Origin of the sequence: Hymenobacter edaphi (genome assembly GCF_003258365.1) — a bacterium.
Lineage (GTDB): Bacteria > Bacteroidota > Bacteroidia > Cytophagales > Hymenobacteraceae > Solirubrum > Solirubrum edaphi.
This window is the reverse complement of the sequence record NZ_QHKM01000006.1, coordinates 1-55,127: the sequence shown is the minus strand read 5'-3', so window position 1 is coordinate 55,127 and position 55,127 is coordinate 1. Positions and strand designations below refer to the sequence as shown.

The window sequence follows — 55,127 nt, the reverse complement described above, 5'->3', positions numbered from 1 at the left end:
AAGCCGTAGACTCGCCCATTATCGTCGGCGGCGGCCTGAATACCGCCGAAAAAGCCCACACGGCCCTCGCGGCCGGCGCCGACGTCATCGTGGTCGGCAACCAGATCGAGCGCGACCCGGACTTCCTGCCCGAAGTGTCGCGCGTCGTGCGCGCCTTCAACGCCGTCCGTAGCGACGCCGCGCTGAACTAGCTGCTACGCGCTGGGCTCAGCCTTCAGTGCGCCGCGCCGAGCAGCCTCCAGAACAACAAACGCGGCCCCCGCCGCCTGCACAGCCTCGGAACGACGGTGGCGCCACGACTTACGAAGTCGTGGCGCCACCGTCGTTCCGAGGCTGTAGGGTCAATACCCCAAGCGTTGCTGAAAGCCTAAAAAAAAGTGGTGCCACGGCCTTGAGCCGTGGCACCACGCAGTTCCGAATCGCCCACAACCGAAGGAAGGCGTAGCCAGATCCGAAAAATCCGTCTGAATTCGTGGTTAGATGTTCATGGCCGACTCACGGCGGCGCATCTTACCGGCCGGAATACCGAACATCATCTTGAAACGGCGGCAGAAGTACGCGGTGTCTTTGTAGCCCACTTCCTTGCCGATGTCGCGGATGCTCTTCTTGGTGGTGCGCAGCAGGAACACGGCGCGCTCCATGCGCTGGTACTCGATGTAGTCCTGCGGGTTGATGCCCGTCAGCATCTTGAAGTACTGGCCCACGTAGTCCTCCGACACGTTGGCCACGCCCGACAGCACTTTGTTCGACAGGTCACCGCCCAGATTCTCCTTGATGTAGTTGAACAGGTCGATGAGGCGCGGGTCCTTGAAGTAAGTGCTGTTCGTGGCCAGCTGCTCCACGAACATCTTGTTCTTCAGGATGTAGCGAATGATTTCCACGACGATATTCTCCGTGTAAATCGAAATCAGACGCTCCCGGCCCGGCAGGTCCTGCAGGCTCTCTTCCACTACCTTGATGACCAGATTGGCCAGCTTGGAGTTGCCGCTGATCAGGAAGGCAGGCACGTCCAGCGAAGCGAAGAAGTTCACCGAGTCGAAGACCTTGGCCTCGAAGGACACGAACGAGTGGCTCTCGTCGGCGTCCGAAATCAGGTCGAGGTCGGCGTTGGAATGGAAGAACTTATCCTTGTTGCTGATCAGGTCGTCGTTGGTGATGGTCTTGCCGCCCGTCTCGCCGTAGCTCACGCGGGTGGCGCGGCCGCCCGGGATGAACAGCATGTCCCCTTCCTCAATCACCAGATCCTCTTCACCAAAGGAAATACGGCCCTTGTGCAGCAGAATCAGGTTATTACCAACATCATAGTAGTTGCGCACCGTAAACGGCTGTTGCAACACCAGATTTTTGGCCTTGATGTAACGAACCCCCAGGGATTCTATCACTTTATTGTAATCCTCCATATTCCGGTACTGTGTTGGGTGGCTGACTATCAGCGGACTATCCCACATCCGCCGTCTAGACAATGCAAATTAAGATATAAAAATTCACAAAAACGAAAACCCAGCCATTTTTTTGGCTGGGTTTTGTGCAAGCTTTCTGACTTTAAGGCAATTCCGTTTACTTCAGAATTTCCCGCGAGATTACAATTTTCTGAATCTCAGAGGTTCCCTCGTAAATCTGGGTGATTTTGGCGTCGCGCATCATGCGCTCCACGTGGAACTCCTTCACGAAGCCGTAGCCGCCGTGCACCTGCACCGCTTCCACCGCGGTATCCATGGCCGTCTTCGAAGCGAAGAGCTTGGCCATAGCCCCGGATTTGGCGTAATCCAGGCCCGCGTCCTTGTCGTGGGCGGCCTGCAGGCATAGCAGACGGGCCGCGTCGATGTTGGTGGCCATATCGGCCAGCTTGAACTGAATGGCTTGGTGCTGCGCAATCGGTACGCCAAAAGCCTTGCGGTCCTTGGAGTACTTCACCGACAGCTCGTAGGCGCCGGAGGCAATGCCCAGGGCCTGCGCTGCAATGCCGATGCGGCCGCCGGCCAGCACCTGCATGGCGAACTTGAAGCCGAAGCCGTCGGCGCCGATGCGGTTTTCCTTGGGCACCTTCACGTCGGTGAACATCAGCGAGTGGGTGTCGGAGCCGCGGATACCGAGCTTGTTCTCTTTCGGGCCGATAACGAAGCCGGGCATGTCCTTCTCCACGATCAGCACGTTGATGCCGCGGTGCTTCAGCTCGGGGTTGGTCTGGGCAATAACCAGATATACCGAAGCCGTGGAGCCGTTGGTAATCCAGTTCTTGGTGCCGTTCAGCAGGTAATAGTCGCCCTTGTCCTCGGCCGTGGTGCTCTGCGAGGTGGCGTCCGAGCCGGCTTCGGGCTCCGACAGGGCAAAGGCGCCGATGATTTCGCCGGTGGCCAGCTTGGTCAGGTATTTTTGCTTCTGCTCCTCGGAGCCGTATTTCTCCAGGCCCCAGCACACCAGCGAGTTATTCACCGACATGATAACCGAGCAGGAGGCATCCACCTTGCTGATTTCTTCCATGGCCAGCACGTAGGAGACGGTGTCCATGCCGCCGCCGCCGTACTCGGGGCTCACCATCATGCCCAGGAAGCCCAGCTCGCCCATTTTCTTCACCTGCTCGGCGGGGAATTTCTGGTGCTCGTCGCGCTCGATGACGCCGGCCCACAGTTCGTTCTGGGCAAAATCGCGGGCCGCGGCTTGCACGGCGAGTTGTTCTTCGGTGAGCTGAAAGTTCATGCGGGAATGGGGATTGGGAGGTGGCTAACAGTCGTTAGGCCTGGCAAACGTGTCGCGAAATTAATTAGTTGCCGGCTGGTTATCAACCGGCCGCGCCGATTAATGCCCCGCCGTCGTCGCCGGCTATTCGCCGCACCCCGCGCCGGCCATCGGTTTTCAGGTGTGTCGGCCCGTTGGCACCGCGGGGCAAAAAGCAAAACGCCCGGCTGCGCCGGGCGTTTCAGGGAATGACCAGCGCCTTAGCTGCTGCGCCGCCCGCCGAAAAGGAAGCTGGCGTAGTAGATCAGCGTGGCCAGGGAACTGATGGCCGCCACCACGTAGGTCAGCGCGGCCCAGCGCAGGCCGTCCTTGGCAATGGCGTGTTCCTGCGAAGACACGATGCCGCGGCGCTCCATCCAGGCCAGGGCCCGCTTGGAGGCGTCGAACTCCACCGGCAGCGTCACGAAGCTGAAGAACGTGGCAAAGGCAAACAGCGCCACGCCCAGACCCAGCGGCAGAATGGAATAGCGCAACAAGAACACGCCGGCCAACAGCAGCAGGGGCATGAAGCGCGACACCGCGCTCAGGGCCGGCACCATGGCCGAGCGAAACTGCAGCATGCTGTAGGCCGTGGCGTGCTGCACGGCGTGGCCCACTTCATGGGCTGCTACGGCCGCCGACATGGCCGAGCGGCCGTGATAGACCTCGTCGCTGAGGTTGACGGTCTTATCCGCCGGGTTGTAATGGTCCGAGAGCTGGCCTTCGGTGGAAATGATGCGCACGTCGCGGATGTTGTTGTCGGCCAGCATCATTTCGGCCACCTGCTTGCCCGAGAGGCCCGAGTGCAGGGCAATGTGCGAGTACTGGGCAAACTTGCTGCGCAGGCGCCACTGAATCAGCCAGCTGACCAGCGTCAGCCCGATCAGCAACGCATAAAAGGGATTGATCATCATGAGGTTGAGAGATTGAAAAGCCGGTGGAGCCTTCGCGCCCGAAGCGGGGAGCCAAGAAACCGGTCGTTCCTCCCTCCTGCTTCTCTATCCGCCCGCCGAGTTGCCGAGCGTTTGGCGCACGCGCTCCACAATGCGCGTAGTGCTGTAACCAGCTACCAGGGGTACGGTGAGTACCTGCCCCCCGTTGGCTAACACCAGTTCGTGGCCCACGATTCCGCTGATGGCGTAATCGTCGCCCTTCACCAGCACATCGGGCCGCACCAGCTGAATCAGCTCCAGCGGGGTCGGCTCGTCGAACAGCACTACTGCATCCACAAACAAAAGCGAGGCCATTACCCGCGCACGTGACACTTCGTCCTGCAAGGGCCGGCCGGGCTTTAAGCGACTGACAGATTGGTCGGTATTGAGCCCTACCACGAGGGCGTCGCCCAGGGCGCGGGCCTGTTCGAGGTAGTCGACGTGGCCCAGGTGCAGCAGGTCGAAACAGCCGTTGGTGAAAACGATGCGGCGGCCGTGCTCCCGCCAGGCGTCGAGCACGGCGGGCAGCTGCGCGCGGGTCAGGATTTTGTCTTTAGTCCACATCGGCTACCACGGTGGTTTCGTCGAGAATGGGTTCTTCGGTGAGGCCGCGCAGGCCCTTGCCGGTCTTGAGCATGCTGATGGCGAAGCTAATGCCGCCCATGAGCACCACCAACAGCGTTTGGGCACCGTGCACCACCAGGGCGTAGGCAATACCCGCTTCGGGCGAAATGCCGAAGGCCAGCAGGATGCTCTGCACCAGCAGGTGGAAGGTGCCGATGCCGCCCGACACCGGGGCGGCCATGCCCACGGCGCCGAAGGTGAGGGCTGCCAGGCCCGCGCGCCAGCCCAGGTTGTAGGTTTCGGGGAAGGCGAAGAAGGCCAGGTAGTCCATCAGGAAGTATACCAGCCAGGTGAAAAACGTGTGGAACAGGAACAGCCACTTGTTTTCGATGCGGCGGATGCTGAACACGCCGGCCAGCATGCCGCGCAGAAAGTTGAAGAGGCGGTTGAACAGCGCGTTCTGCCGCAGGCGCTCCAGATTGCGCACCAGCGCCCACAGCACGCTCAGGCCCAGTACCACCGCAATACCGGCCGCAATCAGCAGCGGGGTGCGGTTGCGGGCCATGGCATCGACGGCGGCCCCGCCGCCGAGGATTTTGTCGACGGTGAAGGCCCAGAACTTGTTGAAATCCAGCATCAGCGTGGCCCCCAGCAGACTGAAGAGCACCAGCACATCGATGACGCGCTCGGTGATGACCGAGCCCAGTGCCACCTGCACCGGCACGCCGCCGTTGCGCCGCAGCACCGAGCAGCGGATGACCTCGCCCATGCGCGGCAGCACCAGGTTGGCCAGGTAGCCCACCATCATGGCGTGGTACACGTCCCAGTAACCGGCCTTTTGCCCGGCCGCGTCGAGCTGCATCTTCCAGCGGTAGCCCCGGCTGAAGTAGCCCAGCGCCGACAGAATCATGGTCAGGCCCATCCAGAAGTAGTTGGCCTCGCGCATGTACTGCCCGATGCGGCTCAGGTCCTGCCCGCGCACGGCGTACACCATCAACGCGCCGGAAAAGGCCAGCAGCAGGGCGTATTTGAGGATATTCAGTATTTTCTTACCCATGAGGCGGCGCGGCTATCGATGATGTTGCATAAGAAAGCCAACGACGCGGGTCGTTGGCTTGTTGGGGAATCTACGCGTTAGACCAGCCGGTTGTGCTGGTCGGGAAATATCACGGTGGGCTGGTGCGCCCGGGCCTCGGCAAAGTCGACGAAGCCGTAGGAAATGATGATGATAATGTCGCCGACGGCCACGCGCCGGGCGGCCGGACCGTTCAGGCAGATCATGCCGGTGCCCCGCTCGCCCTTGATGGTGTAGGTTTCGAGCCGCTCGCCGTTGTTGACGTTCACCACCGTCACCTTCTCGTTTTCCACCATGTTGGCCGCGTCGAGCAGGTCCTCGTCGATGGTGATGCTGCCCACGTAGTGCAGCTCCGCCTGCGTGACTTTGACGCGGTGAATTTTCGATTTGAGAACCTCGATGTGCATGGCAAAAGCGGGCGGGTGATTTTGGGCCGCAAAGATACACAGTTAGGGTAAGAGGGTATGGTTTTAGGAGTTATTGAGGGCGCACGGCCTTTCGAAGTTGGATGATAAACTCACCCTTTGCCTCCTAAACTCCCCCCTCTTACCCGCTTACCCTTATTCAACCAGCACGTTGTCGATGAGGCGCACCCCGCCCAGCCACGCGGCCAGGCAGATGACCAGCGGCTGCTCGGCCGAGGGGCCCGCCCAGGCCGGCTGCAGGGTTTGCGCGTCGGCCACTTCCAGGTACTCCAGCTCGATGTCGGGAAACTGCTGCAGCCATTCGGCGCCCTGTTGCTGGGCCTCGCCCGGCGAGAGGCCTTCGCGCAGGGCGGCGGCCGTCAGTTGCAGGGCCTCGTACAGGCGCGGAGCCACGGCGCGGGCTTCCGGGCGCAGGCGCCGGTTGCGCGACGACATGGCCAGCCCGTCCTCTTCGCGAATCGTGGGGCAGCTGACCAGCTTCAGGTCGAAGCTCAGATCGGCCAGCAGCTGCTGCACCACGGCCACCTGCTGCCAGTCCTTCTGCCCGAAGTAGGCCTGGTGCGGGCGGCTGAGGTGAAACAGCTTGCTCACCACCGTGGCCACCCCGTTGAAGTGGCCCGGGCGCTTGGCGCCTTCCATCACCCGCTCCAGCGGCCCGAAATCGAAGCGTACCACGCTGGGGCGGGGGTACATCTGCTCCACCGAGGGCGCAAAAATCACCGTGGCGCCGGTGCCCTGCAGCAGCGCTGCGTCCGATTCGAGGGTGCGGGGATAGAATTTGAAGTCGTCTGCGTTGTTGAACTGCGTCGGGTTGACGAAGATGCTGACCACGACCACGTCGTTTTCGGCCGCAGCGGTGCGCACGAGCTGTAAATGCCCCTCGTGCAGGGCGCCCATGGTGGGCACAAAGCCGATGCGGCGGCCCTCCCGGCGCCAGGTTTCGGTGAGGGTTTGCAACGCGGCGGCGGTTTCAAGTATCTCCATGTCAGCGAGACGCCCCCGGAACTTCCGGGGCGAGTATAATGGATTTATCGGGCAAAATTGTTTAATTTTGTGCAGCCAATGGTGTACCTCCTTTCTAACCTCTCGATTCCCCCCGTATGTCGAAGCTGAGAATCCTCTACGCTGCCACGGAAATCAATCCGTTTCTGCAAACGACCCGGGTAGCGGAGTTCCTGCGGCGCCTGCCCCAAGGTATGCAGGAAATGGGGATGGAAATCCGCATTTTCGTGCCCCGCTTCGGCATCATCAACGAACGGAAGAACCGCCTGCACGAAGTCGTGCGCCTCTCCGGCATCAACATCGCCGTGGGCGAAGACGAGAAGCCGCTGATTATCAAGGTCGCGTCGATTCCGAACGCCAAGCTGCAGGTGTACTTCATCGACAACGAGGACTACTTCCACCGCAAATCGGTGCTGCGCGACAAGAACGACCAGTTCCACGCCGACAACGACGAGCGCGCCATCTTCTTCTGCAAGGGCGTGCTCGAAACGGTGAAGAAGCTCGGCTGGTCGCCCGACATCGTGCACTGCAACGACTGGATGACGGGCCTGATGCCCCTGTACCTGAAAACGACCTACAAGAAGGACCCGATTTTCAAGGACGCCAAGTCGATTTTCACGGTCTACAACAACGAGTTTGACCACAAATTCGAGGGCAACATCATCGAAAAGGCGAAGATGCTCGACATCGACGACTCGATGCTGGCCGCCCTGGAATCGGCTGACTTTGCCGGCTTCGTGAAGATTGGCATGGAGTACGCCGATGCCGTGGTGCGTTCCGACGAGGACTTCAGCGACAACCTGAATGCCCTGTTTCAGGAGTACGCCACCCGCCACAATCTCGGCCAAGTGGCTGACGATGAGAACCTGCTGAGCTCTTACTACGCGCTGTATAATGAATTGGCCAACTAGGCTGTTTCCCGTTCGGACGTCGATGGCCCTGCTGTTGACGTCCGCATTGTTTTCGCTCGCTTCGTGCGAGGACACCAACGAGTTGGGCGTCGATTTGCCGGGCACCACGCCCATCGACACCGCCTTCGAGGAATTTCCGGTTACGGCGTCCACCATCCGGCAGGATTCGCTGGCCACCACGCAGAAGGACCACTTCCTGGTGGGCCAGCTGCCCGACGGCAACACCGGCGGCCTGTTGCAGGCCCGGGCCTTTCTGGAGGTAGCCGCCTCCAGCGACTCGCTGCCCTCGCAGTACGCCACGCAGAACCCGAAGCTGGATTCGGTGGTGGTGCTGGCCAATTTCGACCGTGTGTACGGCAGCGCCACCGCGCCGCTGCGCCTGAGCGTGTACGACCTGCAGCAGCCGCTGGACGACTTCACGACCTACAACTCCACCAGCGTGGTTGGGTTGAGCACGCCGATTGTTCTCGATAAGCCGGTGAAGCTGAACAGCCCCATCCGGGACCGGATCAACTCGCTGGACAGCGTGACGGTGCGCCCGCTGCGGATTCCGCTGTCGACCGACACGCTGAACCAGACGGCGTTTGCCCGCCAGCTGTTCGCCAAAATGCTCTCGACCACGACGGTGCGGCTCTCGGATGCGGACCTGCGGACGGTGTGGAAGGGCATGGGCCTCGTGGCCACCACGCAGGGCACGGCCGTGGCCTTCAACCGCTCGCTGCTGTCGGCGGTGTACGTGTACTACCACCTGCCCTACGGCACGAACCAGAGCGTGCGCAACCGCAAGCGCAAGGTGTACCGCATTCTGTACGGCGACCCGAACCAGGTGGCCTCGGCCCCGCGCTATTTCACCAACATCAGCTACACGCTGAACACGCCCGGCTCGCCCTTCAACGTACTGCAGAACAACGGGCAGGCCTCGGTCCCGTCGTCGGCCTCCGACGAGACGGTCTATTCGCAGGACGGCACCGGCCTGGTTACCAAGCTGGTCATTCCGGGCCTGGACGTGCTGCGGCAGCGGCAGGCGCAGAGCAACCTGATTATCAACCGGGCGGAGCTGATCATTCCGGTGAAGCCGTACAGCACGGCGCAGTTTGTGGCGCCTTCGCAGCTGTTCATTTACGAAGCCAACAACGTCAACAACCGCATCCTGCTCTTCCAGAACGGGGTAAACCAACTGGAGCGGCTGGTGCAGCAGGAAGGCTTCCTGGCACCCACGGCCGGCCGGCCGCTGGCGCTGCAGCTGACCGAAGCCAACGCAACGACCAGGTATTACAGCACCCTGCTGACGGGCTACGTGCAAGCCTACGCCAAAAACCAGCTGCCCGAGCCCTCGCCCTCAGCGTTTTTGCTCTCGCCCACGCGGCGGCGGGCCGGGGGCGAGCTGTCGCTGGACCGGGCGGTGATTGATGCCCCGAATATTAAGCTGCGCGTATACTACTCCAAGACAAAGGCGCGCTAGTCTTACTTTTGCAGTCTGGCCCGAGGTTTGCCTCGGGCCGGCCTTTCCATTTTCCCTGACTTTTTACTTTCCCAGACCCCGTATGTGCGGAATAGTAGCTTACATCGGACACCGTGAGGCTTGTCCCATCATTCTGAAAGGCCTGCACCGTCTGGAGTACCGCGGGTACGATTCGGCGGGCATTGCCCTGCTCAACGGTGAGCTGAACGTCTTCAAGAAGAAAGGCAAGGTAGCCGAGCTGGAAGCGTTTATTGCCGACAAGAACGTGCACGCACACGTGGGCATGGGCCACACCCGCTGGGCCACCCACGGCGAGCCGAACGACGTCAACGCCCACCCGCACTACTCCACGTCGGAGCGCATTGCCATCATTCACAACGGCATCATCGAAAACTACGCGGCGCTGAAGAAGCACCTGCAGCAGCAGGGCCACGAGTTTCATTCCGATACCGACACGGAGGTCTTCGTCAACCTGATCGAGGAAATTCAGAAGCAGAATGCCTGCTCGCTGGAAGAAGCCGTACGCCTGGCCCTGCACGAAGTGGTGGGCGCCTACGCCATCGTGGTTATCAGCAAAGATTCGCCGAACCAGCTGATTGCGGCCCGCAAAGGCTCGCCGCTGGTTATTGGCGTGGGGCAGGACGAGTTTTTCCTGGCTTCCGACGCGACGCCCATCATCGAGTACACCAACGAGGTGGTGTACGTGAATGACTACGAAATTGCCGTTATCCGCGACGGGAAGCTCGACATCCGCACCAAGGAAGACGTGCAGCAGACGCCCTACATTCAGAAGCTGGAGCTGGAGCTCGACAGCATCGAAAAGGGCGGCTACGAGCACTTCATGCTGAAGGAAATCTTCGAGCAGCCGAAGTCGATTCTGGATTCGATGCGCGGCCGCCTGGAGCTGGAAGCTTCGCACCTGAACATGGGCGGCGTGCGGGCCTTCGAGCAGAAGTTCCTGAACGCGCAGCGCATCATCGTGGTGGCCTGCGGTACCAGCTGGCACGCCGGCCTGGTGGCCGAGTACCTGCTGGAAGACCTGGCGCGCATTCCGGTAGAAGTGGAGTACGCCTCGGAGTTCCGCTACCGCAACCCGGTGCTGTCGGAGCGCGACATCGTTATTGCCATTTCGCAGTCGGGGGAAACGGCCGACACGCTGGCCGCCATCGAGCTGGCCAAGAGCAAGGGTGCCACCATCTTCGGCATCTGCAACGTGGTGGGTTCGAGCATTGCCCGCGCTACTGATGCGGGTGCCTACACCCACGCCGGCCCGGAAATCGGGGTGGCTTCGACCAAGGCCTTCACGGCCCAGGTGACGGTGCTCACGCTGCTGGCCATGATTGTGGGCCACCGCCGCGGCACGCTGTCCGACCAGAAGCTGCGCGAGCTGATGATGGAGCTGCACACCATTCCGCAGAAAGTGGAAAAGGCGCTGGAGCTGGACACCGAGATTCAGCAGATTGCCGAAATCTTCAAGGACGCCACCAACTTCCTATACCTGGGCCGCGGCTACAACTTCCCGGTGGCGCTGGAAGGCGCCCTGAAGCTCAAGGAAATCAGCTACATCCACGCCGAGGGCTACCCCGCGGCCGAAATGAAGCACGGCCCCATCGCCCTGATCGACGAGAACATGCCGGTGGTTGTTATTGCCACGCGCGACAGCTCGTACGAGAAAATCGTGTCGAACATCCAGGAGGTGAAGGCCCGCAAAGGCCGCATTATCGCCGTGGTGAGCGAAGGCGACACGACCATCCCGTCGATGGCCGAGTTCGTGGTGGAAGTGCCCTACACCTCGGAGGCGCTGACGCCGCTGGTGTCGGTGATTCCGCTGCAGCTGCTCTCGTACCACATTGCGGTGCTGCGCGGCTGCAACGTGGACCAGCCCCGCAACCTGGCCAAATCGGTAACGGTGGAATAAGCTTCGGCTGGCCTCTGACCATAAAGAAAGCCGCTTCGATAACTCGGAGCGGCTTTTTTGTGCTTGCTGCAGTCGGAGCCGCAGTGCTATACCTCGAACGATTCACCGCGCAGGGCCATGCGCTTGAGCAGCGGGCACACCTGGTAGCGCGGGTCGTGGGTATCGTCCCAGAGCGTGCTGAGCACCTCGTGAATGCGCCCAATGCCGACGGCATTGGCCTGAACGAATAGGTTGGCGAAAACCGCCTGCAGGGCCTGCCCGGCCGCCGGTGGGCTGGCCACGCCCTCCTGCAGGGCAAAGCAGGCCTCGTTGACGCTCAGGGCCAGCAGCCGGGGCGTGAACAGGCCCACGCGGTCGGCCACCAGGCAATGGGCCGTGTCGAGGCGGGCGCAGATATCGGCCAGCTGGTCGGAGTCGGAGTCGTGGTAGAGACTGACTTCGAGCAGAGGCCGGTCGAGCAGGGTGGGCAGCCCGCAGAAGCCGAACACCAGGTAGGATGGCGCAGCGCTGCCGAAGCGGCCGGCGAGGGACTCGGTGGCGGCTTCCACGAAGGCGACGATGCCCTCTTTTTCCTCGTAGAGCGGGCCGTAGTTGCCAAAATCAAAGACCACGTCGGCGGTGGGCAGCGCGTCGTCGAGCAGGGGCATGGCCTCCTCGATTTCGTCGACGAGGCGGCCGGCGGTGGCGGGCACGAAGGAGTACTGGTGCGCGAGGCCGAACTTGCGGCGGAATTCGGCTTCGAGGTGGGCGCCGTCGAGGATGAGCAGGTGCATGGTTTTGGCTAAGTTCGGCCCGCAAATTAGGGCTTCGCGGCCCGCTCTTTCCTTTCCCCATGGCAAACGTCATCATCAACTCGCCCGAGGCCCCCGCGCCCATCGGGCCCTACAGCCAGGCCGTGCAGGCCGGCAACACCATCTACGTCTCGGGCCAGATTGCGCTGGACGCCTCGGGCGGGCAGCTCATCGGCGAGGGCGACGTGCAGGCCCAGACGCACCAGGTGATGCGCAACGTGCAGGCCGTGCTGGCCGCCGGCGGCTACACCCTGCAGGACGTGGTGAAGTGCAGCATCTTCGTGAAAGACCTCGGGCACTTCGGCGTCATCAACGAAATCTACGGCTCCTACTTCGGCCCGGGCCCCTACCCCGCCCGCGAAACGGTGGAAGTCAGCCGCCTGCCCAAGGACGTGCTGGTCGAAATTTCCTGCATTGCGGTGAAATAGTGAAATGGTGAGGTGGTGAGTGAAGTTCTAGTAGCCTGAACATCAAAACTCACCATTTCACCACCTCACCATCTCACCTTTCCGTACCTTTGCGGCGCGTTTGGGCCCGGGCAGTTAGCCGGGGGCCGAAATTGTCGTTTCGTATGGAAAGAGAAGTTCGGGTGCGTTTTGCGCCCAGTCCGACCGGGCCGCTGCACATCGGCGGCGTGCGCACTGCGCTCTACAACTACCTGCTGGCCCGCAAGCTGGGCGGCAAGATGCTGCTGCGCATCGAGGACACCGACCAGAACCGCTTCGTGCCCGGCGCCGAGCAGTACATCATGGACTCCCTGCGCTGGTGCGGCATCGAGATTGACGAGGGCATCGAGCAGGGCGGCCCCCACGCGCCCTACCGCCAGAGCGAGCGGAAACCCATGTACCGCCAGTATGCCGACCAGCTGATCAAGGACGGCTACGCCTACTACGCCTTCGATACGCCCGAGGAGCTGGACGCCATGCGCGCCCGCCTGACGGCCGCCAAGGTGCCCAACCCGCAGTACAACAGCATCACCCGCGCCCAGATGCGCAACTCGCTGACGCTGCCCGAGGAAGAGGTAAAGCAGCTGCTCGACGCCGGCGCGCCCTACGTCATCCGCCTCAAGGTGCCGCGCAAGGAAGAGGTGCGCTTCAACGACCTGATCCGCGGCTGGGTGGTGGTGCACTCGTCCTCCATCGATGACAAGGTGCTGATGAAGTCGGACGGTATGCCGACCTATCACCTGGCCAACATCGTGGACGACCACCTGATGGAAATTACCCACGTGATTCGCGGCGAGGAGTGGCTGCCTTCGGCCCCGCTGCACGTGCTGCTGTACCGCTACCTGGGCTGGGAAAGCACCATGCCGCAGTTTGCCCACCTGCCCCTGCTCCTGAAGCCCGACGGCACCGGCAAGCTCTCGAAGCGCGACGGCGACAAGCTGGGCTTCCCGGTATTCCCGCTGGAATTCCACGGCAAGGACGCCGAAACCGGCGAGCCGACCGTGAGCAGCGGCTACCGCGAGTCGGGCTACCTGCCCGAGGCCTTTATCAACTTCCTCGCCTTCCTGGGCTGGAACCCCGGCACCACGCAGGAAATCTTCTCGATGGAGGAGTTGATCGAGGCCTTCTCGATTGAGCGCGTGAGCAAGTCGCCGGCCCGCTTCGACCAGAACAAGGTGCGCTGGTACAACGAGCAGTACCTGCGCGCCAAGCCCGACGCGGAGCTGGCCCAGTACCTGCTGACGGAACTGAACGAGCAGGGCATCGGCGTGGACCTGAGCACCGAGCGGCTGGAGCAGATTGCCGGCCTGGTGAAGGAGCGCGCCACCTTCCCGGCCGATCTGGCCCGCGAAGCCCAGCTGTTCTTCCACCGCCCCGCCAGCTACGACGAGCAGATCATCAGCAAGAAGTGGAACGCCCAGGTGGCCACGGCCCTCACGGCCTTTGCCGAAGCCCTGCCCACTGCTCAGGACACCACGCCCGACGGCATTAAGGCCCTGCTCACGCAGGTGGTCGAAGGCCAGGGCATGAAGCTGGGCCAGGTGCTGCAGGCCCTGCGCGTGGCCGTCACGGGCGCCGGCGCCGGCCCCGACCTGATGCACATTATGAGCATTCTGGGCCCGCAGGAAACGGCGGAGCGCCTGCAGGCGGCCGTGGCTGCGCTGGCCGCCCACGCCGGCTAAAGCAGGCGCGCCACGCTTCGGATTTCAACCGCCCGGCCGTTTTCGGCCGGGCGGTTTTGTGTGCTCCCGAACCGACGGGCCGGGCCGGTGCTGAGCGGCCAGCCCACCCCGGCCGCGCCCCGATGCATCCGTAGCCCGAGTGCTTGCGTAGTTGGGTAGCTGTGCGGCGCGTCAGCGGGCCTTGTGGGCCCGGCTGGCCGGCTCCGCGGCCCCACCCTTTAGCCACGACGCATCATGGCCAAGAAACCCGTCAAAAAGAAGCAGCAGGACCCCGAGAAAAAGCCCCGGGTTCATAAAGAGCTGGAAGGCTTTGAAATCAAGGTGAACCCGCTGGGCGAAATCACCTCCACCTACAGCATCGAGCAGATCAACGAGTTTCTGAACCGCCACGTGCGCGACAAGAAGCTGGTGAACCGCGACGGGCAGTTTGGCGAGAAAACCGCCGAGGACGACGTCATCGAAAACGACGAAGACTTCCCGCTGGAAGACGGCCGCGTCGAAGAGCCCGAGGAGTCCGACGAGGACTTCATGCGGCGTAGCTCGCGCGAGGCCAAGAAGCCCAAGAAAGCCGACGAGGAGCCGCTGGCGCCCGACACCGACGAATAACGCGCCCGCGGCTATACCAGCACCGCCGGCCGGGTTTTCCACTGCGGGAAGCCCGGCCGGCGGCGTTTTTACTACCGACTTCACTATACTTGCCGGCGTCTTTCATCTCCCACTTCGCATGAACTCCCACGACGTCGACTACCGCATTTTAGGCCACGATATCCAGGTCCTGGAAATTGAGCTGGACCCCGGCGAATCCGTTATTGCCGAGGCCGGCACCATGGTCTACATGGAAGAAGCCATTGCCTGGGACACCCGCATGGGCGACGGCTCGGAGCCCGATCAGGGCTTTTTCGGCAAGCTGCTGCAGGCCGGCACCCGCATGATTACCGGCGAGTCCCTGTTTATGACGCACTTCAGCCACGCCGGCAGCCACGGCAAGGCCCACGTGGGCTTCTCGGCGCCCTACCCCGGCACCATCATGCCCTTGGACCTGCGCACCCTGCCCCAGGGCGTAATCGTGCAGAAGGACGGCTTTCTGGCCGCCGCGCGCGGCACCAAGCTCTCCATCCACTTCAACCAGCGCATCGGTTCGGGCTTCTTCGGGGGCGAAGGCTTCATTCTGCAGAAGCTCACCGGCGACGGCAAGGCGTTTATTCACGCCGGCGGCACCGTCATCGAGCGGCGCCTCAACAACGAGGTGCTGCGCGTCGACACGGGCTGCGTGGTGGCTTTCGAGCCCGGTATTGACTTCAGCATTGCCCGCGCCGGCAACCTCAAGTCGATGATTTTCGGCGGCGAGGGGCTGATGCTGGCCACCCTGCGCGGCACCGGCCGCGTGTGGCTGCAGTCGATGCCGGTGAAAAAGCTGATTCAGGCCCTGATGCCCAACGGGGCCAACGCCCAGAAGGAAAGCGGCACCGTGCTGGGCGGCCTCGGCCGCATCTTCGACGAATAACCCGCAAAAAGCGCCGGCGACTCCTGCTAAGGAGCCGCCGGCATGCAGTGGTGGAAAGAAGGTTAGAGTGCGTCGGCCGCTATAGCGGCTCCCTCCTCGGGCTGGGAGGAATCCATTTGCGTGGCGATGATACCAAGACTGATCAGCAGCGCCAGCACCAACAGCCCAAGCAGGCCGAGTACCGAACGAGTGCTGAGCAAATCTTTCACGCCCTGACGACGGCGTTGCCGCTTCCGACGCGAAACGTACGGTTTGGTGGCAGCTTCAGAGACAGTAAGAGTGGGCAAAGCGAACGGGCGGGTTGAATGAAGGGATGCACTAATATATAAATTTTACCATGATTTATCCAATGACGTGTAACGATTTTTACTCCCAATTCTGGATTTTTTGACTAAAAAATTAGTTTAATATATATTTTTCATCCAATAAGTACCATTTCGCATTAAATCATCCTAATCCGGTGCCGGCAGCCGGCGGGGGCTGCGGCGGGCCTTGGTAGGCGTCCGGCCAGCCCTATTTCGGGCCGCGGGCAGCCCGCCAGCCTTTGTCGTAAAGCTCCCAGCCCGTCTCGCGGCCCGTGCTGTCGTAGAGCTGCCAGAGGCCGTACCAGTAGAAGCGTACCGTGTCGGGCTCGACCACCACCCGGGCCTGGCCGCGGCGGCTGAGCTGGCCGCTGGGGTGGTAATAGCGGATGTCGATGCGGCGGCGGCGGTACTGCTCGGCGTGCTCAAGGGTGCCGTCGGGGCGGTAGTACTGCCAGTGGCCGCGGGGCTTGTCGCGGCGGTAGTGGCCGCGGGTGGCCAGGCGGGTATCGGCCGCGTCGTAGTAAGTGCGCCAAGGGCCCTGGCGGGAGCCATCGGCCCGGGCCTGGTTGCGCGACCAAAACCCCACGGGCAGGTGCCCGCGGGAGCAGGCGGTCGTCAGCAGCAGGGCACTCAGGACCAGGAAATGCGGGCGCATGGCGGGCGGAAATAAGATTTCAGCCCTTAAACTAAAGATTTAGTTGATTATTCGGCGGCTTCGCGCAGCAGCTCGTCCAGCAGTTCGCGGGAATTGCTCAGGCGGGGCACCTTATGCTGCCCGCCCAGCTTGCCACGCCGGGCCAGCCACCGCTCAAAGGTGCCGGCCGGGGCCACCGTCAGCACCGGGGGCTGCAGGGCCAGGTCGCGGTAGCGCTTGGCGTCGTAGTCGGAGTTGAGCTGGCGCAGCGTGGCGTCGAGCACCTGCCCGAAGTGGGCTTCGTCGCGGGGCGGCTGCGCAAACTCGATCAGCCATTGGTGCCCGCCGCGGGAGTGGGCGCCGGTGCCGAAGTACACCGGCGCGGCAGTGTAGTCGCGCACCAGGGCGCCGGTGGCGGCGCAGGCGGCGGCCACGGCGGCTTCGGCGTTTTCCACCACCACTTCTTCGCCGAAGGCATTCAGGAAGTGCTTGGTGCGGCCCGCAATGCGGATGCGGTAGGGCGCCAGCGAAGTGAAGCGCACCGTATCGCCAATCTGGTAGCGCCAGAGGCCGGCGTTGGTGCTGATGACCAGGGCGTAGATGGGCCCCACTTCTACCTCTTCCAGGGTGAGCGTGCGCGGGTGCTCCCGCCCGATTTCCTCCACGGGCATGAACTCGTAGTACACGCCGTGGTCGAGCAGCAGCAGCAGGTCCTGGGAGTCGGGCTCGTCCTGAAAGGCGAGGTAGCCCTCGGAGGCGTTGTAGATTTCGAGGTAGCGCATCCGCTCGTCGGGGATGAGCTGGCGAAACAGTTCGCGGTAGGGCCCGAAGGCCACCGCGCCGTGCATAAACAGGCGCAGATTGGGCCACACCTCCGTAACGGGCGCCCCGCCGGCCAGCTCCGACACGCGCCGCAGCAGCACGATCATCCAGGTGGGCACGCCGGCCAGGCAGGCCACGTTTTCGGTGAGCACGTGCCGGGCCATGCGCTCCAGCTTTTCTTCCCACTCGCCCAGCAGGGCCAGCTCCAGCGGCGGCGTGCGCCGCGACTCGGCCCAGACCGGCAGGTTGTGCATGATGATGGCCGACACGTCGCCGATGTGGGAGGCGGGGTCGTCGGGGCGGAAGGTATTGGGGCCGAGCGAGCCGCCGAGGGCCAGGGTCTTGCCGCGCAGCACGCCCGCGTCGGGGTAGAGCGTCTGGGCCACGGCCACCATGTCGCGGCCGGCGCGGTAGTGGCAGTCTTCCAGCGCGGCGGCCGTGACGGGGATAAACTTGCTGCGGGCGTTGGTGGTACCGCTGCTCTTGGCAAACCACTGCACGCGGCCGGGCCAGAGTACGTCGTCCTCGCCGCGCAGGGTGCGCTCAATCCACGGATACAGTTGCTCGTAGCTGCTCACGGGCACGCGCTGGGCCAGCTCGCGGGGGGCGAGGCCGTCGGCGTAGCCATACTGCCGGCCCCAGTCGGTGTGGCGGGCAGTGCGCAGCAGCTCCTGCAGCAGCTCGGCCTGCACGGCGTGGGGCTCGGTGCGAATGCGCTCCAGCCGGGCGAGGCGGGGCTTGACCATCCAGGTGAGCAGGGTATCAATGACCACGGATTCGACGGATTTTGCGGATTACACGGATTTTGCGGACGATTCCCGTCAGCTCAGGCAGCAGCCTCCATACGGGACTGATCAACTGCCGGCTATTGTCTGGCCTCTTGGGGCAAATTACCACTTTCCCCCGCCCTGCCTTCGGGCGGGGCCTGGGCCTGGCGGCGGCGAAGTCACTGCCCCGGATTAATCGGCCACAACCGAAGGTCAGCGAAGCTAAAATCCGGGACATCCGAAAAATCCGCCTGAATCCGTGGTCAGATTTTACGCTTGAGCTCGAAGTGTTTGCCCAGGTACACGCGGCGCACCATCTCGTCGGCGGCCAGCTCCTCGGCGGTGCCGGCCTTGAGCAGCTTGCCCTCGAAGAGCAGGTAGGCGCGGTCGACGATGCTGAGCGTCTCGTTCACGTTGTGGTCGGTGATGAGGATGCCGATGTTCTTGTGCTTGAGCTTGGCCACAATGCCCTGGATTTCCTCCACGGCAATGGGGTCGACGCCGGCGAAGGGCTCGTCGAGGAGCACGAACTTGGGGTCGACGGCCAGGGCGCGGGCAATTTCGGTGCGGCGCCGCTCTCCGCCGGAGAGGACGCGGCCGAGGTTTTTGCGCACGTGGGTAAGGCTGAACTCGTTGAGCAACTCTTCCACTTTGTCGCGCTGGGCTTGCTTGGGCAAGCTGGTCATTTCCAGCACCGAGAGGATGTTTTCCTCCACGGTCAGGTCGCGAAACACCGAGGCTTCCTGGGCCAGGTAGCCAATGCCGCGGCGGGCGCGCTGGTAGATGGGCAGGGAGGTAATGTCCTCGTCGTCCAGAAAGATGCGGCCCTCGTTGGGCTTCACCATGCCCACCGTCATGTAGAACGAAGTGGTCTTGCCCGCGCCGTTGGGCCCGAGCAGGCCCACGATTTCGCCCTGCTCCACGTGCAGGCTCATGTCGTTGACGACGGTGCGTTGCTTGTATTTCTTGACGAGGTGTTCGGCGCGCAGGATCATGTGCAGGCAAAGTTAACATTCTCGGCCGCGGCAGCCGAAACGGGCGAGTTGGCACGAATAATGGGCCTGTAACGGCATTAAACGCCATTTTTGCACTACATGCCCAACACTTTTATGTCCGCCCGCCGTATTTTTCTGACCACCGTCGCGGCCGCCGCCTTCAGCCTGCTGCCCCGCTTCACTCAGGCTCAGCTCGTTACCGACAACGCCCGCGCCACCCAGGCCCGCGACTCGGTGCTGCTGCGCGCCAACAGCTACCGCCAGACCATCGAGCAGCAGGCCGCGCGGTTCGACGTGAGGGCGCACTACCTCGGCAAGCGCCGCCGCGTGGTGCGCGGCTACGCCCTGAAGAAATCCACCAATCCCAACTCGCTCAACGCCGGCGTCGTGTCGACCAAGCGGGAGCGGGCCTGGAAGCACGTCACGCGCACCCTGGCCACCGGCGTGGTGCGCGAGCGGTACCTGGGCTACCTCGACGGGCAGAAGGTGCTCGAAGAAACCCGCACCAACCACCAGACCACCTACGTGCGCCTGCACCGGGTGATACGGGTGCCGGGCATCAACCTGGTTACGGGCCGCGCCCGCCTGGGCCTGCTCACCAGCGAAGGCTACGTGCAGTGGGGCCGGGAGCAGTTCCTGCTCAGCGCACCCACCAAGCTCTAGGGCTCCGCGCGGCCCGCTGACCACGGCGGCCGGCTCCACCACGGGGCCGGCCGCCGCGGTGTATCAGCCCCGCTTGCCGAGCAGTTGCTGGCGCAGAGCCAGCTGCTCGGGCGTGGGCGTGGCGCTGGGGGCCAGGTAGAACGGAATTTCCACGTCGTACTCGCGGGGCTTGCCTTCGGCCTCGGCGGTGGCCGTGCCGCGGCGCACGGTCAGGCGCACGGCCGCGTCGGAGGTGGGCTCATCAACGAGGGGGCGCAGCAGCAGCTCGGCGTTCTGCATGCTCACGGGCCGCCCGTCGACGGCCACGATGACGTCGCCGGGCTGCAGGCCGAAGGCGTTGGTTTCGGGCTTCACGTTCACGGCCTTGAATTCCTGCTTTTTCTCGTCGTAGGCGAAGCCGATCTGCCCGAAGGCCTTCACCTTGGCCGGGGCCCGGTCGGCGTAGTTCCAGCCGATTTTGCTCAGGTACTCCTGCAGGGGCAGCGCCTCGGTGCCGATGACGTAGCGGTCGAAAAACTCCTGCACCTGCGGGTGCGTGAGGGCCACCACTTCCGGAATCAGCTGCGCGTCCTCGAAGGAGCGGGTGGGGCCGTATTTCTGGCGCAGGGCGAGCAGCACGTCGCGCAGGCTTTTCTGGCCCTTGGTCAGCTCCTGAATGCGGATGTCGAGCAGCAGGCCGATGAGGGCGCCCTTCTTGTACACGTTCTCGTACATCGCGTCGTAGGGCTTTTCGAGGATGCGCCGGCTCATTTCGGTGAACGACACGCCGGTGGGGTACTTGCTGGCATCCTGCACCTTTTCGCGCATGGTTTTGCGAAACTGCTCCTCCGTGGTGAGCCCGGCCTGCACCTGCATCAGGTGGGCAAAGTACTCGGTCACGCCCTCGTACAGCCAGAGGTGCTGCGACATTTTCGGGTCGCGGAAATCGAACTCGCCGATTTCGCGCGAGTGAATGTTGAGCGGGGCCAGCATGTGCAGAAACTCGTGCGAGGCCACCTCGCGCACCATCTCGTTCATGGCCGTCGGGTCGTCGCGCTCGGGCAGGAAGTACACCGAGGAGTAGCTGTGCTCCATGGCCCCGAAGCCGCCGGTCTGGCGGTTGACCACCGTAGAAGTCTGGTAATCGGGGAAGTACATCAGGAACTGGTAGCGCGGCACCGGCATCTGCCCGAAAAACCGGCCCAGCGCCTCGGCCATGGGCCGCACGGTTTCGGCCACCTGCCGGGCCCGCACCTTCCCCGTTTCCGACACCACCGCCACGCCGATGCGCGCCCCCCCGGCCACGAAGCTGACCGTGTCGGCCTTGCTGTAGAGGATGGGGCCGTCGGCCAGGGTCACGTAGGAGTCGGCGGTGAAGGTGTCCTCGGTGCTGGTGCGGCTGGCGGGCAGGCCGGTGGCGGCGTACAGCTCGGGCGCGTGCTGCACCTTCACCTCGTAGGGCAGCATCTTGTAGCCTTCGAGGTAGCCGTAGAGGCCGTAGTGGTTGAGCACGTAGTTGGGGTGCCGGGGCGAGGCGTCGAAGTTGGTGCCGCCGGGCTGGAAGATGTAGCCCTCGTCCTGCTTGGCGTCCCAGGTGTCGTCGACGGTGTACTCCAGGCGCCGCAGCTTCTGGGCTTTGTCGATGACGAACAGGTTCTGGCCTTCGCGCCTGAACTTCAGCTTCTTGCCCTTATCGTCGTAGGCCGCGAAGTTCTGCACGAAGCGGCCGTAGTCCTTCTTCGAGTACGAGCCGGGAATAACGCTGGGCATCACGTAAGTCACCTGCTCCTCGCGCACCGGCGGGGTGTTCACCACGATGCGCAGCTGATCGGCCGAGGCCGCCGCCTGGGTATTCACGCTGATGCGGTAGGAGTTGCCGGGGCTTTGGGCCTGCGCGGCCAGGGATACCAGCGCGCCGAAGCCGGCGCCGAATAAGGTCAGTTTCATGGGCAGAAGAATAAGCCGCGGGCTAATGTAGGGCGGCGGCGCGGGCTATAATAACGCACAAACGGCCAAAGCTGCTGCACCGGGGGGGCGGCGGCAAACCAACATCGGCCGCGGGTGGCCCGTAGCAGGGCAGTATCTACCAAGCCCGCACCCGCTCATGGCCACCCTGAATGCTTCCGTTGTTACCACCTGGGCGCCGCGCCTGCTGAGCGTGCTGCGCATCGTCGTGGGCTTTTTGTTTTTGTGGCACGGCTCGCAGAAGCTGTTCAACCTGCCACCCAGCGAGCATGGCAGCGTCGAGCTGCTGTCGCAGATGGGGCTGGCCGGGGTGCTGGAATTCGGGGGCGGCCTGCTGTTTCTGCTCGGGCTGTTTACCCGCCCGGTGGCCTTCCTGCTCTCCGGCACGATGGCCGTGGCCTACTTCCAGGCCCACGCCGCCCAGGCCCTGCTCCCGATTCAGAACGGCGGCGAGCTGGCGGTACTCTACTGCTTCGTGTTTCTGTACTACGTAGCCGCCGGCGCCGGCCCTTGGAGCCTGGATGCGCTGCGGCAACGCTTGTAGCGCGAGCTTTCCGTTCGCGTATTCTGGCACGACGAACGTCCACGAGTCAGCAACGACACGCCAACGGAACGGTCGCGCTATGAGGCAGACGCTTCCACGTCGCCCCAGCCGATGTCCTTCAACCGCAGCTGCAGGGACTTGTGCCCACGCCACTCGTTCACGTCCACGTTGTAGCACACGCTGAAGGGCTGGCCCTGGGCAATGCGGGCGAAGTGCTCGGCCAGCCCGAAGCCGATGGCCTCGATGGGGCTGGAATCCTCCTGCATCAGCGTGAGCTTGAGGTGGGAGTTGCCCACGATTTTCACCGAGCCGGGCACCGCGTACACCTGCTGCGACTCAAACACCGGGCTGCTGTTGCCCGGGCCGAAGGGCTCCATCTGGTGCAGCAGGTTGTAGAAGCCCCACGTCACCTCGCGCAGGCGCAGGGGCAGGTCGATATCAACCGGCGGAATCATCTGCTCGTCGGTGAGGCGCGACGACACCACGGCCTCGAAGCGGCGGCGGAACTCGGGCACGTTTTCCAGCGGCAAAGTGAGGCCGGCCGCGTACATGTGCCCGCCGAACTGCTCCAGCAGGTCGGAGCACTCCACAATGGCCTGGTGCACGTCGAAGCCCACCACCGAGCGGGCCGAGCCGGTAGCCTTGCCGTTGGATTCGGTGAGGATGACGGTGGGGCGGTAGTACTTGTCGAGGCAGCGCGAGGCCACGATACCGATGACGCCCTTGTGCCAGTCCTGCTTGAAGAGCACCGTGGAGCGGGAGGTGCGCAGCAGCTCGTCCTGCTCAATCATCTGCAGGGCCTCCTCGGTGATGCGCGTATCGAAGCCGCGGCGCTCGGTGTTGGTCTGGTCCACCACGCTGGCGGTGGCCAGGGCCTGCTCGGCGGTTTCGCTCAGCAGCATGGCCACCGAGCGTTTGGCGTCGCCGAGGCGGCCGGCGGCGTTGATGCGCGGGGCGAAGCCGAACACCAGGCTGCTCACGTTCAGCGGCCCCTCGCGCAGGCCGGCCAGCTGCCGCAGCGCGTACAGCCCGGGCCGCGTCTCGATGGTCGGGTCGTTCAGGCGGCGCAGCCCGTGGTACATCAGCAGGCGGTTTTCGCCGGTGATGGGCACGATGTCGGCGGCGATGCTGACGGCCAGCAAATCCAGCAGCTCCAGCAGCGGCTGCTCGTCGAAGCCCTGGCTCTGGCACAGGGCCTGCATCAGCTTGAAGCCCACGCCGCAGCCCGACAGCTCCTTGTAGGGGTACGGGCAGTCGGGGCGCTTGGGGTCGAGCACGGCCACGGCCGGCGGCAGCTCGTCGCCGGGCAAGTGGTGGTCACACACGATAAAGTCCACGCCCTTTTCCACGGCGTAGCTGATTTTGTCGACCGACTTCACCCCGCAGTCCAGCGCCACGATGAGCTTGTAGCCGTTTTTGGCCGCCCAGTCGATGCCGATGGTTGAAATGCCGTAGCCTTCGAGGTAGCGGTCCGGAATGTAGTAATCGATGCGGGCCGGGCCGAACAGGGTGCGCAGGTACGAGTAGACCAGGGCCACGGAGGTGGTGCCGTCCACGTCGTAGTCGCCGTACACCAGCACTTTTTCCTCCCGAAACAGCGCGTCAGTCAGGCGCTGCACGGCCCGGTCCATGTCGCGCATGAGCATGGGGTCGGGCAGCTCCGCCAGGTCGGGGCGAAAGTAGGATTTGGCCTCGGCGTAGGTGCCGATGCCGCGCTGACACAGCAGGCTGATAATGGCTTCGTTGACGCGCAGGGCCTCGGAAAGGTGACGGACCTGTTCCGGGTCGGGCGTGGGCTTACGAATCCAACGTTTCAGCATGGGTGGGGACGGCGTTATCTTCAAAAGTAAGAAGAAAACCTTGGGATTCCACCGCCCGGGGCCCGCTCGCAGCCCGGGCGGCGTACCTTTGCCGCTCGCCCCGCCCCTCTCTCGTTATGCAACGCCTCCGCGACTTTTACCGCCGCTATCGGCAGTACATCCTCACCGATGGGCTGATGTACCTGGTGTTCATCGTAGCCCTGGGGCTGATGTTTGTGTTTTTCGGGTAGACCCGGCTGAACAACGCTCGGTGCTGGCGCGCGTCTGCCGCGCGCAGCGCGCGACTCGTGTCGTCCGATGCAGGGGAGTCTGCGACTCCCGGCTCCGGAACGACTTGAAGGAGTTACTTTAACCATTCCAAAGGCCCGGTTCCGAATGGCCGCCGCTAGCGGCCGGGAGTCCGGAGACTTCCACCCATTCATTAAAAGGCACGAGTCACGCGCTGTGCACTTCAGCCGCGCGCCTGGGCGCCAGCGGCTTCCGGCTACTCCCCCAAGAACTGCGGCGGCACGGCTTCGGTGAGCCACACCCCGTTGTCGGACACGAAGAACGGATGGCCCTGGCGGTGCAGGTCGCCGGCGCGCACCGTGAGAACCACCGGGCTGCCGTGGCGCTGGCCCACGCGGTGGGCCGTGTCGGCGTCGGGCGAGAGATGCACGTGGTGCCGCTCGCCGCGGCGCAGGCCCTCGGCCCGGATGGCCGCCAGGTGGCGGGTGGCGGTGCCGTGGTAGAGCAGCTCGGGCGGCGCCTGGGGGGTGTAGCCCAGCTCCACCGGCACCGAATGGCCCTGGTTGGCGCGGATGCGCCGGCCGTCGGGGCTGAGGGCGAAGCGCTGCTTGTCGCTGCCGGCCACCAGTTGCTGCAGCTGGGCGCGGTCGGTGGGGTGGCCGTGCTGGCTTAGGCGCTGCAGCAGGTCGTCGACGTCGGCCCAGCCGGCCGCGTCGAGGGAGAGGCCGATGGTCTGGGGCTGGTGGCGCAGGACCAGGGAGAGAAACTTGCTGAGGTGGCGCAGCGGGTCGGGGGCGGCGGAAGTAGCCATGCGGGGCGGAATTACGTAGGCAAACTGCCGTAAGGTAAGCGCGGGTCGGTTTCTTTTACCCGCCGCTTGTACATTTGCCGCCCTTTCCTCGCCAGAAGCCTATGCGCTCCGTTGCCGCTTTAGCCTGCGCCGCCCTGCTGTGGACCGGTGCCTGCGCCCGCCATGTCGACCTGACCACGCCCACCGATACCTCGGAGCCGCGGGCCACGGCCAACCCCTCGACGCCCGCCCCGACGACCACGCCCACCAATGTGCCCGTGCCCGAAACCAGCGTCAAGGACATTCCCTTCGACCAGCGCAACCGGCCCAAGTGGCTGGACGACAAGATTCAGGCCCACCTGAACGCCAAGGCCGAAAACCCACGCATCCGCATTCTGAGCTACCAGTACCGCGGCCAGACGGTGTACTACGAGACGTCGCCCTGCTGCGACCAGTACACGACGCTCTACGACGCCAAAGGCAACGTGCTCTGCGCCCCCGACGGCGGCATCACCGGCCGCGGCGACGGGAAATGCGCCGACTTTGAAAAAAACCGAACCGCCGAACAACTCATCTGGCAAGACCCGCGCTGACGGTGAACTGGTGAGATGGTGAACTGGTGAGTGTCGTGCTGACCTCCCGAACATCAAACTCACCATCTCACCATTTCACTATTTCACATATGATCAACACCATCGAAAAGCTCGGTGCCTACAACGTGTGGGCCAACGCCAAGCTGCTCACGCACCTCGACGGCATTGTGGCCACCGGCGCCGAGCTGCCGGCCCGGGCGCTGCGCCTGTTCTCGCACCTGCTCAACGCGCAAGCCATCTGGCTGGCCCGCCTTACCGGCACCCAGAGCCCGGTGAAGGTGTGGCAGGAGCACGACCTGGCCGGCCTGCACAAGCTGCACCAGCGGACGTCGCCCTCGCTGCACCAATACATGCAACAGGCCGACGATGCGGAAATGACGCGCATGATCAGCTACGCCAACTCGCAGGGCAACAGCTACGACAGCCAGGTATCGGACATCCTGACCCACGTGTGCGTGCACGCCAACTACCACCGCGCCCAGGTGGCCACCACCCTGCGCGAAAGCGGCCTGGAGCCCATCAACACCGACTTTATTACCTACTGTCGCGAGCTGGCCGGGCAGGCCTAGCCGCCGCGCTTTCCTGCAGCTCACCGCCCGGCCAAAACCCTTCCGCCCCCGGAAGGGTTTTTTGCTGACTTACCCCGACCCGCCGCCGCTTCGCCTATGTCCTCCTCGCCTGCTTCCGCCGCCCCGGCCGTGCTCACACCCGAGCGCCTGGCTTCGGCCTACTCCTACGCCGCCTACCGCCAGCTGATCGACGAGCTGCTGGCCCAGGGCCGCACCACCGGCCCCCACCAGTCGGAGGCGCTGCTGCACTACGCCAAGCTGAACGAGCAGCGCATGTCGCGCCTCGACAAGACGGTGCAGCTGCTGCCCGAGGTGACGACCGAGCTGGCCCGCCTGCAGGGCCGGTACGTGTGGCTGGTGATTACCGAGGGCTGGTGCGGCGACGCGGCCCAGCTGGTGCCCGTCATCGACGCCATTGCCCGGGCCAGCGGCGGCCACCTGAGCACCCGCTACCTGCTGCGCGACGAACACCCGGACCTGATGGACCGCTACCTCACCGGCGGCGTCAGCCGCTCCATTCCGAAGCTGGTGGTGCTGCGGGCCGATACGCTGACCGAAGTAACCCACTGGGGCCCGCGCCCGGCCGAAGCCCAGGCGCTGTTGCTGGAGCTTAAGGCCCAGGGCGCTACCCACGAAGAGTACGCCGAGCGCGTGCATGCCTGGTACGCCAAAGACAAAACCCGCAGCACCCAGCAGGAGCTGGTGGGCCTGCTCCGGCAGTTCGCGTAAGCACCCCGTTCTTTTTTCCGACGTTTACCGGCGGGCCGCTCCGGCTACCGCCTTTTCTTTTCTGCATGTCTGCTCACAAGCACGCCCAAACCCATTACCCCGTCGTCGACCTGATTAAGCACCGCTGGAGCCCGCGGGCCTTCACCGCGCAGCCCCTCAATGACGACGACCTGCGCACCCTCTTCGAGGCCGCGGCCTGGGCGCCCAGCGCCATGAACGAGCAGCCCTGGCGCTTCATTTACGCCCACCGCGAGCAGACGGAGGCCTTTCAGAAGCTATGGGACTGCCTGCTGCCCGGCAACCAGCCCTGGGCTCAGCACGCCGCCGTGCTGGTGGTGGTGCTGGCCCGCAAAACCATGGGCGCCAACAATGCCCCTAACCGTCACTACCTGCACGACACCGGCCTGGCCACCGCCAACCTGCTGCTGCAGGCCGCCAGCATGGGCATTCACGGCCACGTGATGGGCGGCTTCGACCTGGCCAAGACCCAGCAGGCCCTGCACCTGCCCGCCGACCTGGAGCCGGCCACCTTCCTGGCGTTGGGCTACGTGGGCGAGGCCGAGCAGCTCGAAGAGCCCTTCCGCTCGCGCGAGCTGGCGCCCCGCTCCCGCAAGCCGCTCAGCGAGTTTGTGTTCGAAAATCAGCTGCCGCAATAGGGACGTAGCCTTGCGTCGCCGATGCAGGGCCGTAACTTCCCAAACTCCTACCCCAACGCGGGAAGACGCCAAGGCGCGTCTCTGCATCGTTTCCTAGCCCCCAACCCTATGCACTTCCAACGCTTCCCCGCGGCCGAGCGCGGCCTGAAAGACATCGGCTGGCTGCAGAGCAACTTCACGTTCAGCTTCAGCTCCTACCCCAACCCGGTGCGCGCCGGCTTCGGGCTGCTGCGCGTGTTCAACGACGACTACGTGCAGGCCGCGGGCGGCTTCGGTATTCACCCGCACCAGAACATGGAAATCATTTCGGTGATGCTGGCGGGCAAGATGAACCACATCGACTCGCTGGGCTACAAGGAAGTGGTGGAGCAGGACTGGGTGCAGATCATGAGTGCCGGCGCGGGGCTGCGCCACGAAGAGCACAACGTGGGCGACGACGAGGTGAACTTCCTGCAGATCTGGATTGAGCCCAAGCTGCAGAACATCAACCCGCGCTACCAGCGCCGCGCCTTCCCGCGCGCGAAGCGCCACAACCAGCTCACCACCATCGTCTCGAACGAGGAAGGCCAGGCCCACTGCTGGATCAACCAGAACGCCCGCCTGAGCCTGGGCTACTTCGAGGCCGGCAACGCGGTGGCTTACGCTCTGAACCCGACCAACAAGTGCGTGTTCGTGTTCGTGATGGAGGGCGAAGTGCGCATCGAGGGCGAAGTAGTGCCGCGGCGCGACGCGCTGGGCATCTGGGGCACCAGCGAGTTTCGCATTGAATGCACCGAGGAAAGCCAGTTCCTGATCATCGAGGCGCCGATCAATCACTGATACGGTCCGCCTGAAAAGGCACGTCATGTCGAGCATGTTGCGCATCAAGCAAGGATCGAGACATCTCGCGTGCTGACGTTGAATGATTCCTCCAGCACGTCATGCTTCGACTTCGCTCAGCATGACGTGCTTTTGGCTTACTGTCCACACAGCCTCAGCAATTCGGCAACTTTTCCGGCTACTGGCTAGTTTTGTGCTCGTTATGCTCGTCCAACAATTCATCATCCTCGCGCTCTTCCTCGGGGCGGCCTTTTACATGGGCCGGCGCCTGTGGCAGAGCTTCTTCGCCAAATCGGAGGGCGGCTGCCCCAAGGGCTGCGGCGGGGCCTGCAGCGCCATCGACGTGGAGGCGCTGCAGCGCACCATCGAAAAAGCTCAGCATCAGCGCTGACGCCGCGGACGGTTAAACATTTTAATTCGTCCATATAACCCGCCCCGCCTGTGGCTGCGTATAGCCCGGGCGGGGCAGGGCGTTTTCGGGCCCGCCCGGCTTCCTTCTCTCAAATTCCCTACTCCAAAGCACCCCACGTTATGCAAGACAAAGAGCAAGAACGGTCGCTCGTCAACGTCGAGAAAAAACTGTGCGACGACGGCTTCGTCAAGGATTTTAAAGTAACCGACGGGCGCCTGCAAACCATCGACGACGAAAGCCAGAAGACCTACAGCGCCGAGGAAGTAACCATCGTGGACTTCTACCGCTTCGAGGGCGAGTCGGACCCCGACGACATGTCGATTCTCTACGCCATCGAGGCCCACGACGGCACCCGCGGCACCATTTCCAACGGCTTCGGCACCTACGCCGACGCCGACACCGATGCGTTTCTGCGCCGGGTCGAGGACCTGGGCAAAAACCTCGACAAGGCTCACAAGTAGCCGCCCGCTCCCTTACCCGCCTTTTTAGCCTAGCCGCGCCGCCACCGGATGTGTTTTCCCGCCAGGGAAGGCGCCGTGGGCGGCGCGGCTTGCGCGTTCATCACCTATTGCTTTCCGAGTTATGCCAACCCAATTACCACACCATCCCCTGCACTCGGCGGCCGACCTCGACCCGCTGCTGGCCCAGATCGGCGACGCCCGCGTGGTGCTGCTGGGCGAAGCCTCCCACGGCACCCACGAGTACTACACCTGGCGGGCGGCCATTACCCGGCGCCTGATCGAGGAGAAGGGCTTCAGCTTCGTGGCCGTGGAGGGCGACTGGCCCGATTGCTTCGAGGTGAACGTGGCCATCAAGCAGCCCCACGACGGCCAACCGCCCGCGCAGCTGCTGCAGACCTTCAACCGCTGGCCCACCTGGATGTGGGGCAACTGGGAAACGGCCGCGCTGGTCGACTGGCTGTGGCGCCACAACTCGCCGCTGCTGCCCCCGCAGAAGGCCGGTTTCTACGGCCTCGACGTGTACTCGCTCTGGGAGTCCTTGGAGCAGATCATGCAGTACGCCGGGCGCAAGGGCGACGCCGCCGCGCTGGCCGCCCAGCGGGCCTACAAGTGCTTCGAGCCCTACAGCGCCGACCCGCAGGAGTACGCCGAGGCCGTGGCCTTCGTGAGCAAGGACTGCGAAGACGAAGTGCTGACCATGCTGCGCACCCTGCAGCGCCGCACGCCCGCCACCAACCCCGACGGGCTGGCCGTGGAAATCGAATTTGCCGCCGAGCAGAACGCACTGGTGGCCGTGAATGCCGAGCGCTACTACAAGGCCATGCTGCGCGGCGGCGGCTCGTCGTGGAACGTGCGCGACCATCACATGATGGAAACCCTCACTCGCCTGCTGGAGCTGCACGGCCCCGAGAGCAAGGCCATTGTGTGGGAGCACAACACCCACGTGGGCGACGCGCGCTACACCGACATGGTGGCCGATGGCATGGTGAACGTGGGCCAGCTGGCCCGCCAGCAGTTCGGCCGCGACAACGTGTACATCGTGGGCTTCGGCTCGTACCAGGGCTCGGTCATTGCGGGCAAAAGCTGGGGCGCGCCGCTGGAGCAGATGCGCGTACCCGAGGCCCGGCCCAACTCCTGGGAAGCGCTGCTGCACACCGACATCGGCAAGGACGCGCTGCTGCTTTCCTCGGAGCTGCGCCCGCTGCCGGCCCTGCAAGACCACCTGAACCACCGCGCCATCGGCGTAGTGTACCGGCCCGAGCGCGAGAAGTACGGCAACTACGTGCCCACCGTGGTGCCCGAACGTTACGACGCCTTTCTCTACCTCGATCAGACCCGGGCCCTGCACCCCCTGCCCACCCCTGCCAACGAGCACGTGCCGCCGGATTTGTACCCCTGGGGCGTGTAAATCAACGCCGCACCGCCCAAAGCCCGGCCTGCCTCAGGCCGGGCTTTGGGCGGTGCGCAAAACAGCCCGCCGCAATGGTTGAGCTTGGGCTATGCCCGGCTAAGCCATTGCCACCACCTGCAGCAACCAATTATTCATCAATGCGTTAACTACTCCCTCACTATTTTCAGCCAAGCCGCATGGATAAGAAGCATTCCGCCTCCGCCCACCACGCCAAGGCCTCCCCGACCGCCCGCATCTACACCCATCCCGAGCTGCGTGAGCGACTGAAAGACGAAATAATGGCCGGTGACCGGGGCGGCGCCCCCGGCGAGTGGAGCGCCCGCAAAGCCCAGCTGCTGGCCCAGGAATACCGGCAGTCCGGCGGGGGCTACACCTTCGCCAAGCGCAGCGCCGGGCAGCAGCACCTGCAGGACTGGACCCAGCAGGACTGGCAGACATCGGATGGCAAACCCGCCGAGCGCGAGGGCGGCACCACCCGCTACTTGCCCAAGCAGGCCTGGACCGACCTCACGCCCAACCAACGCAAGGCCACCAACGAGAAAAAACAGGCCGGCTCCCGCGCCGGGCAGCAGCACGTGCCCAACACCGAGGCCGCCCGCAAGGCGAGCCGCAAAGCTACCGACGAAGACGAATAAGCCCCGCTAGGCGCCCAGAATAGCTTCGGCCACTTCCCGGCCCGTGGCCATAGCGGCGTTTAGCGACGGATAGGCGGCCCAGTCGCCGCAGCGGTAGAGGCCCTCGGCCAGCCGCCGCGGCTGCTGGGCCGTTTCGCGTGCCGGCCCGGCCTCGTACACCGGCAGCGCGTGCTCGATGTGGTAGGTGCCCAGGCGACGCCAGCTGTTGGCCGCCGCCCCGAACCAGTTGGTCAGCTCCTGCCGCAGCCGCTGGGCCAGGGCGTCGTCGCTGAGGCCGTGGGCACCGTGGGTACTCACCGATATCAGGGCCTGCCCGGCCGGGGCGTACTCGGGAGCCACGTCGCTGGGGAAGGCCACGTTGTGGGCCAGGGCGCCGGGGGCAGCATTGAGGCGCAGCAGCTTGTCGCCGCGCCCGGGCGAAGGGCCATCAACGGCGAAGTAAGTGCAGGTAGTGCGGCGCGAGGCGGTGGGCTCATTGGCCGTCAGGGCAGGTAGCAGTTGGTAGGCGGCGGGGCCGTCGGTGGCCAGCACCACGGCGCTACCCTGCAGCGTGCGGCCGTCGGTGAGGCGCACCGTATTGCCTTCGATGGCGGCTACGCGGGTGTGCAGCTGCACGGCCTCGGCGGGCAGGCGGGCGGCCAGCTGCCGCGGAATTTCCTGCATGCCGCGGGCCGGCAGGGCGGCGTCGCCCTCCACGAACTGCTTGAACACGAACTCGAAGAAGTTGCTGGCCGTGGTCAGCTCCCGGTCGAGGTAGATGCCGCCGAAGAAGGGCCGGAAGAACGTTTCAATCATCTGCTCGCTCCAGCCGTAGCGCCGCAGGAAGGTAAGCGTGTCGGTGGCGGGGCGGGCCAGCAGTTCTTCCGCGCGGTGCTGCTTCACGTGCTGGGCCAGGCTCACCAGCCGCAGCTTGTCGGCCCAGCTGCCGATGGGCGCGGTAGCCGCCGCTATACCGCGCAGCGGCTGCCGCAGCGGGTTGCGCAAGGTCGTTTGCCGGCCATCGGGCAGGCGGATGACGGCGCCGGAAGTGAAGGGCTGCAGCTGCAGGGCGCCGTAGTCGATGAGGCGCTGCACCTCGGGGTAGCGGGTGAGCAGGATCTGGAAGCCGTGGTCGAGGCGGAAGCCGTCGGGCGTAAGGTCGGTGCGCACGCGGCCGCCCACGGCGTCGGCGGCTTCGAGCACCTGCACCGGGCGCCCGGCGCGGTGCAGGTAGCAGGCGCAGGTGAGCCCGGCCATGCCGGCACCGATGATGAGGACGGGAGCTTGCGGAGTGGAGTCGACGGCGTTCATACCCTGCCCAAACTGCAAAACCGCCGCGAAGGTTGGGCTTCTATTCGGAGAGCTTCACGCCGTAGCGCTGCCGGAAAGCCTGGAGGTCTTCGTAGCTCAGATTGTGGCGCAGCAGCAGGGCCGGCTGGCCCCGGTAGGTTTCCCGCAGCGGCAGGCGCCGCTCGTACCAGGCCTGCAACAGCCGCCCGAGCCGCCGTTCATCGGCGCGCTGCCGCACCAGCACCCCGTAGGCGGGCCAGGGGCCGATCTGCAGGCGGTTGGCTACCGGGGCCCGCTGCCGTAGCGGGCGGATTGGTAAGGCTCGGGCGAATAACCGTAGTACCCCAGGCGCAGCGGCGTGGCGGCAGATAAGAGCTGCTGCTCCCACTGCCCGTCCAGCTCCCGGTAGGCGGCCTCCGGGCTCAGCACCAGGGTACCGATGACCACCGGCCGGGCCGCATCGGAAAACATATTCTGCAAGCTCAGCCACCAATCTTCCACGTCCCGCAGCAGGTCCCGCAAGTCCTCCAGCAGTCCTGGCTCACGACGGTCGAGCAAGTCCCAGGAGGCCGGCGGCTCGGCCACGAGGGGCAGCACCAGCAACGACTCGTCCAGGCACAGGTATTCCCCGCGGTGGGTAGCCGCGGCCAGGCGGCTCAACAGGCTGGGCGTCAGGCTTGCTGCCACGGCGGGGTTTAGTTCTTAACGGTTTGCTGCGCCTGCGGCTTCACCATCGGCCGCACCCGCGACGACACCGTGGTGCTGCCGACTTCCATTTCCACCTCCAGCTGGCCGGGCACGGGCTGGCCGTCGACGGTGGCGGGCTGCCACTGCGGCATCCGGTTGAGCATGTCCATAATGGGGCGGGCGTACTGCACGTCGCGGCTGCTCTCGTCGAGGGTGAGTTGCCCGCTCTTGCCCACGTTCACCAGCAGCGTGATGCGGCCATTCATGCCCGTGACCCAGTTGGCTTCCTCGGCGTGCTTGCGCAGCAGCAGCAGCAGGCGGCTGTTGTAGTTGGCCAGCCCCCCGACGGCCTGCGGGGCCACGGCGCGCAGGTTGCGGCGGCCCGCCTCGGCCAGCAGCTCCTCGCAGGGCTGGTTGAGCTCAAACGCCTCGGCGGCGCTGGTCGGCAGGTCCACGGTGGGCTGCAGGCCGGCCGGACCGGGGTAGCGGCGGCGCTTGTTGGCCAGGTCGAAGCCCTCGATAAAGCGGCCCCATTCGTAGCGTTCCTCGCTGAACGGGGCGCCGGTGCCGATGACCTCGCTGGTCCAGGTGCCCTGGGCCAGCCCATCGGCCACCGGGCCGCCGAAGCGGATGTAGCGGTTGCTGTGCACGCCGCGCCAGGTGCCGTTGCCGTTCTTGCAGAGCTGGGTGCCCGTGGAGTCCCAGTAGGCCAGGATGCGAAACGGCTTGCTCAGGTCTTCGCCCCACATCAGCGTCTGCCGGGGCCGACCGTTGGCGTACCAGAACTGCCACACGCCCGTCGGCAGCCCGTCCTGAAACTGCCCGCGCGTGAGCACGGTGCCGTTGGGGTGGTGCAGCTCGTAGAGGCCGTTGCGCTTGCCGTTGCGGTAGAACTGGCGGTTCAGTAGGCGGCCGTCGCTCAGCCGGTAGTCGCACACCAGCCCGCGGAAGGTACCGGTGGCGTCCAGGCGCGTGTTGCGGCGGATGGTGGCGCAGGCCGGTGGCGTGAGTTGATAATAGTTGCTGTAGTACAGCTCCACGCTGTCGCCGGCGAAGGTGCGGTAGCAGTCCTTGGGGTTGGCCTTGCCGCTCAGGTTCCGCTGTTGGGCCGTGGTCGTCAGGGCACTGCCCATCAGCAGCGCGCCGAGGAGCAAAAAGCAATAACGCATACGTAACTTATTCATAACAAAATCAATAGCCACACAACCCGTTTACCACAGCCGGCGCCGCTTCATCACCTTGCGCGTCTTCTGGGTGTAGAACTCGGCCACGCCCTTGCGCGTCATAGGCACCGTCCAGCGGCCGATGAGCTGGCCGGGCTGGTAGCCGGTGAGGGTTTTGCCGGGGTAGCTGGCGGCCAGCAGCTTGGCGTCGGCGGGCTGCACGTCGGGGCCCACCTGGCCGTGGCAGCGCAGGCAGGTGGCGTCGGTGGGCAGCAGCACCAGGGGCTCCTGCACCAGAAACTGGTCCTGGCTGGGGCGGGTGGTCTGCACGGAGTCGTCCTCGGTGATAAAGCGCGCGGGTGTAACCAGCGCCCGCGTGGGCTGGGCTTCCAGCTCGCGGGCCAGCTTCACCACGGCGGGCAGCTTCTCGGGCTGGCAGTAGGGGTGCGCGGCGGCCACGCCCCCGGCGGCCAGCCGCTCGTTCAGCTGGGCGCGCCAACCGCGGTCGGCGGTATGGATGAGGGAATCGGCGGCCCAGCGCGCCCCTTGCAGCAGCTGGGCGGGCTTGATGAGCTTGGGCTGGAAGTTCTCGGCTTCGCGGGCCAGGTCCTTGGTATTGTCGAGGTGCTCGACGTCTTCGGGGCGGCAGGCGGCCAGCAGCAGCGGCAGGGCCAGCAACGATAGGCTTCGGCGCATATAGGTTTCGGACAATGCACGCGGAACCTCCCATGGCCCCGGCGGGTTTTGTACCTTTGCAAAAGTACCGCCCAATTCCGGACCCCAACGACCGATGCTTGACAAATTAGAGGCTATCAACCAGCGCTTCAACGACGTGGGCCAGCAACTGCTGGACCCGGACGTGATGAGCGACATGAAGCGCTACAAGGCCCTGAACAAAGAATACAAAGACCTCAACAAGATTGTGGTCGAGTACAAGGCTTACCAGAGCGTCCTCTCCAACATCGACGGGGCGCGCGAAGTCATTGCCACCGAGAAGGATGAGGATTTCCGCCAGATGGCCAAGGACGAGCTGGACACGCTGCTGCCGGAGCAGGAGCGGCTGGAAGCTGTCATCAAGGATCTGCTGATTCCCAAGGACCCGAACGACTCCAAGGATATCATCATCGAAATCCGCGCCGGCGCCGGCGGCGACGAAGCCGCGCTGTTTGCCGGCGACCTGCAGCGCATGTACATGCGCTTCGCCGAAAAGCAGGGCTGGAAGATGGAGTTGGTGGATGCCATGGAAGGCACCGCCGGCGGCTACAAGGAAATCATCCTGGCCATGCGCGGCGAAGACGTGTACGGCAAGATGAAGTTTGAATCGGGGGTACACCGGGTGCAGCGCGTGCCGGCCACCGAAACCCAGGGCCGCATTCACACCTCCGTGGCCTCGGTGGTGGTGATGCCCGAGGCGGAAGAATTCGACATCGAGCTGGATATGAACGACATCCGCAAGGACCTGTTCATGTCGTCGGGCCCGGGCGGGCAGTCGGTCAACACGACCTACTCGGCCGTGCGCCTCACGCACATCCCCACGGGCATCGTGGCCCAGTGCCAGGACCAGAAGTCGCAGCTGAAGAACTTCGATAAGGCCTTGGCGGTGCTCCGCTCGCGCATTTTCGAAATCGAGCTGGCCAAGAAGAACGAGGCCGAAGGCGCTGCCCGCAAGAGCATGATTGGCGGCGGCGACCGGTCGGACAAAATCCGCACCTACAACTACCCGCAGGGCCGCGTGACCGACCACCGCATCGGCTACACGGTGTACAACCTGAGCGCGGTGATGGACGGCGGCATCGAGGACTTCATCGAGCAGCTGCGCATCGCCGAAAACGCCGAGCGCCTCAAGGAAGGCACCACGGCGTAAGATTCGGCTGCAACTACCCAGAACGTCATTCCGAGCGAAGTCGAGGAACGACGACAAATAGTAACCGTCATGCTGAGCTTGCCGAAGCATCTCTACCGCGCCGCTTGGTCGTTTGGTGGAGATGCTTCGGCAAGCCCAGCATGACGGTCTTTTTTGGGCGTTGCACGTTCTTTTCTGCAGCTGCGTCGACGCATCAGCCTCCTGTCCTTAACCCGCACACCTCTCCCGCCATGCCCGACGGCACGCTGCTGCTCATCGACGACGAACAGGCCCTGCGCCAGGGCATGGCCCGCTTTCTGGAGCTGGAAGGCTACCGGGTGCTGCAGGCCATCAACGCGGCCGAGGGGCTGGAGCTGCTGGGCCAGCACGCCACGGAGGTGCTGGTGGTGCTCTGCGACGTGAAACTGCCCGACGCCCACGGTCTGCAGTTGCTGCCCCGCCTGAAGCAGCGCGCCCCGCTGGCCGAAGTGGTGCTGCTGACCGCCTACGGCCGCATCCCCGACGGCGTGCAGGCCATGAAGGACGGCGCCTTCGACTACCTCACCAAGGGCGACGCCGACGAGCAGCTGCTGCCCGTGGTGGCCCGCGCCGCCGACAAAAGCCGGCTGCAGCGCCGCGTGCAGGAGCTGGAGCGGCAGGTGGGCGCGCAGCACTCCTTCGCGTCGATGATTGGCCACTCGCCGGCGCTGGAACGCGCCAAAGCCCTGGCCCAGCGCGTGGCCGCGACGGAATCGACGGTGCTGCTGGAAGGGCCGACGGGCGCGGGCAAGGAGCTGTTTGCCCAGGCCATTCACCAGGCCTCGCCGCGCCGCTCGAAGCCCTTTGTGGCCGTCAACTGCTCGGCGTTTCCGAAGGATCTGCTGGAATCGGAGCTGTTTGGCTACCGGAAAGGCGCCTTCACCGGGGCACTGGGCGACAAAAGGGGCCTGCTGGAGGAAGCCTCGGGCGGCACGCTGTTTCTGGACGAAATCGGGGAGCTGGAGTTGGCGGTGCAGGCCAAGTTTCTGCGGGTGCTGGAGACGCAGACCTTCACCAAGCTCGGCGACACCAAGCCCACCAAAGTGGACGTGCGGCTGGTGGCGGCTACCAACCGCAACCTGCGGCAGGAAGCCGACAGCGGGCAGTTCCGGCCCGATCTGTACTACCGCCTCGCCGTTTTCACCATCCCCGTCCCGCCCTTAAAAGACCGGCCCGAGGACATTGAGCCGCTGGCCCGGCACTTCCTGCAGCTGTTTGCGGCCAAGCTGCGCAAGCGTCTGCAGGGCTTCGACGCGGAGGCCCTGCATCGGCTGCAAGGCTACGCCTGGCCCGGCAACGTGCGCGAATTGAAGAACGTGCTGGAGCGCGCCGCCATCCTGGCCGACGACGCGGTGCTGACCACCGACGACCTGCCCTTCGAGCTGCAGAGCCCCGCCCCAACCGACGACGCCAACGACCAGAGCCTGCGCGCCGTGGAAAAGCGCCAGATTCTGCGGGTGCTGCAGCAAACCCAGGGCAACAAGACCGAAGCGTCCCGGCAGCTGGGCATCGGGGTGAAAACGCTCTACCGCAAGCTGCAGGAGTACGGCCTGGGCAGCGGGTCAGCCTGACCGGGTAGCGGGTCATTTTGACCCGGCGCCGGCGGCGTAGCGGCTGCTCTGGCAGCGGCATTGCAAATTATTCTAGCTGATAATCAATAAGTAATCAGCCAAGCTACCGCAAAGCGCCGCGGCTGGACTAGCATTGGCAACTGGCCCCTGCGTCGTGCCGCGGCGGTTGCTGCGGTCGGGCTGCGTTATGAGCATCAAAGCAAAAATTACGGTGGGCTTGCTGGCCATGCTGGTCCTGCTGGTGGGGCTGGGCGCCTACGCCTACGCCACGGTGCAGCGGCAGGAGCAGCGCGCCCACCGCATTCTGCAGGCCAACTTCTACTCGGTGGCGCTGGGCCAGCAGATGCTGCAGGCCCTGGACGAGCTGGCCGCCACTCCTGCCGGCCCTGCCCTGCCCCGCCTGCGCCGGGCCCTCACCCGCGAAGCCGGCAACGTGACCGAGCCCGGGGAGCAGCAGCTGGTCGACGGCATGATGCAGGCCGTGGCCCGCTACGAAGCCGCCGCGGTGCCCGCCGGCCAGGCAGCGGCCGTGGCGGAGCTGCGCCAACTCACGCACCGCATGGTGGGGCTGAACATGCGGGCCCTGACGCGCCGGAATACCCAGTCCAACGCCGCCGCCACCCAGGCCCGGTACCTGCTGCTGGCCTGGCTGAGCGTGGGCACGCTGGTGGCCCTGGGCCTGGTGCTGAGCGTGCCCGAAGCGGCGGTGAGCGGCCTGCGCCGACTTTCGGCCAGCATCAGCCACGCGGCCGGCGGCGACTTTGCCGCCAGCATCCCGGTGGAAAGCCGCGACGAGTTCGGCCGCGTAGCTCAGGCTTTCAACGCCTTGCTCGCCCACCTCAACGAGCTGCGCAGCGCCAACCTAGCCGAGCTGCTGACCGAGCGCAACCGCGTGCTGAGCATCGTGCAGACCCTGGACGAAGCCCTGCTGCTGCTCGACGCCGACCGCCGCATCATCGTGGCTAACCCGCTGGCCTGCACGCTGCTGGGCCTCCCCGAAAAGCAGCTGCTGGGCCAGCCGGCCGCAGCCCTGGCGGCGGATAACCCGCTGCTGGCCCAGCTGCTGCACTACGCCCAGCTGCCAGCGGCTCAGCGCCCGGTCGAGCCGGTAATTCCGGTGGCGCGGGCCGGGCAGCTGGAGACTTACTACCGGCTGGCCCTGCACGAGGCCGTGCTCTACAACGCGGCTACCGACCGGATGGAGTTCGTGGGCTCCATTCTGGTGCTGCACGACGTGTCGGCCTTCAAGCGGCAGGACCAGCTCAAAACCGACTTCCTGGCCACGGCTACCCACGAGCTGAAAACCCCGCTGTCGAGCATCAACTTCCAGCTCAAGCTGCTGCAGGACGGCCGCATCGGCCCGCTCAACGAGGAGCAGCAGCGCATCGTGGCGACGCTGCGGGGCGAAAACGACCGGCTGCGCGGCCTGGCCACCACGCTGCTGGATGTGTCGCGCCTGGAGGCCGGGGCGGCGGTGCCGCTGCAGCCGCGGGCCGTGGCGGTGGCCGCGCTGGTGGAAACGGCCGCCGAGCCCATTCGCCTGCAGCTGGCGCCCAAGAACCTGGCCCTCGACGTGCAGCTGCCGCCCGCGCTGCCCCTGGTGCGCGCCGACCTGGAAAAGACCGCCTGGGTGCTGCTGAACCTGCTCAGCAACGCCATCCGCTATTCCCCCGCCGAGGGCCGCATCCGCGTGCGCGCCGCCGCCACCCCCGATGGCCAGTCCGTGCGCGTGCTGGTGCAGGACGACGGGCCGGGCATTGCGCCGGAGCAGCAGCAGCGCATCTTCGAGCGGTACGTGCAGCTGCCCGCCGCCGATGGGCAGCCGGCCCGGGGCGGCAGCGGCCTGGGCCTGAGCATCAGCCGGGCCTTCATCGAGCCGCAGGGCGGGGAGCTGGGCGTGGAAAGCACGCCCGGCGCGGGCAGCACCTTCTACTTCACCCTGCCCGTGGCCGCCCCGCCCGCCTGATTCCGCCCGGCGGCCACCCGCCGCCATTCCCACGGCCGGCCCTGACGGCTCCGTAGCTCCGCGGCCCGCCCCTGCCCTTTCCTGACTTCTTTTTTCGACGTTTTCCCGTCTGACATGGCTGCTATTGCCCTTTCCGAACCCAACATTCACCGCCAGCGCGTGACCGTGGCGGGCCTGCTCGTCACGCTGGGCATCATCTTCGGCGACATCGGCACCTCGCCGCTGTACGTGTTCAAGTCCATCCTGGGGCCGCGGCCCATCAGCGAGCTGCTGGTGTATGGCGGCATCTCGGCCGTGTTCTGGACGCTCACGCTGCAAACCAGCATCAAGTACATCTGGCTCACGCTGAAAGCCGACAACCACGGCGAAGGCGGCATTTTCTCGCTGTACTCCCTGGTGCGGCAGCGCGGCAAGTGGTTGCTGTGGCCGGCCATCATCGGCGCGGGCACCCTGCTGGCCGACGGCATCATCACCCCGCCGATTTCGGTGTCGTCGGCCATCGAGGGGCTGAAAATCCTCGATCCGACGCTGGAAGGCTCCACCATCGTGGGCATCGTGCTGGTTATCATCACGCTGCTGTTCACGTTTCAGCAGTTCGGCACCCAGATAGTCGGCCGGGCTTTCGGGCCGATTATGCTCCTGTGGTTCAGCGTTATCGGGGCGCTGGGCGTGTGGCAGGTGGCGCAGGAGCCGGGCATTCTGCGGGCGCTGAGTCCGCACTACGCCCTGGCTTTGCTGACGGAGTACCCGCAGGGGTTCTGGCTGCTGGGGGCCGTGTTTCTGTGCACCACCGGGGCCGAGGCGCTGTACTCCGACCTGGGCCACTGCGGGCGGCGCAACATCCGGGCGGCCTGGCTGTACGTGAAGGCCGCGCTGGTGCTCAACTACCTGGGCCAGGGCGCCTGGGCCATGCAGCACCTGGGCCAGCCCCTGGCCGAGGGGCAGAACCCGTTCTTCCTGATTGCCCCGCACTGGGCCATTCTGCCGCTGATTCTGCTGGCTACGGCCGCCACCATCATTGCCTCGCAGGCGCTGATTACGGGCTCCTACACCCTGATTTCGGAGGCCGTGAGCCTCAACTTCTGGCCCAAGGTGCGCATCCTCTACCCCACCGACCAGCGCGGGCAGCTCTACGTGCCGAGCATCAACTGGCTGCTGTGGCTGGGCTGCGTGGCGGTGCAGCTGTGGTTTCAGGAGTCGTCGAACATGGAGGGGGCCTACGGCTTCAGCATCACCGTGGCCATGCTCATGACCAGCATCCTTCTCTCGCAGTACCTGCGCGGGGTGCGCCGCTGGGCCCTGGTGGCGGTGCTGGCCCTGATGACGGTGTTTCTGACGGTGGAGCTGTCGTTTCTCATTGCCAACATCACCAAGCTGCTCAACCGCCTCGGCATCCTGGTTTTCGAGTGGCTGCTGATTCTGGGCATGTGGGTGGGCTACAAGGGGCGGCAGATCAAAAACCGCTACCTCGACATGACCGCCTGGACCGACAACCTGCCCTTGCTGCGGGAGCTGAGCCAGGATGCGACGGTGAGCAAGTACGCCTCCAACCTGGTGTACCTCACCCGCAGCAAGAACGCCCGCGAGATTGAGTCGCGCATCCTCTACTCCATCCTGCGCAAAAAGCCCAAGCGCGCCGACCGGTACTGGTTTCTGAACATCACCCTGCTGCCCGAGCCCTTCGGGATGCAGTACACGGTGGAGACGCTGGTGCCCGATGTGGCCTACAAAATCAACTTCCGCCTGGGCTTCCGCATTCAGCCGCGCATCAACCTGCTGTTCCGCCGGGTGCTCGAAGACATGGCCGAGCGCCGGGAAATCGACATTACCTCGCGCTACGCCTCGCTGCAGCGCCACCACCTGCCCGGCGACTTCCGCTTCGTGGTGCTCGACAAAGTGCTCAGCTATGACAACCAGCTTTCGTTCCGGGACCGGCTGATCCTGCGCGGCTACTTCCTGTTCAACCAGCTGGCCATCAGCGACCAGAAAGCCTACGGCCTCGATACCAGCGACGTGGCCGTGGAGCACGTGCCGCTGACCATTCAGCCCGCGGGCCGGCTGGATCTGCTCCGCCTGCCCTCCGAAACCGCCTCCGACCCGGTGCCCGCCCGCGCCCTGGCCGCCGAGCAGCTCACGCACCCGGTGTAGCCGCCGGCTCTTTCCACCCGAATCATTTCCCCATCCTTTCTCCCGCGCCGGCCGGCGTTTTTCGGCCCGGCTAGCGCCCTGTTGCCCTATGCGTACCCTATCTACCTGCCGCCGCACCCTGCTGCCCGGCCTGCTCGCCCCCGCCCTGCTCGTGCCTTGCCTGCTGACTTCACCGGCGCGGGCCCAGACCACCGAAAACCGCCCCGCCCCAGCCTCGCCCGACACCACCGCCCCCGCCAAAGTGCCCTTCGACGGGATGGACCTGACCTGGGTGAACGGGCAGAACCGGCAGCGCAACTTCCCGCTGCAGCTCCGGGATGCCGACGGCGAAACCGTGCTGACCGGCGTGGCCCTGCTCGACGGCTACTTCAACTACAACTTCGCCCGGCCGCTCGACCATACCCAGACGATTTCGGCCGTGACGGGGCGCAGCGGGGAGTTTTCCCTGGCCCTGGCCAGCATCGGCATCGAGTCGAATTATAAGAACATTATCGGGCGGCTGTGGCTGCAAACGGGCTCCATGCTGCACCTGGTGCAGGAAACCGACGGCTCGGTGCAGCGCGGCCGCAACACCGGCACCGGCAACCTGAAGTTTATCCGCGAAGCCGCCGCTGGCTACCACTTCCGCCCGAACTACGGTCTGAACCTGGAGCTGGGCATTTTCATGTCCTACATCGGGCTGGAAAGCTACGTGATGCAGGAAAACTGGAGCTACCAGCGCAGCTTGGTCTGCGACTTCACACCGTTTTACTTCCAGGGCGCCCGGGCCCAGTGGTTCCCGACGCGCAACTTCCGCACCGAGCTGTGGCTGATGAACGGCTGGCAGACCTACAACGCGTTTAACCGCCAGCCCGGCGTGGGCTCCTCGAACTACTACCGCCCCTCCGAAAACCTGCAGCTGGTGGCCAATTTCTACTACGGCAAGGACTCCCGCCCCACCGCCGGCTCTGCCGCCCAGGGCCCGGCTGCCTACCCCGGCCGCGCGCGGTTTCACCACGACCACTCGGTGGTGTACCGCTACTACCACAAGCCGAAAAATCAGCTGCGCGGCATCACCCAGGCCGCCTTCAGCCTCAACAACCACTACGGCTTCGAAAATGGCGGGGGCGGGCTGCCGCGCCGCGAAGCGTACATGCTGGGCTCCTCGCTGGCCAACCGGCTCTGGTTTGCCAAGAACCGGCTGGCCCTGACTACCCGCGTGGGCTTCGTCAAGAACCCCTCGCGCTACCTCAGCTTCTCGCCCTCCGCCGTGGGCTTCACCGATCCATCCAGCCGCCTCACCGCCCGGGAAGCCACCGTCACCTTCGACGTGATGCCCTCGGACTTTGTCACTTTCCGCCTCGAATACCTCCACCGCCGCGCCAATGTGCCCTACTTCGCCGGCCCCGGCGGCACTACCTCGCCCTCGGGCTACGCCGACCAGCCCCTGCCCGCCGGCTGGCAGCCCGATTTGCGCCAGACCGAGAACCGGGCCCTGGTGTCGGTGAATTTTCGGCTCTGAACCATTCCCGCGGTCTGACGGTGGTAGCCGTTGGACCAGTTACGGAACCGCCAGTTCGGGGGTGAGGCTGGTAAGCGTGGAAAATATCCAGGCGACGACCGGCCGGCTACTGCTGCCTGCACGCGGCGCCGGGCGACAGACTTTTTACCATCTTCGTAGCTCGTCTGCCTTCTGCCCGCCCCGATGGACTGCACCCGCCCGATTACGCTCGAAAACCGCCGCGCCCGGCTGCGCCCCCTCGAAGCCAGTGACTTTGAGGACCTCAAGCAGATTGCTTTCGACGCCGACATCTGGCGCTACACCCTCGCCCCCGCCCCCCAGGACGCGGTGGGCCTGGCCGCTTACCTCAGCCAGACCCTGCAGGAGCGCGCCGCCGGCACGCGCTACCCCTTTGCCATCATCGACCTGGATACCGGCCGGCTGGCGGGCAGCACCAGCTACGGCAGCTTCGCCCTGCCCGACGGCCGCCTGGAAATCGGCTGGACCTGGCTGGGCCGGGACTTTCAGCGCACCGGCCTGAACCGGGCCGCCAAGCACCTGCTGCTGCAGTACGCCTTCGGGGAGCTGGGCTGCGAGCGGGTGGAGCTGAAAACCGACGCCCGCAACCTCCAGTCGCAGGAGGCCATGCGGCGCATGGGCGCGGTGCAGGAGGGCACGCTGCGCAGCCACTGCTACACCCAGGGCGGCCAGCGCCGCGATACGGTGTACTTCAGCATCCTGCGGCCCGAGTGGGAAAAGCTGCGCCGCTCGGTCTTCAGCCAGTTCGACGCCCGTGGCTAAGGCCCCGCAACGCCACCGCTCCCGCTGGCGCCACGAAATAGCGTCCTTCGGCTACGCCCTGCAAGGCATCCGCGAGGCCCTGCTGTCGGAGCCACACCTGCGCTTCCACGCCCTGGCCACGGCCGCCGTGGTGGCCCTCGGCTTCTGGCTGCGGGTGCCGCGCCACGACTGGGCGCTGCTGGCCCTGGCCGTCGGGGCCGTGTGGACGGCCGAGCTGCTGAACACCGCCGTGGAAACCATCATCGACCTGGTCTCGCCCGATTTTCACCCGCTGGCCGGCCGCGCCAAGGACGTGGCCGCTGGCGCCGTGCTGCTGATGGCCCTGGCGGCCGTGGTGGTGGGCCTGCTGGTGCTGGGCCCGCCGCTGTGGGCGAAGGCCCTGGCCCTAAGTAGCCAACGATAACCGCCCCGCCATTCATGTACACGCCGAAGCCGCCCCAAATGGAGCGGCTTCGGCGTGTAGACCGGGACCAGGTAGCGCGGGCTTGGCTACGCCGACTTGCGGTTCAGCCCGCGTTGGTCAGATAGTGGTATCATCCGTTGGGTTACTGTCAGACGGACGCGGGCTCAAGCCCGCGCTACATGGCTTCTCCGCGCAGCTTGCGCACCCGCTTGCGGGCTTCGGCGGCGTAGATGCTGCCCGCGTGCTTGGTCAGCAGCTGGGTATACAGCTCCTGGGCCTTGGCTTTGTCTTGGCGGTTCTGCTCCTCGATTTCAGCGGTCAGAAACAGCGCGTCGTCGGAGAGGATGTCGTACTTGGGGTTCGAGGTAATGCGCGCCAGCGTTTCCACGGCCCCGGCGTAGTCGCCGGAGCGGCGCTGCAGCTGGCCCTTCAAAAACCAGGCTTCGTCGGTGAGGGCGTGGCCGGGGTACTTGGTCAGCAGCTGGTCGAGGCTCTTGATGGCCTGCGGCACCTTGTTCTGAAACACCAGCAGCTCGGTGGCGGCGTAGTCCTTCAAAGCCACGCCGGCGGTGTCCATGGCCGTGTTGTCGCCGATGAGCAGGCTGAGCTGCATGGCGTCGTTGGCAATTTCGCGGCTGGTGGCCTGCTTCAGAATGTCGAGGTGCGACTGGGCCAGCTTGAAGTCCCCGGCGTAGTAGCTCAGGCGGGCGTTGCGCAGCTTGGCCTCGTAGCCCAGCGGCGAGTCCTTGCGCGACTTCTCCACCTGCGAGTACAGCAGCGTGGCCTCCCAGGGCTCGGCGCGCAGCAGGTAAATGTCGCCCAGCGCAATTTTGGCCTCGTCGACGAGCTGCGCGTCGGCGCGGGGCAGGGCTATGACTTCCTGCAGCAGCTGCATGCCCTTGTCCTTCTCGTCGAGCTGGAAGGCGTAGAGCAAAGCCATGTTGCGCAGCACCCCGGCCGTCTGGGCCGTGCGGCCCGCCTCGGTCAGCAGCTGCTGGTAATCACCCACCAGGGCCCGCAGCTTGGCCTGGTCCACCGGGAAGGTGTTGCGCACCTGCTCCTCGCGGGCGGCAATGAACTGCTGCCGGGCGGTCTGGTAGTACTGCCCGCCGCGGTACTGCTGGGCCACGTACTGGTAGCCTTCGATGGCGGTTTCGTAATCCTTGTTGTACTGGGCAATGGCGGCCAGGTCCATCACCCGGCTGCCCTCGCTGCGCTGGCGCCGGTCGAGGGCGCGGGCCTGCACCAGGGCCCCGGCAAAGTCGCGGCGCTGCAGGTACAGCCACAGCAGCAGCTCACTCCAGGTAACCTGCTCCGGCTGCTGCTGGGTGCGGGTGAGCAGCAGCTTTTCCAGCGTGTCGAAGTCGGCGTCGGTTTTCAGCGCGTTCTGCAGCATGTTGCGCACAAAGGTCAGCTGCTCCCGGTCCGGGTTCTGCTCGGCCATGCGCAGCGTTTCCTTCAGCACGCCTTCCTTCTGGCCGCCGGCGGTGTAGAGCTGCACCAGCTGGGCGCTGTACTCCGACTCGTTTTTGGCCAGCGCCCGGCCGCGCAGGTAGCTCCGCTCGGCCCAGCGCGGCAGCTGCCGCTGCTGAAACTCCTGGGCAATGGGCTGCACTTGCTCGGGCGTGAGGGCGGCCACCACCTTCTCGTACTGCTTGCGGGCCGCGGTGGTGTCGCCGGCGGCCGTGTACACGCCGCCCAGGGCCACGCCCAGCGCGGGCTCGTTGGGGCTGCGCTTCACGGCTTTGCGGGCCAGCTTCTCCGCGTCCTTGTACTTCTTCAGCTCCAGCAGGGCGCGCAGGTAGTCGGGCAGCACGTTGGGAGCCAGCTGCACGTCGGTGGGCAGGTCGTGGTAGAGGGCCTCGGCCTTCAGCCACTCGCCTTTGCGGCCGTATTCACGCGCTACGTTTACCAGCCCCCCTCCATCCTGGGCCAGGGCCGGGCCGGTGGCCAGCAGTAGCCCCAGCAGGCTGATTCGGCTTTTCTTCCACAGGGCGGAGGGCAGGAGGCTCATGGCAGTCAGAAACGAAAGTAAACGCCGGCCGCTACGGCCGCGCGGGCGGGGGCAGAACAACGCCGGGCCGCGTTTCATTCACGCGGCGCAGCCGGCCCAAAGACCGTGGCGGCCGGCGGGCGTTGCGCCTTGGCCCGGGCCCTACCCGGTGAAGATACGTACCGATACCCCTCGGCCGATGCCGGCGCGGCCCACTTTCGCCGGTGCCCCAACAAAAAACGGTCCCCGCCGCGTGGCAGGGACCGTTTTTCAGGCTTGAAACCGCGTTGGCTTAGAAGAAGCGTACCCGCTCGTCCTTCACCTCGGCTTGCTTGCGCACGGCCTCGTAGATCGAGCCGCTCGAGCGGTTGCCGCGGGTCGATTGCAGCTGCGTGCGCACGGCCTTCAGGTCTTGCGAGGGCGCGGCGGGCTCGGTCTTGCTCACCAGCTGCATCACCAGCACGCCCTGCTCGCCCTGGATCGGGGCCGACATTTGGTTGGGCTTCAGGCCGAAGGCGGTGCCCACGGCGACGGGCTCGCTGCCCACGCCCGGAATCACGCCCTGGCCCAGCACCAAGTCATTGGCGTCCTTCACCTGGGCGTTGGGGCCGTAGGCGGCGGCCATGGCCTCCAGGGTGTTGCCCTTCAGCTTGGCCATGATCTGCTTGGCTTTTTCCTCGTTGCGCACGTAGGTCGATACCTCGGGCTTCACGGCGGCCACGTCGGCGGTGCCCTCCTTGCGGGTGCCGGTGAGCACGGCCACCACGTACTGGTCGTTCACCGTGAATACGTCCGATACGGCGCCGATTTCAGTGTCCTTGTTGAAGGCCCAGCGCACGGCTTCGCGGGCGTTGGGCAGGCTGCCGAGGTTGGCCGAAGACTTATCCACGCCCTTGGCTTCCTGCTTCTGCAGGGTTTTGTCGGCGGCCACGGCCTTGCGGAACGACTCCAGGTCGGTGGCCTTGGCCTTCAGGTCCTGGGCGCGCTGGTAGGCGGCTTCGTTGGTCGCGTCCGAAGGCGTGATGTTCTTCGTGACGGTGGCTACCTGATAGGTCTGGTTGGTTTTCGCCGCCGTCACCTTGATGATGTGGTAGCCGAAGGAAGTTTTGGTCAGCGTGGGCAGCAGGCCGGCCGACGAAGCGCCGAACACGGCCTTCTCGAACTCGGGCACCATGCGGCCGCTGCTGAACCAGCCCAGGTCGCCACCCTGCGGGGCGGTGCCGTCGGTGCCGTGCTGGCGGGCCATGGCGGCGAAGTCAGCCCCGGCCTTGATCTGGTTCAGGATGCCCTGGGCCTTGGCTTTGGCAGCGGCATCGGCCTCGGGCGTGGTGCCTTCGGGCTTGATCAGGATGTGGCTGGCGCGGGCGGCCTGAGCGGCGCCGGCTTTGGCCCCCATCACTTTGTAAATGGAGTAGGTGCCGTTTTCGGCGAAGGGACCGTACACCTGGCCGGGCTGCAGCGGGGCCTGCTGGCGCAGCTTCTCGGGCAGATCAGCCGGCGAGAGGAAGCGGCCGTTGTAGGGCTGGTCGGAGTTCAGGCGCACGAACAGCGAGTCGTTCGGGGCGGTGCGGAACTGCGTGGTCAGCTGGTCCACCGTCTGGCGCACCGCGGCCGAGTCCTCCTTCGAGGGCGTCACGGGCACCACCACGTACTCCAGGTCGCGCCCGTCCTGCACCTTGTAGCGCGACTGGTGGCGCGTGATGTACTCCTGCAGCTGCGGGTCCGATACTTTCACGGCCGAATCGGAGATGCTGAAGTAGGGCACGAACAGGTAGCGCACGTTGGCCTTGGTCTGCTGGGCCGCGTCGAAGCGCTGGGCTTCGGCCGTGGTCACGTACTCGGTGTTTTTCAGCAGGGCGTAGTACTTGCTGCCCATGCGGTCCTGCGGCAGGTTCTGCTCGAAGGTGTACCACGCAACTTGCTGCTGCGGGGGCATCTTGTCGAGGTTGCGCAGGTACTCAATCACCTTGGCGCGGTCGAATTGTCCGGTCTGCGGGTCGGTAAAGGCCTGCTTGATGGTGGGGTGAATGTTTTTGCCCTGCACCATGTCGGTCAGCTCCTCGTCGGTCACCTTCAGGCCCAGCTTGTCGAACTGCGGCTGGAAGGCGCGCTTGAACACAATCTGGTTCCAGGCCTGGTCGCGGATGCCTTGCAGCTCCTGCTCCGAAGGCTGGCGGCCGTTCTGCGCCACGTAGCTGCCCTTGGCCTGCTCCACTGCGGCGTTGAACTCTTCAATGCTGATGTCGTCGCCGTTGACTTCGCCGACGGTGGTATCCTGACGATTGAACAGGCGGTTGTTTCCGCCGATCAGGTCGCCGCCCACGATGAAAAGCAACATCCCGACGGCTACGGTGCCAACGGCCCAGCCTGATTTTTCGCGGATGGTGTTGATTAAAGCCATTTAGTTGAAAGTAAGCAGCAAAGAAAACGCAGTAAGTCGCGCAAAATAACCCTTTTTAAGCCAACGGACAAAAGCATCGGCGGCTAGCGGCGCTTCTTGGCTTTGCCGGCGGGCTTGCGGGCGGGCTGGGCCTTGGCCGGTGCGGCCGGCGAATCGGCTTTCTCGGGCAGCCGCAGGTAGCGGTACAGCAGCAGGCAGATGATGGCCAGCATGAACAGCTCGTAGTTGCGCAGCACGCTGTTTTGCAGAATGCTCTGGTAGATGCCGATAACGACCAGCACCACCGCCACCGAAAAGAGCACGGTGCGGGCCAGGTCGCGGTCAAACGCCGGGAATTTCATGGGAGAATGGGAAAAGGGCCGCCCGCCGGCCCACGGCCCACGGCCCCAGCGTGCGGGGCCCGGCGGGCGGCGGGGCTTAGTTGGTCGGCGCTTCGTTGACGGAGAAGACGCCTACGGGCTTGCGGATTTTGTAGCGCGAGAAGTCCTCGTTGGCTTCCATGCCGAAGCCCGTCAGCACCTCCGTCGGGGTTTCGATGCGTACGGCCGTGGTCGTGTCGTTGTAGATGCGCGCCCGCGGCTTGTCGTAGAACAGCTCCTCGGTTTCCAGCTTTTGCTGCTTTGCCTGGTTGTGCACGCGCACGTGGCCGCGCACCACGTACTTGTTGTCGGCGCGGGTAAACTTGCCGTAGTCGCCGCGCAGGGTATTCACCAGCGAGCCGTCTTTGGCGTAGAAGTTCATGTCCACGCCCTTGGGGTACACCAGGTCGCCGTTTTCGAAGGTCTGCTCCAGCTTGGCCGTCAGGCGCACCTGCAGGCGGGCCGAGTCGCTGAACAGGGTCAGCACGTTGGTCGTCTCCAGCGTGGGGCCCTTGTACTCCACCTTCTTCTTGGGCGCGGTCGATTTGTCCTGGCAGCCGCCGAGCAGCGCGGCGCCCAGCAAAAGCAGCGCCACGCCCGCTGCCGTACCTCGCGTGCCAGTCCGGGTGTTCACGACGGTACTACTCAATGCGGCGCTTCAGGAACCAGCGGTTGTTCAACGACACGCCGACCTGCGCCCGCAGGTAATTTTCCTTGATGTTGGACTGCCGGTCGCTGCCGCTGCCAACGACGTTGGTGTTGCCGCGCTGCCCGTAGGTAAACGCAAGGTTCAGCGTGGTGGCATCCAGCGGGCTGGACGTCGGGAAGGGAAAGCTGAAGCCCCAGCTGACGGCCCGGTCGTAGAGCGTCTCGCCGCCGGGGCGGTAGGGCACCTGCGCCATGCTCAGGCCCACGCGGTACGACACGCGCCGGAAGTAGTTGGTCACCGAAGTCGGGTCCGGCGTCAGCTCACCGCCCACGCCTGCGCGCCAGGTGTCCGACAGCGCCAGGCTGTTGGCCACGCCGAAGTCACGGAACTTCGACCACTGCTGCTGCGCCACGTCGGCATTGACGCTCCAGTTCTTGTTGTTGTCGAGGCTGATGCCGGCCTGCCAGCCGCCGGGCAGCACGGTGCTGCCCGAGGCGGTGCTCAGCTGCACCGGCGTCGTCAGTATCGAGGTGCCGTTTACGTCCTGCTCGTCCTGCTCCTGGGTGCGCGTGCCGCTCAGGTTGGTCTGGAAGGTGTACACCCCGCCCACGTTGATGGCCAGCTTCTTGCTCGCGTCGTAGCGGTAGTGCAGGCCCGGGCGGAAGGTGAAGTCGTTGTACTGCACGTGGTCGTTGAGGGCCACCTTCTTCAGCGACTCGGTCACCGGCACATTATCCGGCGACACCAGCGCCGACGTGGTCCGGTCGATGGAGCCGAACACGTACGACGAGGTCAGGCCCACCGTCAGGCCCTTGGCCAGGCGCACCCCCTGCGACAGGGCCACTTCCGTGAGCCCGCCCGAGCCGGTGTACTCCGTCAGCACCTGGGCCGAGCTGCTGCCGCTGGGCAGCGTGCTCACCTGCTGCGACTTGTAGTCGACGGTAGTAACGGGCCGCAGCGCCACGGCCGTAGCCCAGCGCCGCGAAATCGGCACGCTGAAGGCCAGGTAGCCGAGGTTGCCGCTGCCGGTGCGCTGCGCGGCCGTCGCGCTGCGCAGCTGCTTTATCTGTCCGGTAAAGGCCGCCTCGTAGGTGGTGCGGTTGCTGTAGTACACCAGGGCCGGGTTCAGGTCGTTGACCTGCACCGCGTTGGGTGCGGCCAGCCCGACGCCGCCCATGCCTTGCTGGCGAATCCCGCCGGTGTTGGGGTTGTATTCGCCCAGGCCCAGGCGGGAGTAGGGCGAGTTGCCCAGTCCTTGCCCGTACGCAGCGGAAGAGGCTGCCAGCAGGCTTAGTAAGCCCAGAGCGGTCAGGTTATTAGCCGACATTAAGCACCAAAATTCGGTGAAGCCCGAGCAAAATCAGCTCGGAAACTGCAAAGATGCGGCCTTTGAGCCGCGATTCAAAAAACGCCGCGTCGCCGCCGGTCAGCACCACCGCCAGCGCCGGGTACTCGACCCGGTAGCTGGCAATCATGCCGTTGACTTCGAGCGCAGCTCCGTTCAGCGCCCCGCTGAGCATGGCCGTTCGGGTATCGTTGCCGCACAGGGCCAGTTGGCTGGCCTCGGCCGCGGCAGGCAGCGGCAGCTCGGGCAGACGCCCCGTGAAGGCGTGCATGGCCTGCAGCCGCATCCGCAGCCCCGGCGCAATGCTGCCGCCCCGGTAGGTGGCATCGGCCGTCACCAAGTCGCACTTGATGCAGGTACCCGCATCGATGACGAGCACCGGCCGGCCGGGCAGCAGATACGCCGCGCCCACGGCACCGGCCAGGCGGTCGGCCCCGAGGGTTTGCGGGGTGGCGTAGGCATTGGTCAGCGGCACCGGCGTCGTGCCGGGCTTGAACACCAGCACCTGCTCCAGCTCCTCCCCCACCAGCGCGGCGGCCCACTCCTCGGCCGGCACCGCCACCGAGGCCAGCAGCACGTGCGTAGCCTGGGTGCGCCGCAGCACCGCCCGCAGCTCCTCCACCGACGCCACGCTGCCGGCTTCGGCCAAAGCCGCGCCGTCGAAACAGCCATACTTGGCTGCCGTGTTTCCGATGTCGAGAACCAGGGAAATCATGGGTGGGGGAAGAAACGACGGCCCGGCCCCGAAACGGGGGTCGGACCGCCATTGGTATAGAGCCCGGCCGCGGGCGCGGGGGTTGCGTGCCTACATGAAATATTTCAGGCGGATGACCTCCTGTTCGCTGAGGTAGCGCCAGTTGCCGCGGGGCAGGTCTTTCTTGGTCAGGCCGGCGTACTGCACGCGGTCCAGCGTCTTCACCTCGTAGCCCAGGTGCTCGAAAATACGGCGCACGATGCGGTTGCGGCCGATGTGGATTTCCACGCCCACGAACTTGGGGTTGCCCGCTACCACGGCCACGTCGTCGACCTCGGCTTTGCCATCCTCCAGCTCCAGGCCGGCGGCAATCTGCGCGAGGTGCTCTTCTTCCAGCGGCTTGTCCAGCTCCACCTGGTACACCTTCTTGTTGCGGTGCGAGGGGTGGCTGAGCTTCTGCGCCACTTCGCCGTCGTTGGTGAAGAGTAGCAGGCCGGTGGTGTTGCGGTCGAGGCGGCCCACCGGGAAAATGCGCTCCTTCGAGGCGTTGGCCACCAGGTCCATCACGGTCTTGCGGCCTTCGGGGTCCTCGGTGGTCGTCAGGAAGTCCTTGGGCTTGTTCAGCAGCACGTACACCAGCTTCTCGCGCTTGAGGTTGGTCTTGCCGTAATGCACCGTGTCGGAAGGCTTCACCTTGTAGCCCAGCTCCGTCACCACTTCCCCGTTCACGCGAATTTCCCCGCTCTCAATCAGCGAATCGGCCTCGCGGCGCGAGCAGATGCCCGCGTTGGCGATGTAGCGGTTCAGGCGAATCGAGCCGTCGGTTTCCGGCTCCTGGCGGCGGCGCTTGTTGCCGCGGGTTTTGTCCTCCTCGTAGTACTGCAGGTTCTTGTAGGCCGGCGCCTCGCTCTGCTCCTGGCTTTGCCCGAAGCGCGTATCGCGCGAGCCTTTCTGCAGGCCCGGCTTGCTGGCGAAGGTGTCGCGGCCCGGCTTACGCCCGAAGGCCGGCCGCTCGTCGCGCCCAAACCGGTCGGCCCGCTCGCCGCGGTTGTCGCGGGCGGGCCGCTCGTTGCGCTCCGGCCGCTCGAAGCGGTTGGGACGCTGCTCGTACGGGCGGATTTCGCGCTGCTCATCACCCGAACGCTCGGGGCGCGGCGCCTCACCGTCGAAGCGGCGCTTGGCTTTGGTTTCGTCGGCGAAAGAGCCGCGCTGCCCGCGCACGGGGCGGGTGTCAGCGCCTTCCGGCCGATTGAAGCTGCGCGCCGGCCGCTCGTCGCCCTCAGGGCGGCGGAAACCGCCCCGCTCCGGCCGCTCGGCGCCGCCGCTGTTAAACGGGCGGGCGGGCCGCTCACCGCGCTCAAAGCGGTTTTCGCCAAACTTGCCGCCTTTCGGGGCACCAAAGCCACCGGGGCGGTTGCCGCTGAAGCCGCTCCGCTCGTCCCGGTCACCGCCGAAGCTGCGGCGCGGGCGCTCCTGGTCGTTGCCGAAGCTACGACGCGGACGCTCCTCCTCATTGCCAAAGCTGCGACGCGGGCGTTCCTGGTCGTTGCCCTCGAAGCGGCGGCCGTAGCTGGGCCGCTCGCCGCGGTCGTTCCGGTCCCGGTCGCCCCCGAAGCTGCGGCGCGGCGCCTCGCCTTCCGGGCGCTCATCCTTGCGGAACTCGGGCTTGTTCAGGCGGCCGCGCATGAAGTCAGCCGCGTCGTCTTTCTCCGCCGGCTTGTCGTAGGCGCGGCGCGGACGCTCGGAGCGCTGCTCCTCGCCGCCGAAGCGGTTACCCGGGCGCCGGTCGTCGCCGCCGGGGCGGCCACCGAAGCTCGGGCGGCTGCCGCCAAAGCCGGGCTTGCTGCCGCCCGCCGGGCGCCCAAATGCCGGGCGCGAGGGAAAGTCGTTGCCCCCTTCGCGGCGGTAGCCGCCGGCGGGCCGCCGGTCGTCGCCGCCGGGGCGGCTGCGGTCGTTGCCCCCGAAGGAGTTAAAGGGTTTGCCGCCGCGCTGCGGGGCGGAATCGGGGCGGCCCGGACGACGGCTGCCGGGGCCGGAAGAATGCTGCTTACCCATGAGGGAGTGGTTCAGACGCACGGCATCGCTGCCGGGCAGTGGTTATTGTTCTTACTGGTACGACGGACAACGCCGTCCGAATGTTTTTGGTGCACCCGCAGGGCAGCCAAAACAGCGCCCGGACTTGCCGAGCGGCCTCGCCCCTCGCGGGACGAGTACCGACCGCGCAAATCCGGGCGGTTAGGTGAGCGTAGCGTAGCCGTGTTAGTCGCGGCGGGCCATTTTGGCTTCGATGGAGTGCTGGGTGTGCGGCACCGCGCGCAGGCGCTCCTTCGGAATCAGCTTGCCCGTGCCGATGCACACGCCGTACGTCCCGTTCTTGATGCGAATCAAGGCGTTTTCGAGCTGCTGGATAAACTTCATCTGGCGCGAGGCCAGTTGGTTCAGGCTTTCCTTCTCGGCGGTGTCAGCGCCGTCTTCCAGCACTTTGCTGGGTGAGGCGGTGGTGTCGGTACCCGAGTCGTTGCGGCGGCTCAGGGTTTCCTTGATGAAGGATACTTCTTTCCGGGCAGCGGTCAGCTTTTCCTGAATGATGGCTTCAAATTCAGCCAGCTCTTCCCGGGAGTAGCGCAGGTTTTCTTCACTCATGGTGGGGCAGGAAAAAGATGTAATCAGTTGAAGATAAGTGACTTACCAAGTACACTTCAGTGCTGTCATACCACAAGGCCAGCAGAGAGGCAACAGCGCCCGGCCGCGTTTAGTGCCGTAACGCGCAGTGCTTCAGAGGCCTAGGCCGGTAGTCCAGCTTACTCAAGCAATCCGGTTTTCCGGCCGCAAAGCTAGAGCCTGTTATGGACTGGTGGCCTTAAAAACGCCTTTTGCTAGCAGCAAGGTGACAAAGGCGAAAAAATGAAATTGCTGCATGGTCACGGCCAGGCGCTCGTAGTCGCGGGCCAGGCGGCGAAAACGTGCGGCCCAGCCAAAGCTGCGTTCCACGACCCAGCGTCGTGGCAACAGCACAAAGCCTTTCTGCCCTTCGGGTTTCGCAATGACTTGCAAGTCAATGGCGTGCTCCGCAGCGGCCTCGTCCGCTGCCG

General features: G+C 65.2%; 54 protein-coding genes and 1 pseudogene (1 of these 55 running past the window's edge). 26 read left to right on the top strand and 29 right to left on the bottom strand.

All coding sequences use genetic code 11. From position 1 onward, the window contains the following. On the top strand, nt 1-191 hold the end of the coding sequence (locus DLM85_RS17755) for a phosphoglycerol geranylgeranyltransferase (protein WP_111479476.1). The gene continues 586 nt to the left of window position 1, outside the view; 191 of the gene's 777 nt are visible here — the last part of the coding sequence; its start codon lies off the left edge, out of view; the stop codon is at nt 189-191. Nucleotides 192-476: 285 nt separating this feature from the next. Here DLM85_RS17755 and DLM85_RS17750 read toward each other — a convergent pair whose 3' ends face one another. The 7 genes from DLM85_RS17750 to panC form a co-directional block, all read right to left on the bottom strand. After that, nucleotides 477-1,400 (bottom strand): helix-turn-helix domain-containing protein, encoded by a 924-nt coding sequence (locus DLM85_RS17750; RefSeq protein WP_111479474.1) that lies wholly within the window; start codon nt 1,398-1,400, stop codon nt 477-479. Between the two features lie 157 nt (nt 1,401-1,557). Further along, nucleotides 1,558-2,697, bottom strand: a complete 1,140-nt coding sequence (locus DLM85_RS17745) for an acyl-CoA dehydrogenase (RefSeq protein ID WP_111479473.1) — start codon at nt 2,695-2,697, stop codon at nt 1,558-1,560. Nucleotides 2,698-2,936: 239 nt separating this feature from the next. Then, nucleotides 2,937-3,629 carry a zinc metallopeptidase gene (locus DLM85_RS17740; RefSeq protein WP_111479472.1) on the bottom strand — a complete coding sequence of 231 codons (693 nt, stop codon included), beginning with the start codon at nt 3,627-3,629 and terminating at the stop codon, nt 2,937-2,939. 84 nt (nt 3,630-3,713) lie between these two features. Beyond that, on the bottom strand, nt 3,714-4,211 hold the full coding sequence (rfaE2, locus tag DLM85_RS17735) for a D-glycero-beta-D-manno-heptose 1-phosphate adenylyltransferase (protein ID WP_111479471.1): 498 nt from the start codon (nt 4,209-4,211) through the stop codon (nt 3,714-3,716). Beyond that, complete coding sequence (locus DLM85_RS17730; RefSeq protein ID WP_111479469.1) at nt 4,201-5,268, bottom strand: lysylphosphatidylglycerol synthase transmembrane domain-containing protein; 1,068 nt, start codon at nt 5,266-5,268, stop codon at nt 4,201-4,203. Before DLM85_RS17730 ends, rfaE2 begins: the two co-directional genes overlap by 11 nt. Before the next feature lie 77 nt (nt 5,269-5,345). Then, the gene (panD, locus tag DLM85_RS17725) at nt 5,346-5,693 is read right to left on the bottom strand and encodes an aspartate 1-decarboxylase (protein ID WP_111479468.1); all 348 of its coding nucleotides are present in this window, start codon (nt 5,691-5,693) and stop codon (nt 5,346-5,348) included. Nucleotides 5,694-5,846: 153 nt separating this feature from the next. After that, nucleotides 5,847-6,695 carry a pantoate--beta-alanine ligase gene (gene panC, locus DLM85_RS17720; protein ID WP_111479467.1) on the bottom strand — a complete coding sequence of 283 codons (849 nt, stop codon included), beginning with the start codon at nt 6,693-6,695 and terminating at the stop codon, nt 5,847-5,849. Nucleotides 6,696-6,811: 116 nt separating this feature from the next. Between panC and DLM85_RS17715 the strand changes: the two genes are divergently transcribed. From DLM85_RS17715 to glmS, 3 genes are all read left to right on the top strand, one after another. Then, nucleotides 6,812-7,624 (top strand): glycogen/starch synthase, encoded by an 813-nt coding sequence (locus DLM85_RS17715; protein WP_111479465.1) that lies wholly within the window; start codon nt 6,812-6,814, stop codon nt 7,622-7,624. Between the two features lie 22 nt (nt 7,625-7,646). Beyond that, the gene (locus tag DLM85_RS17710; protein ID WP_165822187.1) at nt 7,647-9,086 is read left to right on the top strand and encodes a DUF4270 family protein; all 1,440 of its coding nucleotides are present in this window, start codon (nt 7,647-7,649) and stop codon (nt 9,084-9,086) included. Between the two features lie 82 nt (nt 9,087-9,168). Further along, nucleotides 9,169-11,004 carry a glutamine--fructose-6-phosphate transaminase (isomerizing) gene (gene glmS / locus DLM85_RS17705; RefSeq protein ID WP_111479462.1) on the top strand — a complete coding sequence of 612 codons (1,836 nt, stop codon included), beginning with the start codon at nt 9,169-9,171 and terminating at the stop codon, nt 11,002-11,004. An 86-nt stretch (nt 11,005-11,090) separates the two neighbouring features. On the opposite strand, the gene DLM85_RS17700 is transcribed toward glmS, so the two are convergent. Further along, nucleotides 11,091-11,777 carry a 3-hydroxyacyl-CoA dehydrogenase family protein gene (locus tag DLM85_RS17700; protein WP_111479461.1) on the bottom strand — a complete coding sequence of 229 codons (687 nt, stop codon included), beginning with the start codon at nt 11,775-11,777 and terminating at the stop codon, nt 11,091-11,093. A gap of 59 nt (nt 11,778-11,836) precedes the next feature. Here DLM85_RS17700 and DLM85_RS17695 point away from each other — a divergent pair, with 59 nt between their 5' ends. The 4 genes from DLM85_RS17695 (at nt 11,837) to DLM85_RS17680 (ending at nt 15,427) form a co-directional block, all read left to right on the top strand. Next, nucleotides 11,837-12,223 (top strand): RidA family protein, encoded by a 387-nt coding sequence (locus DLM85_RS17695; protein WP_111479460.1) that lies wholly within the window; start codon nt 11,837-11,839, stop codon nt 12,221-12,223. Nucleotides 12,224-12,366: 143 nt separating this feature from the next. After that, nucleotides 12,367-13,923 (top strand): glutamate--tRNA ligase, encoded by a 1,557-nt coding sequence (gltX, locus tag DLM85_RS17690; RefSeq protein WP_111479459.1) that lies wholly within the window; start codon nt 12,367-12,369, stop codon nt 13,921-13,923. A 234-nt stretch (nt 13,924-14,157) separates the two neighbouring features. Beyond that, complete coding sequence (locus DLM85_RS25800) at nt 14,158-14,529, top strand: hypothetical protein (protein WP_207891054.1); 372 nt, start codon at nt 14,158-14,160, stop codon at nt 14,527-14,529. Nucleotides 14,530-14,647: 118 nt separating this feature from the next. Next, nucleotides 14,648-15,427: a TIGR00266 family protein gene (locus DLM85_RS17680; RefSeq protein ID WP_111479458.1), complete on the top strand. Its 780-nt coding sequence runs from the start codon at nt 14,648-14,650 to the stop codon at nt 15,425-15,427. Between the two features lie 62 nt (nt 15,428-15,489). Here the strand turns inward: DLM85_RS17680 and DLM85_RS25135 are convergent, their stop codons facing one another. From DLM85_RS25135 to lptB, 4 genes are all read right to left on the bottom strand, one after another. Beyond that, a complete protein-coding gene (locus tag DLM85_RS25135; protein ID WP_133257125.1) occupies nt 15,490-15,714 on the bottom strand; it encodes a hypothetical protein in 225 nt (74 codons plus the stop codon). A gap of 226 nt (nt 15,715-15,940) precedes the next feature. Beyond that, nucleotides 15,941-16,387 carry a toxin-antitoxin system YwqK family antitoxin gene (locus DLM85_RS17675; protein WP_111479456.1) on the bottom strand — a complete coding sequence of 149 codons (447 nt, stop codon included), beginning with the start codon at nt 16,385-16,387 and terminating at the stop codon, nt 15,941-15,943. Nucleotides 16,388-16,434: 47 nt separating this feature from the next. Next, a complete protein-coding gene (locus DLM85_RS17670) occupies nt 16,435-17,934 on the bottom strand; it encodes a GH3 auxin-responsive promoter family protein (protein ID WP_111479455.1) in 1,500 nt (499 codons plus the stop codon). 284 nt (nt 17,935-18,218) lie between these two features. Continuing rightward, entirely contained in the window at nt 18,219-18,950 is a 732-nt protein-coding gene (lptB, locus tag DLM85_RS17665) for an LPS export ABC transporter ATP-binding protein (RefSeq protein WP_111479454.1), read from the bottom strand. Nucleotides 18,951-19,049: 99 nt separating this feature from the next. Here lptB and DLM85_RS17660 point away from each other — a divergent pair, with 99 nt between their 5' ends. Beyond that, a complete protein-coding gene (locus DLM85_RS17660; protein WP_111479452.1) occupies nt 19,050-19,613 on the top strand; it encodes a hypothetical protein in 564 nt (187 codons plus the stop codon). A 63-nt stretch (nt 19,614-19,676) separates the two neighbouring features. Here DLM85_RS17660 and DLM85_RS17655 read toward each other — a convergent pair whose 3' ends face one another. Continuing rightward, a complete protein-coding gene (locus DLM85_RS17655) occupies nt 19,677-21,539 on the bottom strand; it encodes a M61 family metallopeptidase (protein ID WP_111479451.1) in 1,863 nt (620 codons plus the stop codon). Between the two features lie 157 nt (nt 21,540-21,696). Here DLM85_RS17655 and DLM85_RS17650 point away from each other — a divergent pair, with 157 nt between their 5' ends. Further along, complete coding sequence (locus DLM85_RS17650) at nt 21,697-22,101, top strand: DoxX family protein (RefSeq protein WP_111479450.1); 405 nt, start codon at nt 21,697-21,699, stop codon at nt 22,099-22,101. Between the two features lie 77 nt (nt 22,102-22,178). On the opposite strand, the gene recJ is transcribed toward DLM85_RS17650, so the two are convergent. Both recJ and DLM85_RS17640 read right to left on the bottom strand, forming a co-directional pair. After that, nucleotides 22,179-23,921: a single-stranded-DNA-specific exonuclease RecJ gene (gene recJ / locus DLM85_RS17645; protein WP_111479449.1), complete on the bottom strand. Its 1,743-nt coding sequence runs from the start codon at nt 23,919-23,921 to the stop codon at nt 22,179-22,181. A gap of 484 nt (nt 23,922-24,405) precedes the next feature. Beyond that, entirely contained in the window at nt 24,406-24,960 is a 555-nt protein-coding gene (locus DLM85_RS17640) for an RNA 2'-phosphotransferase (RefSeq protein WP_111479448.1), read from the bottom strand. 101 nt (nt 24,961-25,061) lie between these two features. On the opposite strand from DLM85_RS17640, the gene DLM85_RS26060 reads away from it, so the two are divergent. From DLM85_RS26060 to DLM85_RS17595, 9 genes are all read left to right on the top strand, one after another. Beyond that, entirely contained in the window at nt 25,062-25,532 is a 471-nt protein-coding gene (locus DLM85_RS26060) for a DUF6970 domain-containing protein (RefSeq protein ID WP_243636022.1), read from the top strand. Nucleotides 25,533-25,621: 89 nt separating this feature from the next. Then, nucleotides 25,622-26,101, top strand: a complete 480-nt coding sequence (locus tag DLM85_RS17630; protein ID WP_111479447.1) for a DinB family protein — start codon at nt 25,622-25,624, stop codon at nt 26,099-26,101. Between the two features lie 96 nt (nt 26,102-26,197). Then, the gene (locus tag DLM85_RS17625) at nt 26,198-26,830 is read left to right on the top strand and encodes a thioredoxin family protein (RefSeq protein WP_111479446.1); all 633 of its coding nucleotides are present in this window, start codon (nt 26,198-26,200) and stop codon (nt 26,828-26,830) included. Between the two features lie 65 nt (nt 26,831-26,895). Then, a complete protein-coding gene (locus DLM85_RS17620) occupies nt 26,896-27,486 on the top strand; it encodes a nitroreductase family protein (RefSeq protein ID WP_111479445.1) in 591 nt (196 codons plus the stop codon). A gap of 108 nt (nt 27,487-27,594) precedes the next feature. After that, nucleotides 27,595-28,305 carry a pirin family protein gene (locus tag DLM85_RS17615; protein WP_111479444.1) on the top strand — a complete coding sequence of 237 codons (711 nt, stop codon included), beginning with the start codon at nt 27,595-27,597 and terminating at the stop codon, nt 28,303-28,305. 202 nt (nt 28,306-28,507) lie between these two features. After that, a complete protein-coding gene (locus DLM85_RS17610) occupies nt 28,508-28,696 on the top strand; it encodes a FeoB-associated Cys-rich membrane protein (protein WP_111479443.1) in 189 nt (62 codons plus the stop codon). A gap of 140 nt (nt 28,697-28,836) precedes the next feature. Next, entirely contained in the window at nt 28,837-29,178 is a 342-nt protein-coding gene (locus DLM85_RS17605; RefSeq protein WP_111479442.1) for a hypothetical protein, read from the top strand. A gap of 121 nt (nt 29,179-29,299) precedes the next feature. Then, complete coding sequence (locus DLM85_RS17600) at nt 29,300-30,586, top strand: erythromycin esterase family protein (protein WP_111479441.1); 1,287 nt, start codon at nt 29,300-29,302, stop codon at nt 30,584-30,586. A gap of 179 nt (nt 30,587-30,765) precedes the next feature. Next, nucleotides 30,766-31,224 carry a hypothetical protein gene (locus tag DLM85_RS17595; RefSeq protein WP_111479440.1) on the top strand — a complete coding sequence of 153 codons (459 nt, stop codon included), beginning with the start codon at nt 30,766-30,768 and terminating at the stop codon, nt 31,222-31,224. Nucleotides 31,225-31,230: 6 nt separating this feature from the next. Here the strand turns inward: DLM85_RS17595 and DLM85_RS17590 are convergent, their stop codons facing one another. The 5 genes from DLM85_RS17590 to DLM85_RS17570 are packed head-to-tail and all read right to left on the bottom strand — an operon-like array spanning nt 31,231 to nt 35,039. Next, nucleotides 31,231-32,514, bottom strand: a complete 1,284-nt coding sequence (locus DLM85_RS17590) for a protoporphyrinogen/coproporphyrinogen oxidase (protein ID WP_111479439.1) — start codon at nt 32,512-32,514, stop codon at nt 31,231-31,233. Between the two features lie 40 nt (nt 32,515-32,554). Further along, the gene (locus DLM85_RS25550) at nt 32,555-32,731 is read right to left on the bottom strand and encodes a hypothetical protein (protein ID WP_165822186.1); all 177 of its coding nucleotides are present in this window, start codon (nt 32,729-32,731) and stop codon (nt 32,555-32,557) included. Nucleotides 32,732-32,775: 44 nt separating this feature from the next. Next, nucleotides 32,776-33,180, bottom strand: a complete 405-nt coding sequence (locus tag DLM85_RS17580; protein WP_133257124.1) for a hypothetical protein — start codon at nt 33,178-33,180, stop codon at nt 32,776-32,778. A gap of 8 nt (nt 33,181-33,188) precedes the next feature. Further along, entirely contained in the window at nt 33,189-34,364 is a 1,176-nt protein-coding gene (locus DLM85_RS17575) for a toxin-antitoxin system YwqK family antitoxin (protein ID WP_133257123.1), read from the bottom strand. A 27-nt stretch (nt 34,365-34,391) separates the two neighbouring features. Beyond that, nucleotides 34,392-35,039 carry a c-type heme family protein gene (locus DLM85_RS17570; protein WP_133257122.1) on the bottom strand — a complete coding sequence of 216 codons (648 nt, stop codon included), beginning with the start codon at nt 35,037-35,039 and terminating at the stop codon, nt 34,392-34,394. 94 nt (nt 35,040-35,133) lie between these two features. Here DLM85_RS17570 and prfA point away from each other — a divergent pair, with 94 nt between their 5' ends. The 7 genes from prfA to DLM85_RS17535 all read left to right on the top strand — a co-directional run bounded on the left by prfA (nt 35,134) and on the right by DLM85_RS17535 (nt 44,594). Continuing rightward, nucleotides 35,134-36,207, top strand: a complete 1,074-nt coding sequence (prfA, locus tag DLM85_RS17565) for a peptide chain release factor 1 (protein WP_111479434.1) — start codon at nt 35,134-35,136, stop codon at nt 36,205-36,207. Nucleotides 36,208-36,437: 230 nt separating this feature from the next. After that, on the top strand, nt 36,438-37,796 hold the full coding sequence (locus tag DLM85_RS17560; protein ID WP_111479433.1) for a sigma-54-dependent transcriptional regulator: 1,359 nt from the start codon (nt 36,438-36,440) through the stop codon (nt 37,794-37,796). A 187-nt stretch (nt 37,797-37,983) separates the two neighbouring features. Beyond that, entirely contained in the window at nt 37,984-39,762 is a 1,779-nt protein-coding gene (locus DLM85_RS17555) for a sensor histidine kinase (RefSeq protein ID WP_111479432.1), read from the top strand. A 114-nt stretch (nt 39,763-39,876) separates the two neighbouring features. Then, on the top strand, nt 39,877-41,910 hold the full coding sequence (locus tag DLM85_RS17550) for a KUP/HAK/KT family potassium transporter (protein WP_111479431.1): 2,034 nt from the start codon (nt 39,877-39,879) through the stop codon (nt 41,908-41,910). 88 nt (nt 41,911-41,998) lie between these two features. Then, nucleotides 41,999-43,411 carry an outer membrane beta-barrel protein gene (locus DLM85_RS17545; protein ID WP_111479430.1) on the top strand — a complete coding sequence of 471 codons (1,413 nt, stop codon included), beginning with the start codon at nt 41,999-42,001 and terminating at the stop codon, nt 43,409-43,411. Between the two features lie 183 nt (nt 43,412-43,594). Then, nucleotides 43,595-44,191: a GNAT family N-acetyltransferase gene (locus DLM85_RS17540; protein WP_111479429.1), complete on the top strand. Its 597-nt coding sequence runs from the start codon at nt 43,595-43,597 to the stop codon at nt 44,189-44,191. After that, nucleotides 44,184-44,594, top strand: coding sequence for a diacylglycerol kinase family protein (locus tag DLM85_RS17535; protein WP_207891053.1), 411 nt, complete (start codon nt 44,184-44,186; stop codon nt 44,592-44,594). Before DLM85_RS17540 ends, DLM85_RS17535 begins: the two co-directional genes overlap by 8 nt. A 175-nt stretch (nt 44,595-44,769) precedes the next feature. Here DLM85_RS17535 and DLM85_RS17530 read toward each other — a convergent pair whose 3' ends face one another. The 9 genes and pseudogenes from DLM85_RS17530 to DLM85_RS26345 form a co-directional block, all read right to left on the bottom strand. Further along, complete coding sequence (locus DLM85_RS17530) at nt 44,770-46,608, bottom strand: tetratricopeptide repeat protein (protein ID WP_111479428.1); 1,839 nt, start codon at nt 46,606-46,608, stop codon at nt 44,770-44,772. Nucleotides 46,609-46,879: 271 nt separating this feature from the next. Then, entirely contained in the window at nt 46,880-48,988 is a 2,109-nt protein-coding gene (locus DLM85_RS17525; protein WP_111479427.1) for a peptidylprolyl isomerase, read from the bottom strand. A gap of 83 nt (nt 48,989-49,071) precedes the next feature. Further along, nucleotides 49,072-49,329 carry a hypothetical protein gene (locus DLM85_RS17520; protein WP_111479426.1) on the bottom strand — a complete coding sequence of 86 codons (258 nt, stop codon included), beginning with the start codon at nt 49,327-49,329 and terminating at the stop codon, nt 49,072-49,074. A 76-nt stretch (nt 49,330-49,405) separates the two neighbouring features. Beyond that, nucleotides 49,406-49,942, bottom strand: coding sequence for an LPS export ABC transporter periplasmic protein LptC (gene lptC / locus DLM85_RS17515; RefSeq protein WP_243636021.1), 537 nt, complete (start codon nt 49,940-49,942; stop codon nt 49,406-49,408). A 46-nt stretch (nt 49,943-49,988) separates the two neighbouring features. Beyond that, nucleotides 49,989-51,323, bottom strand: a complete 1,335-nt coding sequence (gene bamG, locus DLM85_RS17510; RefSeq protein WP_111479425.1) for a BamG family beta-barrel-assembly machinery protein — start codon at nt 51,321-51,323, stop codon at nt 49,989-49,991. After that, nucleotides 51,313-52,056, bottom strand: coding sequence for a type III pantothenate kinase (locus DLM85_RS17505; protein ID WP_111479424.1), 744 nt, complete (start codon nt 52,054-52,056; stop codon nt 51,313-51,315). Before DLM85_RS17505 ends, bamG begins: the two co-directional genes overlap by 11 nt. Nucleotides 52,057-52,146: 90 nt before the next feature. Next, entirely contained in the window at nt 52,147-54,090 is a 1,944-nt protein-coding gene (locus DLM85_RS17500) for a pseudouridine synthase (RefSeq protein WP_243636020.1), read from the bottom strand. A 204-nt stretch (nt 54,091-54,294) separates the two neighbouring features. Further along, nucleotides 54,295-54,678: a TraR/DksA family transcriptional regulator gene (locus tag DLM85_RS17495; protein WP_111479423.1), complete on the bottom strand. Its 384-nt coding sequence runs from the start codon at nt 54,676-54,678 to the stop codon at nt 54,295-54,297. A 284-nt stretch (nt 54,679-54,962) separates the two neighbouring features. Further along, nucleotides 54,963-55,065, bottom strand: a pseudogene (locus DLM85_RS26345) (transposase); the annotation flags it as partial. Between the last annotated feature and the right edge of the window lie 62 nt (nt 55,066-55,127).

Excerpts from the sequence above, each read along its gene's own strand:
- DLM85_RS17750 (WP_111479474.1), bottom strand. The coding sequence starts at position 1,400 with ATGGAGGATTACAATAAAGTGATAGAATCCCTGGGGGTTCGTTACATC.
- DLM85_RS17745 (WP_111479473.1), bottom strand. The coding sequence starts at position 2,697 with ATGAACTTTCAGCTCACCGAAGAACAACTCGCCGTGCAAGCCGCGGCC.
- DLM85_RS17740 (WP_111479472.1), bottom strand. The coding sequence starts at position 3,629 with ATGATGATCAATCCCTTTTATGCGTTGCTGATCGGGCTGACGCTGGTC.
- rfaE2 (WP_111479471.1), bottom strand. The coding sequence starts at position 4,211 with ATGTGGACTAAAGACAAAATCCTGACCCGCGCGCAGCTGCCCGCCGTG.
- DLM85_RS17730 (WP_111479469.1), bottom strand. The coding sequence starts at position 5,268 with ATGGGTAAGAAAATACTGAATATCCTCAAATACGCCCTGCTGCTGGCC.
- panD (WP_111479468.1), bottom strand. The coding sequence starts at position 5,693 with ATGCACATCGAGGTTCTCAAATCGAAAATTCACCGCGTCAAAGTCACG.
- panC (WP_111479467.1), bottom strand. The coding sequence starts at position 6,695 with ATGGAGATACTTGAAACCGCCGCCGCGTTGCAAACCCTCACCGAAACC.
- DLM85_RS17715 (WP_111479465.1), top strand. The coding sequence starts at position 6,812 with ATGTCGAAGCTGAGAATCCTCTACGCTGCCACGGAAATCAATCCGTTT.
- DLM85_RS17710 (WP_165822187.1), top strand. The coding sequence starts at position 7,647 with ATGGCCCTGCTGTTGACGTCCGCATTGTTTTCGCTCGCTTCGTGCGAG.
- glmS (WP_111479462.1), top strand. The coding sequence starts at position 9,169 with ATGTGCGGAATAGTAGCTTACATCGGACACCGTGAGGCTTGTCCCATC.
- DLM85_RS17700 (WP_111479461.1), bottom strand. The coding sequence starts at position 11,777 with ATGCACCTGCTCATCCTCGACGGCGCCCACCTCGAAGCCGAATTCCGC.
- DLM85_RS17695 (WP_111479460.1), top strand. The coding sequence starts at position 11,837 with ATGGCAAACGTCATCATCAACTCGCCCGAGGCCCCCGCGCCCATCGGG.
- gltX (WP_111479459.1), top strand. The coding sequence starts at position 12,367 with ATGGAAAGAGAAGTTCGGGTGCGTTTTGCGCCCAGTCCGACCGGGCCG.
- DLM85_RS25800 (WP_207891054.1), top strand. The coding sequence starts at position 14,158 with ATGGCCAAGAAACCCGTCAAAAAGAAGCAGCAGGACCCCGAGAAAAAG.
- DLM85_RS17680 (WP_111479458.1), top strand. The coding sequence starts at position 14,648 with ATGAACTCCCACGACGTCGACTACCGCATTTTAGGCCACGATATCCAG.
- DLM85_RS17675 (WP_111479456.1), bottom strand. The coding sequence starts at position 16,387 with ATGCGCCCGCATTTCCTGGTCCTGAGTGCCCTGCTGCTGACGACCGCC.
- DLM85_RS17670 (WP_111479455.1), bottom strand. The coding sequence starts at position 17,934 with ATGGTCAAGCCCCGCCTCGCCCGGCTGGAGCGCATTCGCACCGAGCCC.
- lptB (WP_111479454.1), bottom strand. The coding sequence starts at position 18,950 with ATGATCCTGCGCGCCGAACACCTCGTCAAGAAATACAAGCAACGCACC.
- DLM85_RS17660 (WP_111479452.1), top strand. The coding sequence starts at position 19,050 with ATGCCCAACACTTTTATGTCCGCCCGCCGTATTTTTCTGACCACCGTC.
- DLM85_RS17655 (WP_111479451.1), bottom strand. The coding sequence starts at position 21,539 with ATGAAACTGACCTTATTCGGCGCCGGCTTCGGCGCGCTGGTATCCCTG.
- DLM85_RS17650 (WP_111479450.1), top strand. The coding sequence starts at position 21,697 with ATGGCCACCCTGAATGCTTCCGTTGTTACCACCTGGGCGCCGCGCCTG.
- recJ (WP_111479449.1), bottom strand. The coding sequence starts at position 23,921 with ATGCTGAAACGTTGGATTCGTAAGCCCACGCCCGACCCGGAACAGGTC.
- DLM85_RS17640 (WP_111479448.1), bottom strand. The coding sequence starts at position 24,960 with ATGGCTACTTCCGCCGCCCCCGACCCGCTGCGCCACCTCAGCAAGTTT.
- DLM85_RS26060 (WP_243636022.1), top strand. The coding sequence starts at position 25,062 with ATGCGCTCCGTTGCCGCTTTAGCCTGCGCCGCCCTGCTGTGGACCGGT.
- DLM85_RS17630 (WP_111479447.1), top strand. The coding sequence starts at position 25,622 with ATGATCAACACCATCGAAAAGCTCGGTGCCTACAACGTGTGGGCCAAC.
- DLM85_RS17625 (WP_111479446.1), top strand. The coding sequence starts at position 26,198 with ATGTCCTCCTCGCCTGCTTCCGCCGCCCCGGCCGTGCTCACACCCGAG.
- DLM85_RS17620 (WP_111479445.1), top strand. The coding sequence starts at position 26,896 with ATGTCTGCTCACAAGCACGCCCAAACCCATTACCCCGTCGTCGACCTG.
- DLM85_RS17615 (WP_111479444.1), top strand. The coding sequence starts at position 27,595 with ATGCACTTCCAACGCTTCCCCGCGGCCGAGCGCGGCCTGAAAGACATC.
- DLM85_RS17610 (WP_111479443.1), top strand. The coding sequence starts at position 28,508 with ATGCTCGTCCAACAATTCATCATCCTCGCGCTCTTCCTCGGGGCGGCC.
- DLM85_RS17605 (WP_111479442.1), top strand. The coding sequence starts at position 28,837 with ATGCAAGACAAAGAGCAAGAACGGTCGCTCGTCAACGTCGAGAAAAAA.
- DLM85_RS17600 (WP_111479441.1), top strand. The coding sequence starts at position 29,300 with ATGCCAACCCAATTACCACACCATCCCCTGCACTCGGCGGCCGACCTC.
- DLM85_RS17595 (WP_111479440.1), top strand. The coding sequence starts at position 30,766 with ATGGATAAGAAGCATTCCGCCTCCGCCCACCACGCCAAGGCCTCCCCG.
- DLM85_RS17590 (WP_111479439.1), bottom strand. The coding sequence starts at position 32,514 with ATGAACGCCGTCGACTCCACTCCGCAAGCTCCCGTCCTCATCATCGGT.
- DLM85_RS17575 (WP_133257123.1), bottom strand. The coding sequence starts at position 34,364 with ATGAATAAGTTACGTATGCGTTATTGCTTTTTGCTCCTCGGCGCGCTG.
- DLM85_RS17570 (WP_133257122.1), bottom strand. The coding sequence starts at position 35,039 with ATGCGCCGAAGCCTATCGTTGCTGGCCCTGCCGCTGCTGCTGGCCGCC.
- prfA (WP_111479434.1), top strand. The coding sequence starts at position 35,134 with ATGCTTGACAAATTAGAGGCTATCAACCAGCGCTTCAACGACGTGGGC.
- DLM85_RS17560 (WP_111479433.1), top strand. The coding sequence starts at position 36,438 with ATGCCCGACGGCACGCTGCTGCTCATCGACGACGAACAGGCCCTGCGC.
- DLM85_RS17555 (WP_111479432.1), top strand. The coding sequence starts at position 37,984 with ATGAGCATCAAAGCAAAAATTACGGTGGGCTTGCTGGCCATGCTGGTC.
- DLM85_RS17550 (WP_111479431.1), top strand. The coding sequence starts at position 39,877 with ATGGCTGCTATTGCCCTTTCCGAACCCAACATTCACCGCCAGCGCGTG.
- DLM85_RS17545 (WP_111479430.1), top strand. The coding sequence starts at position 41,999 with ATGCGTACCCTATCTACCTGCCGCCGCACCCTGCTGCCCGGCCTGCTC.
- DLM85_RS17540 (WP_111479429.1), top strand. The coding sequence starts at position 43,595 with ATGGACTGCACCCGCCCGATTACGCTCGAAAACCGCCGCGCCCGGCTG.
- DLM85_RS17530 (WP_111479428.1), bottom strand. The coding sequence starts at position 46,608 with ATGAGCCTCCTGCCCTCCGCCCTGTGGAAGAAAAGCCGAATCAGCCTG.
- DLM85_RS17525 (WP_111479427.1), bottom strand. The coding sequence starts at position 48,988 with ATGGCTTTAATCAACACCATCCGCGAAAAATCAGGCTGGGCCGTTGGC.
- DLM85_RS17520 (WP_111479426.1), bottom strand. The coding sequence starts at position 49,329 with ATGAAATTCCCGGCGTTTGACCGCGACCTGGCCCGCACCGTGCTCTTT.
- bamG (WP_111479425.1), bottom strand. The coding sequence starts at position 51,323 with ATGTCGGCTAATAACCTGACCGCTCTGGGCTTACTAAGCCTGCTGGCA.
- DLM85_RS17505 (WP_111479424.1), bottom strand. The coding sequence starts at position 52,056 with ATGATTTCCCTGGTTCTCGACATCGGAAACACGGCAGCCAAGTATGGC.
- DLM85_RS17500 (WP_243636020.1), bottom strand. The coding sequence starts at position 54,090 with ATGGGTAAGCAGCATTCTTCCGGCCCCGGCAGCCGTCGTCCGGGCCGC.
- DLM85_RS17495 (WP_111479423.1), bottom strand. The coding sequence starts at position 54,678 with ATGAGTGAAGAAAACCTGCGCTACTCCCGGGAAGAGCTGGCTGAATTT.